Here is a 55,925-nt window from a genome sequence, read left to right as displayed (position 1 = left end):
GCGTCGAGTCGATCCGGTCGGTGGGGGAGGCGACGCCGCCCGAAGCCATCACCTTGATGTGGTGCGCGCCCTTGCGGAGTTCGTCGCGTGCCGCCGCCCGGACCGCGTCGACGCCGTCGGCGACCCGGCCGAGGCCCGCGCAGCACGGATGGTCCTCGCTGACGTTGGCGCCGCGGGTGCGGCTGTCGCCGTGCCCGCCGGTCTGGCTGAGCGCGCGTCCGCAGAACAGCAGGCGCGGGCCGCGGAACAGGCCCTCGGCCTGCGCGTCGGCGAGGCCGTAGTCGGCGCCGGAGGCGTCCCGGACCGTGGTGAAGCCCCGGTCCAGCATCCGGCTCATGGTGCGGGCGCTGTGCGCGGTCACGTAGGACGGCGACGACGCGGGGAGCGACCCCAGATCCGCGGTCGACGCGGTCACGTGCACGTGAGCGTCGACGAGACCGGGCAGCACGAACCCGCCACGCAGATCTTCGGTCCGCGCGTCGCCCGCGTCGAGACCGGGGCCGGTCTCGACGATCCGGCCGTCGGCGCACCGGAGGTCTCCCTCGGTGTACTCGCCCGTGAGCGGGTCGAGCAGGCGGGCGTTGCGCAGCAGCAGCGATCCGGTCATCGGGTTTCCTCCAGGAGCTCGCGAAGTGCCGGGACCGCCAACGGTGCCAGAGAACGGGCCGCGGCGACGGAATCGTCGTCGTAGCTGCCCTCGGCGTCGAGGATGTTGAGCACGCCGAGCGTGCGGCCGTCGTCCACCACCGGCACGTTGATCACCGCGCCGCAACCGAGCCTGTCGATGAGCTCGTGGTCGGCGAAGATCTCCCGCACGGCCGCGCTGTCCGGGCCGAAATACGGCTCCTGCCCGGTGACGCACCGCTCCAGCCAGCCCGCCGCCACCTCGACGGTCTTCTCGCCGCCGACCGGGTATTCCGCCGGGTGGCTGCTGTGCACCCGGCGCAGCGCTCGCCGTTCGGGCACCCACGCCAGCACGGTGAACAGCCGTACGCCGATGGTGGCCCGGGTCTTGTCCTCCACAGTGGACAGTGACACGGTCACTTCGTCATCTCCCTCGCGGTCTCCACGGGCTTGCCGTGTTCGGTCAGTTCTTCCAGGGAACGGCCGGCGGTGGACAGGCCGAACACGACCACGCACACCACCCCGGCCGCCAGGACTGCGGTGGTCAGGCCGAAGACGCCGGCGAACCCGAGGCTCGCCGCCGACAGGCCGATGATCGTCGGGGCCAGGATGCTGCCGACGCGGCCGAACGCGCTGGACAGCCCGGTCCCGCTGGCGCGGATCCAGGTCGGGAACACCTCGGGCGTGTAGGAGTACACGCCGGCGTAGGTGCCGTTGAGGAAGAACGACAGCACCGCCCCGGCGAGCGTGATCGACCACGGCGCGTCCATCTGGCTCAGCCAGAACGCGCTCACCGCGGAGCCCGCGAGGTAGAGCGCGATGGTGTGCTTGCGGTCGAGCCGTTCCGAAAGCCAGGCGGCGGAGAAGTACCCGGGGATCTGCGCCAGGTAGATGATGATGGAGAACTCGAAGCTCTTGGTCACGGTGATCCCGCGTTCGACGAGCAGCGTCGGGATCCAGGAGAAGAAGCCGTAGTAGGAGAACGTGATCACGAACCAGACGGTCCAGATCACCGCGGTGCGCCGTGCCATCGCCGGGCTCCACAGGAACTTCAGCGCGCTGAAGAGGTTGACCTTGGGGGTTTCCTTGGCGGGCTGGGCGTCGGCTTCGGCGACGGGCGGAAGTTCCTGCCCGGTCGCCTTCTCGACGTCCCGCTCCAGTTTCGCGACGATCTTCTCGGCCTCGGCGTCACGCCCGTTCGCGACCAGGAACCTGGGTGATTCGGGCAGGGACCGGCGCCACCACAGCAGCATGACGATCGGCAGCGCGGTGATCAGCTGGGCGACCCGCCAGCCTTCGGGCACCGTCGGGACGATGAACCGCCCGATGAGCGCGGCCATGACGAATCCGAACGAGAAGAACCCGGCGAGCGCGCCGACGAACCAGCCGCGCCGTTTGGCGGGGACGAACTCCGACAGGAACGGCGCGATGATCGCGCTTTCGGCGCCCGCGCCCGCCCCGGCCAGCACCCGGGCGCCCAGGAAGATCTCGTAGTCGGGGGAGAAGGCGGCGAGGACGGAGAACACCGCGTAGAAGGCCAGCGCGTACATCATGACCTTCTTGCGGCCGATGCGGTCGCCCAGCAGGCCGGCGGCGATCGCGCCGAAGAGGAAGCCGAACGGCGTCGCCGAACCGATCAGCCCGAGCTGCCCGTTGTCGAGGCCCCAGGCCGCTTTCGCACTCGGCAGGAGGAAGGCGACCACGGCGGAGTCCATGCCGTCGAAGGTGTAACCGAGCCCTCCGATGAGCAGGAGCTGGTAGTGGGGACGGCTGAGCGGGAGCCGGTCCAGTCGTGCCAGAAGCGTCATGGGGAACGCCTTCCGTGGTTCGGGCGACGAGGAGTGCGGACAACGTATACTGCGTTTCGACAAAACTGCAATGGTTGTTGCAAGTGGTCCGCCGGGCACGATGCGTTACCGTGACGCGGTCGAGGGAGGGCGTGCGTGACAGAGACGGGAATCGACGACGGATTCGAGGCGTGGCTTCGGGATCGGACGCCGGAACGCGGCCTGCGGCCGAAGTCGGCCGCCGTGCTCGAAGTGCTGGTCTCGCAACCGCGCCGGGCGTCGTTCGGCTCGACGGCCGAGCTCGCCCAGCTCGCCGGGGTCAACGTCGCCACGGTCACCCGCACCGCGCAGGCGCTGGGTTTCGCCGGATGGCCCGCGCTGCAACAGGAATTACGGGCGCGGTACATGTCCTCGCTGAGCGCGCCGCAGGTGGCCGAGGAACACCGGGACGTCGACTCGCCCGGATCGGCGTCGCTGCGCCGCGACCTCGACAGCCTCGCGTTGCTCAACCGGCGGTTCGCCGAGGACGAGATCCGCAACGTCGCGCAGGCCGTCGCCGCGGCGCGCCGCACGCTCGTCATCGCCGACGGCAGTTACGCCGCCGTCGGGATCGCGTTCGCGCACAACGCCCGGCTCGCCGGTTACGACGTCCACGCGGTCACCGCCGGGGACGCCGAACTCGCCAACGCCACGGCGAAACTCTCCTCCGAAGACGTGCTCATCGCGATCAGTTTCTGGCGGCTGTACGAAAGCACCGTGCTCGCGGCGAACGAGGCCAAGGCCAGGGGAGCCCGCGCCTTCGCCATCACCGACGCCGCCAGCCCCGCGCTGGCGGGCGCGGTCGAGCAGGTGCTGATGGTGCCCGCCGAGGGCGTGACCTTCTTCCCGTCGCTGACCGCGGGCATGAGCCTGGTCCAGGCCATCGTCGCGCAGCTCGCCGCCGTCGATCCGGTCCGCACCGGTGAGTCCATCGAGGCGGCCGAGGCCATGTGGTCACGGTTCGATCTGCTGCACCGCCGTCCCGGGTCGGCCGAACGGCCGGTGCCGAAAAGGCCGACCGGTCGAGGCGTCTCCGCCGGATGACCGATCCGCCGGCCCCGGCCTGCGGGCGATCCTGGTTCCAGGCCGCCGGAACAGACGGCACGGGGACGAGGAGGCAGACATGACGATCTTCGAGACTTTGGGCGCTTACGCCGGGCTCGCGCTGCTGGCACTGATGGCGGTGACCCCGCTGCTGGTCGAACTCGACCAGCGCTTCCCGGTCACCCGTCAGGCGAAGGCGGCCAAAGCGGCCGAACGGGAACGCCGGATGCCCGCCGGACTCGCCTCGGCGTGACGCAGAGCACAGATCGGCGCGCGGGGCTACCTCACGTGAGTGATTCCGAACCTGTCAAGTCGTAACTTTGTGTCGCGTTATGGAACGCTGAGTGACGTGACCGTGGACCTCTGCATCAACGCCCAACCCGCCGACGCCTTCGCCGAATTCCGGAGGAACGTCGACGACTTGACCCAGGCGTACATCGACGCCTGCCGTCAGGGCCGTGCACCGGGCGATGCCACTCTCGACCTTCTGCAACGGGTTCACCGCGAAGACCGGAACTGGGTCGTCGTCCATCTGACCTTCGCCATCGCCGCGCTCGCGCATCAGCGAGCCCTCGCCCAGGCGGACGCCGTCACTCGCCCAGGTGGCGTAACGGGTGCTCCGGAGCGTCCGTTGTTAGCTTCCGCGAGTGACTGATCCGACCATCTCCGCGGTCATCGCGGTGTTCGCGGGCTTCGTGCTCGCGGGCCTTCTGGCCGTCCCGTATGTCGCCGCGAGCTACCGGCGGCGCGGCGAACTCGGGTTCTGGCGGGTTCTGCTGGTCTTCGGTTTCCTGATCTACGTCATGTCCTTGTGGACGTACACGTTGCTGCCGATCCCCGAGACGACGGCGTCGTGGTGCGCCGAGCACGCGTCCAGTCACCTGCAACCGCGCCCGTTCCAGTTCGTCGCCGACATCCACCGCGAGCAGACCGGCGCCGGCCTCCGGGCGTTCCTGCGCAATCCCGCCGTCCAGCAGGCGGTCTTCAACATCGCCCTGTTCGTGCCGCTCGGCATGTTCGTGCGGCACCTCTTCCGCCGGGGTTTCCTCGCCACCGTCGCCCTCGGTTTCGCGGTCTCGCTGTTCATCGAAACCACTCAGCTCACCGGGGTCTGGTTCCTGTTCGAATGCCCGTACCGGCTGGCCGACGTCGACGACCTGCTGATGAACACCCTCGGCGCCGCCGTCGGTTTCGGGCTCGCTCCCTTGTTGCGGCTGCTGCCGGGCAACGAACCCTCCGCGCCGCCGGGGACGCCGCGGCCGGTCACCGCGCGCCGCCGTCTGCTCGGGATGGCCGTCGACGTCGTCTCGGTCGTCCTGCTCGGCACCACCGCAGGGATCGTGACGACGTTGCTGGCGGGCGAACCGAACACCGTCGTCACCGCGCTGATCGGCACCCTGATTCCCGCGCTGCTCCTCCTGTTCGCGATCCCGCTCGCGGGCAACGGCGCCAGCTTCGGCCAGCGGGTCGTGCTGCTGCGCCCCGCCGGGCCGGACGGCGGGAAACCCGCCCTGTGGCGGATGATCGTGCGGTTCCTGACCGGTTCCGGCGGCTACTTCACCCTGCTCACCCTGGCGTCCGCGGTGAACGGCGGCTTCGAGCCGCTGGCGAACCTGCTGTTCTTCGTCAGCGGCATCCTCGCGATCAGGCCTCAAGGGCATCAAGGACTCTCCGGTCTCCTCGCCGGACTGCGGATGGTCGACGCGCGGGTGATCGACGGCTCGGAGGAGTCACCCGCCACCGTCGACGTGCACGGCGGTGCCGGGTAGTCCCGGTAACAGGATCCGCACGACCTGGTTGGGCCGCCGCCCGCGCGCCAGGGTCGTTGACGACAAGCGACAGGGAGGAAACACAATGCGCTTACGTCAACGTCTGGTCCTGCCGGTGCTGCTCGCCACGGTCGTCGCCGGGATCGGGACCGCGCCCGCCGAGGCCGGGGGAGCGTCGGTGGAGGTCACCGCGCCGTCCCTCTATCCGGAAGGGGTCGCCTGGGATCCGGGCAGACAGACCGCCCTGGTGGGCTCCGTCCGGTTCGGCACGGTCGCGGTGGTCCAGCGCGACCGGACCGTCCGGACCCTGGTGAGCGACCCCGGCATGGTGTCGGTCTTCGGTATCGCCGTCGACGCGGCCCGCGGCCGGATCCTGGTCACCTACGGCGATCTCGGGCTCGGGGAACGGTCCACACCGTCGACGGTGAACCACCAGTCCGGGCTCGGGATCTTCGATCTGCGCACGGGCAAGCGGATCGCGCTGGTCGACCTGGCCGTCGGTGGAGGCGAGCACGCCGCCAACGACGTCGCCGTCGATCCGCGCGGGAACGCTTATGTCACCGACACCGTCGGCGACGCGCTGTTCCGCGTCGACCCGCGGGGCCGGATCACCGCACGCGTCACCAGCCCGGAATTCGCCAGCGAGGGGTTCGGGCTCAACGGCATCGTCTGGCATCCGGACGGCTATCTGCTCACCGTCCTGTACGCCTCGGGCTGGCTGTTCAAAGTGGACATGGACTCGGGGAAGATCGGCGCCGTCGCGCTGGAGCGCCCGCTGATCGGAGGGGACGGGCTCGTCCTGCGCCGTGACGGCTCGCTCGTCTCGGTCACCAACGACCTCGGCACACCGGGCCTGAAGGCGGTCCGTGTGCTGACTTCCGCCGATCACTGGCGCAGCGCGGGCGAGCGGCGGATCGTCACCCCGTGGCCGGACGGGAAACCGACCACCGCGGCGGAGACCCCGGCCGGACTGGTGGTGCTGACCGGCCACCTCGACGCGCTGCTCGCCGGTGACACGTCGGTGCGGGAGTTCGCGCTGCGCCGCTTCTGACGCCGACCACCCGATCGGGTCGATCCTGCCGATCGCGCGAGTCATTACCCCTGGCAGCGGGCTCGGGCCGGAACACTCCGCGCGGTGAACGTGGAGTCGATGGACGACGTGGCCGACTGCCTGCTCTCGGTGGCCTGGAACATCTTCCCGTTGATGGGGAAACCTCCCGCGAGCCCGGGCAACCGGACGGAGGAGATCCGGACGCTCCTCGTCGACGCGTGTCACGACGCCGGGATGCGGGCCCGCGAATGGGCGGCGCACGGGCCGGGGACCGAAGAGGACCGCGTTCCCTTCCTGCGGCTCGCGGAGGTCGGGACGGACGCGAATCTGTTCCTGGGGATGGTTTCCGGCACGCTGGTCGCCGATCAGGAGCGGATCCGCCGCCGGTGGGCGGAGATCGAGGCGCTGGTCCGCGAAGCGGGCGAGCTCGCCGGATGGATCAGGGGGCGGCCGAGGGATCGGCCGCCCCTCCCGGCGGGGTGATCAGTCCTTTTCGAGCTTCAGGTCGAGGCGGTTGAGCACCTCCTTGACGGGCTGGAAGAAGGTCGTGCCGCCCGTGCGGCAGTTACCGGAGCCACCCGAGGTCATGCCCTGCGCCTGCACCAGTTTCGTGCCGGAACCCGACGAGGGGCGGCTGACGAACGAGCCGCCGGAGTCACCCGGTTCGGCGCAGGCGTCGGTCTGGGTCAGGCCCCGGACGACGTTCCCGTTGCCGTAGTTCACCGTCTGGTCCAGCGCTTCGACCCGCCCGCACTGCCAGTGCGTGGTGATCCCGGACCGGCAGATCCGCCCGCCGACACCGACGACGTCCGCGCCTTCGATCCGCACGTCGGTCCCGTCTTCGTACCGGTCGACCCGGGGCGGGGTCGAGACGTCGGAATGGGTCACCCTGACCGTGCCGTAGTCGTTGCCGGGGAAGGACGACTCCGCGACCTTGCCGATCGTGCCGTCGACACCCTGTACGGTGCCGCCGAGTTCGGTGCAGTGGCCGGCGGTGATCACATAACGGTCGTCATCGTCGTAGGCGTTGAACCCGACCGAACAGGCGCCGCCGCTGAAGTAGAGACCCTGCCCGCCGACCACGCTCCACAACGGACGCGGCGCGCTCGTCACCTGCTCGACCCGGACCGGGACCCCGGCGTTCTCCGCCCACGCCCGGCCGGCGGCGTCGCCGCCCACCACGCTGACGACGACGTCGTTGGCCGCGACGTCGACGTACCACCCGGCGACGGAGGCGGGAAGACCCGCGGTTCTGCCGTCCAATGTGGACTGGAACCTCCTCAGTTCGGCCGTACTGTGCCGCATCACCTTCGGGATCGCGCCCGCCGCGCGGATCTCGGCCGCGCGGCCCGCGTCCGTGGTGCCGACGACGAACCTCCCGTTCGTGTCCAGCCAGGATCCGGCGAACGCCGCGCCGAGCGCGGTGTCGAGTTTCTGCTGCGCGGCGGCCAGCGTGGCCGGACCCGCAGCTTCGTTCAGCGCCGAGGTCGCCGCCGACGCCGGGGTCGCGAAGGTGGCGACGGTCGCCGCGGCTCCGATCAGGACGGTCATGGTGCGCAGAGGACGTCGTAACACGAAAACCTCCAGGTATCGCGGAATTCGGTGCGGGGTGAGTGGATCGGGAATCGACGTTACGACAGCGCGGTCCCGTGCGAATGCCGCCATTTGAGTTGCGATCACAATTCCCCTTTCCGGCGCAAAGGAACGGGGAATTCCGGAGACCGCTCACTCTTGTGAGTGGAGCGTGCCCGATTTACCGTCCCCGATGTGTCGCCGGGTTCACGACAATGCGCGACGGAGGCGTGGCATTCGGGAAAAGGCCTGTTCCGCGTTGATCACCTGATTGTGTGCGGCGGAACCCGTTTGCCCGCTTTGATGACGAACGGGTCTCGGTGCGTCGGTCCGGGTTTCACCAGCAGGAAACGAGTCCGGTCGCGAAGAGCAGGCCGACCGTGAAAGCGGGCGGGGCCAGCAGGGCGACGGTCCCGCCCGCGACCGCCTTGGCCCAAGCGGGGAAGCGGGACGCCCCGGCGGTGTGCGCGGCCAGCAGGCGCAGCCGGATCTCGGTGTCGCCACCGGCCATGCCGAGCGCGCGGCGCGGCTCGTCCGCGGCGTGGATGGACAGCAGGGCCGAGCGCACGGTCTCGGATCCGTGCCGGGTGGCGGCGGCGCGGTCGGCGGCCAGTTCGGCGAGCAGCCGGATCGCGCCAGGAAGCTCGCGCATGAGCGGGACGAACCGCAGCGTGCGGCCGAGGACGTCGGCCGAGGCGGTCAGCAGGTGATGTCTGCCCCGGAGATGCGCCTTCTCGTGCGCGAGCACGGCGTTCAGCTCGCGATGCGAGAGGCGCGCGGCCAGCCCTTCGCTGGCGACGATCAGGCCGTCCCGGCCGCCGAGGCTGTAGGCGATCGGACGGTCGTCGGGCAGCCACAGCATCGGCCCCGACCGGGCGCCGGAGAGCCGGAGTACGTCGAGATGACGCCGGTGCAGCCGGGCGCTGCGTTTCCGGCGCCGTGCCGAAGCCACGGCCAGCCGAGCCGCCGCGATCACGAGGGCCGCACCGGCGAACGTGCCGACGACCGGGTCGAGGCCCGGAAGATCGCTGTGGCCGACCGCGGCCCAGCAGTCGTGGAGGACCCGCGTGATGGCCGTGGCCGGACCGTGGTCCGGCAGCACGAGGAGCAGGAAGGCGCCCAGGGTGCCGGCGAGGACGCCGAGCGCGGTCAGCAGCCACCACGCGAGCGCCGTGCCCGGGCTGATCCCGCCCGCGGTGAGCCTGCCGAGCACCCGGGGCGAGAACCAGCCGATCAGCACGACGCCGGACAGGAGCACTCCTGCCAGGATCATCGCTTGCCGGGCTTCCGCCGCAGTGCCCGCCGCAGGATGTCCGACTCCTCTTCGGTGACCGAGCGCGCGAAATGCAGCAGCACCGACTCGCGGTCGTCCGAGGCGTCGAGGAGTTCGCGCAGGCTTTGCGCGGTGGCTTCTTCACGGGTCGCCACGGCGCGGTAGTAGTAGGCGCGGTTCCGCATCTCGCGCACGACCCATTCCTTGCGGTGGAGGTTGTCCAGCACCGTCATCACCGTGGTGTAGGCGAGATCGCGGTGCTGGTTGATCGCCTCGAGAACCTGGCGCACCCGCAGGGGTTCCGTCGAATTCCAGAGCACGTCCATCACCGACGCCTCGAGTTCGCCCAGTCGTTGCATGACACCTCCACGGTGCAGGGTACCGGCCGGGAGGTGGCCACCCGACGCTGAGCCGGGGCCCCCGCGCTACTAGAGCCTTTAGTACTAGGCCTGATGGGAGAACGAGTCGATCTTTGCTACGGTGGGAACCGTGAGTGTCTCTCCGGCTACTCTTCGTCGACTCCTGGTGGCTTTGCTGCTGCTGGTGGTCGTGGCGGGAACGCAGGCCGGCGGCTGCCTGGACGGGCACGGCGAGGCAGCCGTCGAGGCCGGTTCCCACGACTCGTCGTGTCCGCCGAGCGGCGGGCATCTGCACCCCCGGCCGCTGTCCGCGGTCGCGGTGCGAAGCGACGACTCGCCGTCCATCCCGGACTCGGTGCCGCCGCCCGCCCCGGGCCGCGTCTTCCCGGGCCCGATCCAGGAAAGCCCGCGTCCGCTCGCGTCGCCCCGGAGCGGACCCCGGATACTCGCCGAGCTGTGCGTCTCCCGGACGTGACCGAACCCGCGCCGCCCCGGTCATTTCCGTATCGCACAGGAAGACGAAAACCCCGATGAACGCTGTCCTGCCTCATTTCGCGCCGTCCCGGCTCTTGAGTACGGCGGCGCGCTGCGTGAATCCGGCGCTGGCCGTCGGCAACACGCCCGTGCTGTGGATCGACGAGCGCCTCACCGGTTCCGGCAAGGGTTTCTGGGCCAAACTGGAGGGCTTCAACCCCGGTGGCATGAAGGACCGCCCCGCGTTGCACATGGTGGGCGAGGCCAAAGCCCGCGGAGACCTCGCCGACGGCGCGACGATCGTCGAGTCGACCAGCGGCACCCTCGGACTCGGGCTGGCGCTGGCCGGGATCGTGCACGGGCATCCGGTCACCCTGGTCACCGATCCGGGCATGGAGCCGATCGTGCGGCGGATGCTCACCGCGCACGGCACCCGCGTCGATCTCGTCACCGAGCCGCATCCGGCGGGCGGCTGGCAGCAGGCGCGCCGGGACCGGGTCCGGCGGGTGCTCGAAGAGAAGCCCGGCGCCTGGTGCCCCGACCAGTACCACAACCCGGACAACGTGGCCGCGTACTCGGGCCTGGCCGACGAACTGGCCGCGCAACTGGGCCGGATCGACGTCCTGGTGTGCTCGGTCGGCACCGGCGGGCATTCGGCCGGGACCTTCCGCGCGCTGCGGCGGTATTTCCCGCATCTGCGCCTGATCGGGGTCGACACCGTCGGGTCGACGATCTTCGGGCAGCCCGCCACCTCGCGGCTGATGCGCGGGCTCGGATCGAGCATCCACCCCCGCAACGTCGACTACGACGCTTTCGAGGAAGTCCACTGGGTCGCCCCGGCCGAAGCCGTGTGGACCTGCCGGCGGCTCGCCGCCGCCCAGTACGCGACCGGTGGCTGGAGCGTCGGCGCGGTCGCCCTCGTCGCGGCCTGGCTGGCCCGCACGCACGACCCGGACGTGCGGATCGCCGCGATCTTCCCGGACGGCCCGCAGCGCTACTTCGACACCGTCTACAACGACGAGTACTGCGCGGGACACGGCCTGCTCGACGTCGCCCCGCCCCGGGAACCGGACGTCATCGGGCATCCCGGCGAACGCGTGGTGGAACGCTGGACCCGCTGCCGCACCGTCGTGGATCCCGCGCTGTGACCGGGTTCTCCGGACGCTTCCGGTCCTTCGACCGGCCGAGCAAAGTCCTGATGGTCAACCAGTTCACCATCAACGTCGGCTTCTACATGCTGATGCCATACCTCGCCGGATACCTTTCCGGCCCGCTCGGACTGGCGGGCTGGGCCGTCGGACTGGTGCTGGGCATCCGCAACTTCTCGCAACAGGGCCTGTTCCTGGTCGGGGGCACGCTCGCCGACCGGTTCGGGTACAAACCGCTGATCGTCGCCGGATGCGTGCTGCGGACGGCGGGTTTCGCGTTGTTGAGCGTGACGTCCTCGCTGCCGTCGCTGATCGTCGCCTCGGCGGCCACCGGATTCGCCGGAGCCCTGTTCAATCCGGCGGTCCGCGCTTATCTGGCGGCGGACGCGGGGGAGCGGCGGCTGGAAGCGTTCTCCGTGTTCAACGTGTTCTACCAGGGCGGGATCCTCGCCGGCCCGGTCGTCGGGCTGGTGCTGACGGCCGTCGACTTCCGGCTGACCTGCCTGGTCGCGGCCGCGGTCTTCGGCGTCCTGACCGTGGTCCAGATACGCGCGCTGCCCGCACACGAAAGCGAACGGGAACGCTCATCGGTCTGGTCGGACTGGCGGATCGTGGCGGCGAACCGTCCCTTCCTGCTCTTCGCGCTGGTCATGATCGGCTCGTACGTGCTGTCCTTCCAGACCTACCTGGCCCTGCCGATGGAGGCCCGGCGGATCACCGGCTCGGAGACGTCGGCCACCGTGCTCATCGCCGGGCTGTTCGTGATCTCGGGCGGCCTCGCGATCGCCGGGCAGCTCAAGATCACCGCGTGGTTCAAGGACCGGTGGCCGCCCGGCACCTGCCTGGCGGCAGGCATGGTGTTCATGGCCGTCGCGTTCGTCGCGCCGCTGACGGTCGCCCGGGCGGGACCGGTCGTCGCCGGCGCCGGGCTGCTCGTCTCCGCCGCGTCGCTGGCCGTCGGCACGGTCGTGGTGTTCCCGTTCGAAATGGACACCGTCGTCCGGCTGTCGGGTGACCGGCTGGTCGCCACGCATTACGGCTTCTACAACACGATCGTCGGGGTCGGCATCCTGCTCGGGAATCTCTTCACCGGCACCGTGTTCGACCTCGCGCGCCGGGCGGGCTGGCCCGAAGTCCCCTGGCTCGCCTTGACGGTGATCGGCGTCGTGTGCGCGGCCGGGTTGCGTGGTCTCGAGCGGAGCAGGCGCCTGGTCACGGTGTAGCACCGTCGCGAAGGCCACCGGAAGCCGGTGGCCTTCGCGACGGGGTCAGACGAGGGTCTTCCAATAGCTCCAGAACGCTTGCAGGACCGCGGCGGCGATGACGGCGTACCAGACCACGAGCACCACACTGTGATAGCGGAGCACCGTCCGTCCACTGTGGAGGTTGCGCAGCGTCGTGTACCAGAAGACGGCGATGGTGACCGCCCAGACGACCATGCAGTACGGGCAGAGCGCGCCGATGACGTACAGGCTCTGGAGCATCAGCCAGTGCACGAACAGCACACCGAGCGCCGAACCCGTCTGCAGGCCCAGCCAGTACCAGCGGGGCAGCCGCGCGCCGCTCAGCACCGCGACGCCGGTCGTCAGGACCACGGTGAACCCGACGATCCCCAGCAACGGATTGGGGAAGCCGAACAGCTCCGCCTGCGGCGTCTTCATGATCGACCCACAGCTGAGGACCGGATTGATGCTGCAGGTGGGGATGTAGGAGAAGTCCTTGAGCAGCTTGATCTTCTCGACGGTGAGCACCAGCGCCGCCACCAGGCCGATCGCGCCGCCGATCAGCAGCACCCACGGCGTCACGCGGACCGCGAACGGCGCGCGTTCCTCCGTCACTTCGCCAGTTCCCGGTCGACGGCGGCCTTGAGGGCCTCATACGACGGCGACCCCGAGAACTTGACGCCGTTGACGAAGAACGTCGGCGTGCCCTCGACGCCGATGTTCGCGCCGTCGGTGCGGTCGGCCAGCACGCGGCCGAGAGTGGCCGGATCGTCCAGGTCGACCTCGAAGGCGGCCGTGTCGAGCCCGAGTTGGCGAGCGAAGCCGACGAAGGTGTCGCGATGGGACACCTGCTGGTCGCCCCACTCCGGCTGCTTTTCGAACATCAGGCGGTACATCGGTTCGAGTTTGCCCTGTTTGCCCGCCGCCTCCACGGCGCGCGCGGCGAGCTCGGCGTTCTGGTGACTGGGGATGGGGAAGTAGCGCATCACGAAGGTGACTCGGTCCCCGTACTCGGCGCGAAGCCGCTCGACACCGGGGAACGCGGCGCCGCACGCTTCGCACTCCAGGTCGAGGAACTCCACGACGGTCACCTTGGCGCCGGCCGGATCGGACAGCCGATGACTGTCCGGCCGGATCAGGACGGACGCGGGCACCGCCGGGGGTGCGTCCGCTTGGGCCGGTGGGGTGTCTTCACCGAGCTTGGTGAAGACGAGCAACGCGGCCACCACCGCGACGACGACGGCTACGACCGTCAGGGAAACCTTGGCGTTCTTGGTCATTCTGCTGAGTCCTTGGCTCGGATCCGGGCAACTGAGGGCGGCATGGCACGACCGGTCCGCCTCGGGGGCGAACCGGTCACGACCGGGGGGCGCCGATCAGGTGCGGGAAACGCAGAGCTGGACGAGCGGAGGCGTTGTCGCCGGCCGCCTGGACAGCAGGGACGACGGCAGACCGGGTGGCAGGCCCGCGGTGCCGGGGTGACGCCGCCTGGCGAGCAGGAAGAGCGCGGCCAGCGCGAGACCGATCCCGAGGACGTCGTCGAGGTGGTTGTGCGGAGGTTCGGCAGGGAGGAGCGACGCGCCGTGATCACCCGCCGGGCTCGCCTGGGACGTCGCCGGTTCGCATTCGCCGGCCGCGGCATGGGTCTTTTCGGCGGCGAACAGGGGAGCGCAGGGTGATCCGGCCGCCGCGGCGCCGTCACTGCACAGCGCGCTCTGGATCAGGGCGACGATGGTCAGCGCGGCCAGCACGGCGAACAGCCGCGCGGCCGTCGTCGCAGTCCTTCCGCCGGGCACGGGCAGAAGAGTAAAGGCGGCTTTGTAAAGCCACGGCGAACTACGGCTCGTGAGGCGGCGGCGGGCGTTCGGCCAAGGTGGTCGTGGTGACCACGCTCACCGCATCGAGGGCAACCCAGCGTTTGCTTGGTGCTGCTCCGTTTCCCCTCAGCGCCGAGAGGAGCGCAGCATGTCCGTCAGCTTCGACATGGCCGGCCGGGTCGTCCTGGTCACCGGGGAGCGCGCGGTGTCGGGGACGGCATCGTCGAGACCTGCCTCGAAGCCCGTGCGATCCACGTCCTCGTGGTCCGAGACTTCCTGACCGTGCCGGACCGCGGCTGGGGCGGTACCTGGGAGGAGATCGAGCACAACTCGGTCCGCGAGATCGTGCCCGACGACCGGATCCGCTACGGCAGGCCCGACGAGATCGCCGGCGCGGTCGCGTAGGCGGCCGTCGTCATCGCGGACTGAGCACGACGACCGGGATCTCCCTTTCGGTCCACGCCTGGTACTTCGCGAAATCGGCGTACAGGTCGACCAGCAGCGGCCAGAGATCGCACCGCTCCTCTGCCGAGGCGACGTGCGCCGTGACGGCCACGTCGCGTCGGCCTTTGAGATGGACCCGCGTCTCGGGACACGCGATCAGATTGAAATGCCACTGCGGGTTCCGGGGCAGTCCGCCCTGCGAAGCCACGATGACGAGATCTTCGTTGTGGCGCAAGTATAACAGGGGAGTGGTGAACAGGCGGCCGGACTTGCGTCCCCGGTGTTCCAGCAACAGCGTCGGGACGGGTTTGCGGAAGCCCGCGCCGACGCGCCATCGGGCGCCGACGCGGCCGTTGGTCAGTGCGAAGATCTTCACCTGCGCCCTGGCCATGTACTTGATGGCCGCGGCGGTCACGGGCGAGTCCAGGCCGTCGGGGGTCTTCTCGGGCAGGCTGAAACGTCCCACCGTGAACTCCTGAGGTCAGCGTTCGCCGGGTGGCCCGGCGAGGACGGACGTCACGACGTCGACGAGATCGGCGACGACGTCGTCGAGTGGCCAAGCCCGGGGCGTGGAGTCCGGGCCGAGGAGCCGGCGGACACGCTCGATGTCGCCCAGCACGTTCAGGGTCACGTGCATGGCCTGGGTCAACCGGAAATCGAGCGTTCTTCGCGGAACGCCGGGGAACTCGCACTCCAGCAGCTCGACGAACTTCGCGTTGCGCTGGAGGAACGAGCCGGAAAGGACGCTCAGTCCTTTCTCGTCGGTGGCGAGCAGCTGCCCGACCAGGCGGATCCAATGCTCGCCGCCTGAGCCGAGCACCGCGACCACGGGCCGCACGAACGCGACTGCCAGTTCGCGCGAGGTGACGTCGTTGCCGGCCAGTTCCGCCAGCGCCGCGTTCCGTTCGCCGGCCACCTGGTCGAGACGGCTGCGCAGGACCGCTTCGAGCAATCCTTCCTTGGATCCGAAGTGGTAGTGGATCGCCGCCACGTTCGTCTCCGCCGCCTGCATCACCGTGCGCAGGGAAACCGCTCCGACACCCTGCTCGGCGAAAAGGCGCTCGGCGGCGGCGATGAGCCGCTGCGCGGTGCTGGTCACGGCAGCAGGCTATCACTTGATTCAATCAGGTGATAGAGCGTTTGTCGTAAGCCTCGCGGGCGGCATCGATCCGCGGCAGGTGCGTGAGGCTCCATTCGAGCAGCGGCGCGGTGGCCTCGCGCAGCGTCCGGCCCATCGTGGTGAGTTCGTAGCTGACGTGCGGCGGCATGACGTTGCGGACCGTGCGCGTCAGGATCCCGTCGCGTTCGAGGTCTCGCAGCGTCACGGTCAGCATGCGCTGGCTGATGCCGTCGATGGCCCGTTTGAGTTCGGTGAAGCGCCGGGGTCCGTCCTTGAGCATGCGCACGATCAACAGCGCCCATTTGTCCCCGACGATCCCGAGAACCTCACGCGCCTGGCACGGATCCTGCACGGTTACCTCCTGAGAACCGGGGCACCTGAAAGTGCCGTATTGCCCCGTCGGCCAGCGCGCGGACACGATGGTCACGGTTACCGAAGAGTACCGAGGCACGAGGAGGAACTGTCCGAGATGGCCACATTTCTGCTGGTACACGGCGCCTGGCACAGCGGGCGGAGCTGGGATCGAGTGGTCCCGGAACTGGAGTCGGCGGGGCATCGGGTGTTCGCGCCGTCGCTGACCGGCTACGGCGACAAGGCGCATCTGCTGAGCCGCGGGATCGGCCTCGGCACCCATGTCGACGACGTCGTCGCCCTGATCGAAGAAGAGCGTCTCGATGACGTCGTCCTCGTCGGGCACAGCTATGCCGGCATGGTCATTTCGGGCGTTTCGAACCGCGTCCCCGGGCGGATCGCGCATCTGGTGTTCCTCGACGCGATGGTCCCCGAAGACGGCGAAAGCGCTGTCGACGTCCTGCCGGTCACCAAGCGGCTCATCGACCTCGCCGTGGACGGCTGGCGGGTTCCTCCGCTGCCGGAGCAGCCGCCGCCACTGGGTCTGTTCGGAGTCACCGAACCGGGCGACGTCGCCTGGTTGCGCTCGATGCTGTCGGACCAGCCCGTGGGATGCCTCCAGGAACCGGTCCGGCTGGACGACCCGGCCGCGCGCGCCCTCCCGCGCACGCATATCCACTGTGTCGAGGGGAAACCGGAGGGCATCACGCGGCGCCCCGTCCCGGCGGGCGAGCGGACGCGGGAGTTGCCGACCGGCCACGACTGCATGATCACCATGCCCGCCGAACTCGCCACGCTGCTCGCCGAGACGGCTGCCGGCTGAGCCTCCGTTTCACCCGATGGCGGGCCAGCGCACCGCGCCGAGGTCGACGATCGGTGCCGCCACGCCTGTTGCCTCCTGCGAGCCGCCCACGGCGACGGCGCCGCCGAGCGGCAAGACCGAGAAGAACCTGCACAGCAAGAACTTCCCGCACCACGCGAATCCCTTCCGAGTGCGCCGCCCACCGGAGTATGGCGAAGCCCGGGCCACGTCGAGGACCGCTGATCGTCCGCCCGCGCTTCGCGTGTGCCCTCGCTGTCCCTTGTGGACATCGAAATCCCTTGGCACACAAGGGAGTTCAGGGAGAAATCAGCCGCCCTTCGGTCAGGGCGAGAGCGGAATCCGCGACGAAGGCGTCGTCGTGGCTGATCATCAGCAGGGCGGTGCCGTGCTGGTTCGTCGCGGCGGTGAGGACGTCCAGAAGCCGCGCGCGGTTGGCCTCGTCGAGCGCCGACGTCACCTCGTCGCAGATCAGCACCCTGGGGTGGGCCAAGAGGGCGCGGGCCACGGCACAACGTTGCAGCTGCCCGCCGGAGAGCCGGTCCGGGCGACGGTCGGCCGGGTCGACGCCGAGAGACCGCAGGACCTCCGACGCTTCGAGCAGGGCGGCGGAACGGCTGATGCCGCGAAGGAGGCAGGCGGTGTCGGCGACCTGGTCGAGCACTCCGCGGAACTCGTCGAAAGAGGCGCGGCTGTCCTGGTGGACGTACTGGATCGCCCGCAGCCGCGCGCGTCCGCGTCGGCGGGCCAGGCGGGGGAGGCGTACACCGTCGACTTCGATCGTGCCCGCGCTCGGCGGGGTCAACCCGGCGAGCGCGCGGGCGAGCGTCGTCTTGCCCGCGCCGGAGACGCCGCCGAGCGCGGTGCGGCTGCCCGCCGCCAGCTCCAGATCGAGGTCCTCGACCAGTGTCGTCCCTCCGGCGCGCACCGTGAGCCCGCGGACGACGAGTACCGGTTCGGCCGGTGAAGGCACAGGCGTCTCAGGGGGCTCCTGCCCGGACACGGCTTCGCAGGGAACCAGGCGGTGGTCGCGGAGTTCGGCGACGTCGCCGGGCAAAGCGCGGGCGAGGGCGAGGTCGTGGGTCAGGACCAGCAACGCCGTCCCGGCACGGGAAAGGTCCTTGAGTCTGGCGGCGAGCACCGCGCTGCTCTCCGGGTCGAGACCGCTCGTGGGTTCGTCGAGCACGAGCACCTTCGGCCGGGTCACCAGCGTGGTGGCGAGGGCCATGCGCTGCTGCTGCCCGCCGGAGAGCTGATGCGGGAACCGGCGCCACAGACCTTGCTCCAGCCCCGCTTCCGCCAGCGCGGCGCGGGCCGCCGCCAGCCGCGACGTCCGGCCGTGATGGCGGATCGCGGCGAGTTCGGCCAGCACCGGCCCGCAGCGGCGGACCGGGTCCAGCACCGCCGACGGCTGCTGCGGCAGATGGCCGACGACCCCGGCCCGGATCCGCCGGAGCTCGGCCCCGGTGCGGCCGAGCAGTTCGGCTCCCGCCAGCCGGACCGAGCCGGACAGGGCGATGCCGGGCCGGGCGCGCCCGGTCGCGGCCAGGCCCAGGGTGGTCTTCCCCGTGCCGGACGCGCCGAGCACGACGAGCACCCGGCCTGGTTCGAGGGACAGCGAGACGTCGCCGAGCAGAGCGGTGTCCCCGGCGCGGGCGGAAAGGCCGCTGATCTCCAAGACCGTCACAGGCTCACCCGCCGGGCGGCGAGCAGCCGGTCGGTGACGAGGTTGGTCCCGACGCACAGCGCCATCAGCAGCGCGGCGGGCACCAGCACCACCGCGGGAGCGGTGTAAAGGGCCTCGCTGTTGCGTTCGATGACCACGGCCCAATCCGGGGAGTCCGCGGGCAGCCCGAGACCGAGGAAGTTCGCCGACGCCAGCAGGTAGAGCACCACGCCGAGCCGGGACCCCGCGTCGGTGGAGACCGGGCCGACGACGTACCGGGCGACATAGCCGAGCTGGATGCGCCACCACGGTCGTCCCTGCAGCGTAAGGGCTTCCACGGCGGTACGGCAGCCGGGCGCCAGCGCCGAAGCCCGCACGACGCGGGTGATCGCCGACAGCTGGAGCGCGGCGACGGCGGGGACGAGCACGCCGGGCCCGCGATGCCCGGTCGCGGCGAGCACCATGAGCACCAGCAGCGAAGGGAACGCCAGCACGAGGTCGAGCGAGCGCATCACCGCCTCGTCGGCCCACCGTCCGCGCCCGGCCGCGAAGAGGCCGAGCGGTAGGCCGACCAGGTACGCGAGCCCGAGCGCGGCGACGGTCATGCCGATCACGGGAAGGCCGCCGGTGAGGATCACCGCGAGCGCGTCACGGCCGAGGACGTCGGTGCCGAGCGGATGGGCGGAATCCGGTGGCTGCCAGGGCGCCCCGACGGACACCGCCGGGCCCGCGACCATCGGTCCGGCCACCGCGAGCAGCACCGGGACGGCGAGCAGTATCCAGCCGAGCGTCCGGCTCACCACGTGACCAGCTCCCGGCGCGGGGTCAGCCGGTGCGCGACCAGATCCGCGACCAGGTTCCCGACCACGACGACGCCGGCGAACACGAGCACGTATCCCTGCACCTGCGGGATGTCCCGGTTCTGCACGGCTTCGACGAAGCCGGTGCCCATACCGGTGATCGCGAACAGGGATTCGACGATCACCGTGCCGGTCAGCAGCCCTTCGACGGCGCGGGCGAGTTGCTGCACGGCGGGGGCCGCGGCGGCGGGCAGGAGATGCCGCAGCACGAGGGTGCGTTCGGGCAGGCCGAGCAGGCGCAGATGCTCCGCCACCTGCCCCCGCGTCTGCTCCGCGACGCCGACCCGGATCTGCCGGGCCACGTCGCACAGCTGACGGCCGACGAGCACGATCACCGGCAGCACGAGCACCGCGGGCCGCGCGGTCAGCTCCGTTCCGGCGGCGGTGGCGGGCAGCAGCCCGGTGTAGACGGCGAATCCCGCGACCAGCAGCAGTCCGAGAACGAACTCGGGGATCGAATGCAGGAACAAGGTGACGGCCGTGAGCACCCGGTCGGTCCGGGAGCCTTCGCGGACACCGCACGCCACCCCGACGCCCAGCGCGAGCGGGACGAGCACGAGCAAGGTCACCCCGGCGAGCACCGCCGTGGCGGCGAACCGGCGGCCGATCTCGTCCGTCACCGGGGCGCCCGTGACGAGTGAGCGGCCGAGGTCGCCGGTGACCAGGCCCGAGAGCCAGTGCCCGAACCGGTCCAGAAGTGGCTGATCGAGGCCGAGTTGATGGCGCACCGTCGCCATCTGCTCCTCGGTGGCCTGCTCTCCGAGCACGACCGAGGCCGCGTCGCCGGGGAGCAGCGAGGTCACGGCGAACGTGGCGACCAGGACGAACAGCGCCTGCACCACGGCGAACCCCAGCCGCTGCAAGGCGTATCCGGGCACGTCAGGACAGGCGGGCGCGGTCGAACCTCGCCCAGTCGAAGGTGTTCGGCGGTGCGGTGACCAGCCCGGACACCCGCTTCGACGCCGCGATCGTCCAGGTGCTGAAGCCCCAGGCGAGCAGGCCGCCGGACTCGTGCGTGATCCGCTGGGCGTCCCCGAACAGCGCCAGCCGGGCACCCTCGTCCGCGGTGGCCGCCGCACGATCCATGAGGGCGTCGAACTCCGGCGAGGTGAAGCCGTTGACGTTGTTCGACCCTCCGGTGCGGAAGCGCTGGTTGAGGAATGTCGGCACCGGCAAGGTGGCCGTGCGGGTGAGCGCGGCGACGCCCTTGGTCTTCGTCTCGCCGAAGTACGTGCTCGACGCGCGCGTGTTCGGCGTGACCTTCAGGCCGAATTCGTTCAGCTGCTGGGAAATCAGTGTCGCCGCCGTGGGGAAGCCGGGATCGACGTCGCTGGTTTCGACGGCGAAGGCCAGTCCCTCGGCGCCCGCTTCCCGGACGAGCGAACGGGCCAGGCCCACATCGCGCGGCCGCTGGGGAATGCCGGTGGCGTAACCGCGGAGTCCCTTGCCGAACAGGTCGTTGCCGATCTCGCCGCGCCCGGCCAGCGCGACGCGGTTCAGGGCTTCCCGGTCCACTCCGGACAGTACGGCGCGCACCAGCCGCGGGTCGGCGAACGGCGGCTGGGTCAAGCGAAGGATCAGGCCCTGCATGGTCGTGCCCTTGGCTTCGAGCAGCGACACACGCCCGTCGCCCGTCAGCCGAGCCGCGGTGCCGGCGGCCAGGTCGTGGGCGTAGTCGACCTGCCCGGACAGCAGCGCGTTGACCCGCGCCGTTTCGTCGTTGACCGGGACGAATTCGAGCTCGTCGAGGCTCGGCGCACCGTCCCAATAGGACTCGTTCTTGCGGAACACCGCCGCGCCGCCGGGGGTGAACGAGACGAAGCGGAACGGCCCGGAGCCGACCGGCGCGCCGAACGCCGTCGTCCCGGCGGGCACGATCTCCGCGCCCGGCGCGCCCCACCCCGACGGGAATTCGAAGTCGGGCGCGCTCAGCACCAGCTCCAGTTCGGTGGCTGACACGGCCTTGCTGCGGCCGAAGTCCACCTTCGCGAAGTACTGCCGGGACGAGGAGGCCAGCGCGGGGTCGGCGATCCGCCGGAAGCTGTACAGGACGTCGTCCGCGGTGACCGGACGTCCGTCGTGGAAAGCCGCCTGTCGCAGCCGGATCCGCCAGCGCGTCCCGGAGCCGTCGCTTTCCCAGGATTCGGCCAGCCGCGGCCGCAACGAGGTGTCGGCGTTGTAGGCGACCAGCGTGTCGAAGAGCGCTTTGGCCCGCGCCTGGTCGACGAACAGCGAAACCTGGGTGGGGTCCAGCGTCTCCTTCGAACCACCCGCGGCGAACGCGACCCGCAACCGGCCCTTGTCCGCGGGCGCAGCCCCGCAGGCGGCCAACGGCGCGAGGGCGGCCAGGGCGAGCAAACGCCGGCGGCCGAACGGATGACGCGTCACAGTAACCTCCGGGACATCGAGCACTGTCCCGGGCGCGCGAGCACGTCGAACGGGACCCCGCTCCGCACTCCACGACAGTTGGGGCTGGCAGTACCCGGCGGGCAGTCCGGCTCACGGCGTACTGCCGTTCACGGTTGCGGGTCAGCGCCGGATTCGCACCGGCTTCCCCCGACGGGCACTTTCTTACGTTGTGGCGCACACGGTAACCCATGGAGATCCTGTGCTACACAGGATCAAGATCACGAAGGGGAGCGCGGTGGACGAAAAGCTCGCGGCAGGCTGGGTGCGACGGTGGGACCTTCAGCAGGAACGCTATATCGCGGACCGTGAAGAGCGGTTCGACGTGCTGATCGACGTCGTCGAACACGGCTGCCGCGACGTCGCCGAACCGCTGGTGCTGGACCTCGGCTGCGGGCCCGGCTCACTGGCCACCAGGCTCGCCCGGCGCCTGCCGCACGCCCGGGTCGTCGGCGTCGACAACGACCCGTTCCTGCTCGCACTCGCCAGGGCCGGCCGTCCGGAGACCGCGAACATCGAGTACGTCCGGGCGGATCTCGCCGAGGACGGCTGGCTGACGTGGCGGACGATCGACGCCGCCGTCTCGACGACCGCCCTGCATTGGCTCAAGCCGGATCGCCTCGCCGACGTCTACCGCGACCTCGCGGGCGCGCTGCGAGCGGGCGGGGTGCTCGTCAACGGCGACCACTTCTACGACGAGCAGCCGGGCATCCGCGAGTTCGCCGAGGCCGTCAAGAACCGCCGTGCCACCCGGGCCGGGGTCGAGGCCAACGAAGACTGGAAGAGCTGGTGGGCCGCGATCGCGGCCGATCCCGCCCTGCGAGCGGAGTTCACGGCGGAGGAACTGGGCGGCATCTCGACCGGCTACGGCAACAGGCTCAGCCCGCAGGAACACACCAGGCTGCTCCGGGAGGCGGGCTTCGCGGAGGTGGCCCCGGTGTGGCAGTTCGGCGACGACTACGTCCTGACCGCGCTGCGCTGACCTGGTGGTTTCCCCGGCGGGAAGGCCGGGTATGCGTGATCATGACCGAGTTTCGCCACACCGCCACGATCGATCTGCCCGCCTCCGAACTGTTCGACTACCTGCGTGAACCACGGAACCTGCCGCACTTCTTCCCGCAGCTGAGCCAAGCCGAGCCCGAGGGCGGCGACGCCGTCCATGTCGAGGCCGAAGTGCACGGTGAGCACGTCGAAGCGGAAGCGTGGCTGAAGGTCGACGAGGAAAGCCGTTCCTTGAGCTGGGGATCCGAAGGCCCGAACGACTACCACGGCCGGCTGTCGGTCGAAGACGCCGGTGCGAACGCGGCGCGGTTGACCGTGACCTTGAGCAGCGTCCGCGAGGCAGGGGAGGAGGAAGTCCAGCGCGGACTCGAGGAGACCGTCGCCGCGCTGGCGCACACCGCCGTCGCCGACTCCGACGTCGAGGCCGCCGAAGAGCAAGGCGGCTGGGCCGGGCGCTGAACGACGACTCCGGCGGATCCTCGCCGGAAGTGTGCGCTAGATTTAGAAAATGGTGAATATGACGGGCGTGCTCCGCCGGGGCGCCCAAGAACTGCGGTACGGAGACCTCGCGGGCGAACTGCGTCCTGTCGTCTTCACCCACGGCGCGGGCATGGACCACCGGATGTTCGACGCCCAGGCGCGGGCGCTGCACGAACGCGGCCATCGGGTGGTCATCTGGGATCAGCGCGGGCACGGCGAGTCGGTTCTCGCGCCGGGTTCCCGCTTCACCGCGGCGATCGCGCTCGACGACCTGACCGCCCTGCTCGACCATCTCCGTCTCGATCGTCCGATCCTGATCGGGCACTCCCTCGGCGGCAATCTCGCGCAGGCGCTGGTCCGCCGCCTTCCCGAGCGCGCGGGCGGTCTCGTCGTCGTGGACTCGACCTGGAACGCCGGTCCGCTCAGCGCCGTGGAGCGGCTCCTGCTGAGATTCGCCGCGCCGTCGCTGGCGCTCGTCCCCGCCTCGCGGCTTCCCGGTCTCATGGCCCGCGCCTCGGCCGTGACGCCGGAAGGGATCGCCGAGTGTGAGGCGACCTTCGCGCGCATGCCCAAACACGTCTTCCTCGACGTCTGGCGAGCAACCGTGTCGCTCGTCGACCCGGAGCCGGGGTACCGCACGCCCGTTCCGCTCGGCCTGATCCGGGGCGAGGACGACCGGACCGGCAACATCGCGTCCGCGATGCCTCGCTGGGCGCGAGCCGAGGGTGTGACCGAACAGGTCGTTCCCGCCGCGGGGCACGTCGTCACCTTGGACGCGGCGGACAGGTCCACGAAGGCCATCGTGGACGTCATCGACGGCTGGGAGCCCGCGGCATGACCGTCGCCGACGATCGCGAAGTGTTCGTGACCACCATGGGCGACTTCCTCGCGTCGTGGAACCTTCCGCGCGCGACCGGCCGTGTCTACGGGCAACTCCTGCTCAAGGCCGACCCCGTGTCCCTCGACGCGCTCGGCGAGGCCCTCGGCCTCAGCAAAGGGGCGGTGAGCGTCGCGGTCCGCGAACTGGTCTCGTGGGGCCTCGCCCGGACCATCCCGCAACCGGGCAGCCGCCGCCTGCTCGTCGAGGCGGTGGGCGGGTTCGAGCAGCTTCTCGCCGCCAGCCACGAACGGACCCGCGCCTTCATCCGGGTGCTGCGAGGCGGGACGCGAAGCGCCGAAGACGAGAAGGCCGCCGCCCGGCTTTCCGAGGTCGCCGGGTTCTTCGAGTCCTATGTGGACGCCGGGGAAGAGATGCTGCGGAGCCGCCGCTCCTCCACGGCGACCTGAAGCCGGTCGATTCAAGGACCGGAGGTCCTCAGAGGGTGAGGTGGTCCAGGAGCCAGCCGATCAGGCCACGGACGGCACCGGAGGTGAATCCCTCCAGAAGGGTGCGGAGCAAGGGGCGGGGCGCGCGGCGCCGGATGCGGGGCATGGGATTCCTCCGTCGTTCCTGGTCTGGTGACCTCGGCCGGTTTCGTGACCACCACTGTGTGGCCCCGGGCCGCCGTGCGGGCGAAACCCGGAAAAGTCCGGAATCCCGGTCGCGAAAGCCCTGCTCTGCGCCGGTTTCCGGGTTCCGGTGCCGGAAATCCGGAGACAGAAGCTCGCTCAGGGCTGTCCGAGATCCCCCAGGAGGATTTCCACGGCGCCGTCGAGGTCGCCGTTGTCAGCGTGCCGAGCCGCGAGGCTCGCGCGAGTGGCCTGCGTGACGGCGTGGTCGGGGCCGAACCTCTCCATTTCGTCGGCGAGCCGCTCCTTAAGTTCTTCGATGAGCGTGCTCGCCGGTTCGCCGGCTTGGCCGCGCCACCAGGCCAGCTGAGCGAGCGTGGTGTGCGTGAGAGGGTGCCCCTCCCCGAGAACTTCCCGTTGGTCGGCCAGCAAATCCCGCAGGACGTCCACCGCGCCGCGGGCGCCCTGTGCTTCGCCCGACGCTTGCGCGAGTTCGAAGCGGATGGCGAACGTCGTGGGATGCCGGTCGCCCAGCAGGGCCCGCTGCATGCCCAGCGCGTGGTTCAACGCGGTGATCGCGTCGGCGGGATCGCCCGCTCGCCGACGTGCGGCACCGAGCCGGTACAGAGCTCTGAGCGTCGTGGGGTGTGCCGGCCCCAGGATCCGCATCTGGTGCGAGAGCACCGACTCCAGTTCGGCCACCGCGGGAGCCATGTCGCCCGCCAGGCCATTCCACCAAGCGAGTTCGGAACGGGCGAGAAGGGTGTCGGCGTGCTCCGGCCCCAGCCGGGTGTGCGCCTGGTGGTGCAGGCTTCGCATGGCTTCGAGCGACGGTCCGGGATAGTCCGTGGATCCGGCGCCTTCGGCGATCCTGAACAGCAAGGGGTGGGCCGACTCCTGCCAGAGAAGCTCTTCCGCGCAGTTCCGCAGGCTGATCATGTTGGCCCACAACGCCTGGATGAGCGCGTCGGTCCGCAGACCCGCCTGGTCGACGGCAGGCCACGCCTCGATCAAGGCGTCCGCGGCGGCCCACGCGAGATCGGCCATCGCACCGGGCGCCAGATCGTCGCGGACGGCGCGTTGGGCGAGGGCGTGGACCCGTACGGCGTGATGAGGCTGGTCCGGGTCGAGGGTGGCCAGGCTGAACCGCCGGAGACAGCCCAAGCCCTCCTGGATCTCCTTCGTCGTGACCGTGCGATCCAAGCGCCCGGTCAGATAGTTTCCGAGCGCCTCGCCGGCGAAAAGGCGGTCGGGGATTCCCGAGGGACTGAGCAGTGACGCCACTTCGAGGACCGGCCTCGCGAGCCCGGCGGGGGTGAGCTCGTCGGCGGCGCCGATCGACAGGGACCAGGCCGCGGACACCGTGCACTGGTGCGCGTCGGGCAGGCTGTCTTCATCCGGGAGCATCGCCGCCAGCCTGACGCGGACATCGGCGAAGCGGGACCGGTATTCGGCGACGGTGGTGTACGGGCTGTTGACGAGGTACGCCGCCGCTTGGGCGAGAGCGAGAGGCAGGCGCCCGAGGTCGCCTGCCAGCAGGACGAGCTCCGTCCCCGGGTACCGGGCGGGGGCGGCGAGCCTCTCGGCCAGATAGGCGAGCGACTCCTCGGGAGTGAACAGATCCACGTCGACGATGTGGCGTCCGTGGCCGTGCAGCGCTGCGTCGCGGCGGCGGGTGGTCACCACCACCTGCCCGGCGGGATTGTGCGGTGGCCACAAGCCGTTGAGATGATTCGGCGCTTGCAGGTCGTCGAGCACGATCAACCATTCGACGTTCGTCTCCGCGAGCCAGGACAGGAGCCGTCGACACGCTTTGTCCGGGTCGGCGCGATCCCGGTCGAGCAGATCCACCGCGACCTCGGCATAGGCGTTCGTGATCGCTTCGCGGGAGTGAGCCGCCACCCAGATCAGCAGCTGGATCTGGCCGGTGTCCCAGTGGGTGTGGGCGTGATCGGCGGCCAGCTGGGTCTTACCCACGCCGCCGAGTCCGGCGAGCACGGTCGTGCCCCCGCTCGCGGCGGACGGCAGCCGAGCGGCGGTACGGCGCTGGAAAGCTCCGGCACGAGGGGGAACCGCGCCGAATCGGCGGGACCCCGGGCCCTTCTCCAGCACGGGCGCGACATCCTCGACGTCACCGGGTCGGCGACGGTGCTCGTAGTCCAAGCCGGTCGCGAGAAGGTGATGCCGGTTCTTCCATTGCTTCTGAAGGGTCACCAGATCCAAGTTGGTCAAGTTCCTGCGATTGCCGATCGTGGCACAGGCTGTCACGAAGGCATGGATTCGTTCCCATTTCGGAAGCAGGGTCCACTTGCCGGTCAAAAGGTCGGAGATCGCACTTTTGTTGAGATGTTCAGAAGATTCTTTCTGCAGTTCGGCGAGGGTCGGATTGCCTGTCTGAACGCGCAAAGCCGCCAGCTGCTCGATGAACTGAGCCCGCAGATCCAAGATCACTCCTCGCAGAGACCGTGCCGGTCTCGGGGAGATCGCTTCGCCCGGCACGGCACGGAGTCGCGTCCGGGCGCACCTCCGTTACAGGCCGCCGCCGCGGCCGGGAATACCAAGGAACCGTGCGGTTGTCCAAGTTTTTGAAGAGTGCGGATGACGTTTGCCGAGGGGGCGGTGATGTGCCAACATCGTCGATATGACGGTCGGGGATGCCCGGATGGCCACCTTTCTCTTCTTGAGAGATCGAATCCAGTGGCTGCTGGCCTCCACCGGGTGCGGCTTCGACGTCTACCTCCACGGATCTTTTGTGAAGGGTACTCAAATCGACCCGCGCGGCGACATCGACATGGTCGTCGAACTGTGCCATCCGATCGTGCGGGAGTGGCGAGCCGGGGCCGAGCCGGCCTCTGGGACGCGGCACGGGAAGCGTGTCAAGGGCCGGGAGCCCACCCTGGAATTCCTGTGGTTCAGGGAAACCGTCGTGCGATCATTGGTCTACGACTTCGAGGCGATGTCACCGGGGCTGGGGTCGATGGTCGCGTGGGGCAGGCTCCAGCGCGTGCTCAAGGTGGCGCCGATCTTTCCCGGCCATGTCAACGCCTCCGTGCTGATCTGTCAGCGGTTCCTGGAAACGCCCCCGGTTTCCTCGCGCGGCGCGGAGCAGGGCGTCATTTTCTGGGACGGCCACGGTGAACCGCGGGTGAGTCATCCGAAGAAATACATCGCGAAAGTCAAGGAAAAAGATCTGCGTACGGACGGTATGTTCACGAAATTCGTCCGGCATTTGAAAGCGAACCACGTCGATCTCAGGTATCGCCGCCCCGGAGGAGGTGGTTCGTCCGGCCCCGGGCGCCACGTTCCCCTGGACCCGTCGCTGGGCGTCTCGTCGGCGACGCTGGAGATGCTGGCGTACGGAGTCTCCAACGACAGCTACTCGCCCCGGAGCCTGAACGCGACGCGCAAGAAGGTGAGAGCCCACCTTCGCGGAGTCGCCGAGACCGAACGCTCGCGCGAGGACTTCGTGCCCTGGGACCTCGTCAACGACACGACCTACCCGCACTGGATCGAGTTCATGCACGGTGGATTCAGGGTGATGCTCTCGAACGACGGGCTCTGGGCGTGAGAGAGGGCGACGCGGCCGGGTCGTCGCGTACGTATTTTGTCCACTTCGGACGGTCTCGACGGCAGAGTCCCCTTCGCGTCCACCGAGCGTAAGGGAGTGTTGACTGTGAGCCAGAAATGGGAATCGACGACCTGAGAGTCCATTGTGGACGAATGTGGGGCTCGCTGCCGATGTGGGTAATTTTGCCGCGCCCCGCTACGAATTCCTGATCGACTGACCGGTATCACGCCCGGAAGGGAGGCGCTTCCGGGTGGGTCGCTGCGTCGATGGGCTGATCCAGTACCGCCTTTCGGGTCAATGTCTCTTCCCTGTGATTTAGATCACTCCCGGATGTGAACATGCCCCTTGCTCGCATGGTGGTGCCCGGGTAATTATTGCTTCGATAGTTCGAGGAACCTAAGACTATCGAAACCTCGTTTTGGGGCGAGGTTTCCACCTGGGGATGGGGGAAAATTTGTCATTGGATGAAGCTGTGCCGCGCCTGCTCGACCGGCAGCCGCCGACCCGCGAAATTCAGGAATGGCTGGCGAAGGTCGACAAGATCGCACCCATTATCGAGCAATACAGAAATGACAACGAAGATCGGCGCGTGACCTCGGCCGACACGATGGACGCCGTTCGCGAAGTAGGCCTGCACAGAATGTGGGTCTCCCGTGAATTCGGTGGCGGGCAAGTAGACCTCGCCACCGGCTCGGCCGTCATCCAGGCACTGGCGCGCCTCGACGCGTCGGTGGCCTGGCAGGTCGGCGTCCAGGGCGCGATCGGCAGGCTGTCGGACTACCTGCCCGAGGCGACCTCCCGCAAGCTCTTCGCCGAGAGTGACAAGCTGGTCGTCGGCGGGGTCAACCCCTCCGGCACCGCCGAAGCCGTCGAAGGCGGTTTCCGGCTCAGCGGGAAATGGTCCTTCGCCAGCGGTTCGGCGCACGCCGACTGGCTGGTGTGCGCGGCCAGGGTCACCGACGACGGGAAGCCGCGGATCGGGGAAGCCGGCCCGGTCATCCGGATGCTGTTCCTTCCGCGCTCCGATGTCACGTTCGTCGACGACTGGCACACGCTCGGCCTGCGGGGTACCGGAAGCGTGAGTTACCTGGTCGACAACGTCTTCGTCGGCGAGGACCACACCGTGGACGGAGCCGCCATGCACTCGGCGCCGGCGCGGCGTGGTTCCCGCGCCTACGGGATCAGCTACTACGACTTCGGTCCGTTCACGTCCTCGTCGACCGCCCTGGGGATCGCCCAGGACGCGTTGCGCACGTTCAAGGACATCGCGCTCCGCAAGACGCCGACGGGTGGTTCGGGCACCCTGGCGGGCAGTCATGTGGTCCAGGACAAGCTGGCCAGGATGGAGATGGCCGTGCACAGCAGTCGCCTCGTCCTGGCGCACGCGGCCCGGCAGGCGACCGAACACGGCGCGGACGGCGGTGACGAACTGACCTCGCTGATCCGGCTGACGGTGGCGACGGTCGCCGAGAACGCGTGCCAGGTCGTCGACACCGCCCACCAGTACGCGGGCACGGGTTCGCTGTACACGGCGAGCAGGCTCGAACGGAATCTCCGGGACGTGCGTTCGGCGGTCAAGCACATCACGCTGTCGCATTCGCATTTCGAGATGGTGGGACAGTACCTGCTGACCGGGAAATTGCTCATGCGCCGCTGACGCGCCTTTCCCGTTCCGCTTTTCCGGTATCTTTTTTCTGAGGGGATTGACGATGACCACCTCCGTGTCCACGACCACGGGCCGTTCGGATATTCCGCTTCCGGCCACGATGAAGGCTTTCCATCTGACCGCGCCGAGGAAAACGGAATTGGCGACGGTGCCCGTTCCGGCCACTCCCGAGGACGGCCTGCTGCTGAAGACGCGCTGCGTCTCGATCTGCTCGACGGACATTTCGGTGTTCGAGGGGCACCTGTTCCCGCCGCAGTACCCCGTCGTCCTCGGCCACGAATACCTCGGTGAGGTCGTCGAGATCGGCTCGGAGTTCGACCACGACAGTGCCGGCCTGGAGATCGGCGACCGGGTCGTCTACTGGGGTCAGACGGACTTCGAGGGGCTGGCCGAGTACCGCTCGGTCCGGCCGATCTTCTCCGGGCAGGTCAAACGCGACGTCTTCTGGACCGACCGGAACTTCCTCGACGACCGCCGCGCGGCGGCGGTGAAGATCCCGGCCGAGATGAGCGATCTGGAGTGCTCGTTCATCGAGCCGACGACGGGCGCGTTGCGATCCATCCTGAGCAACCCGCCGCACATCGGGGACAAGGTGCTGATCCTCGGCACCGGGCCCATCGGGGTCATCGCCGGCCGGATCATCAAGCGGCTCTTCGCCCCGAATTCGGTGGTGTCGGTGGACCTCAACCCGAACCGGAACGAGTTCGCCGCGCAGAACTTCTCCGATCACGCGTACCTGCCGGACGAGCTGAACACGGCGATCAACGAGGGCACCTTCGACTACGTCTTCGACACGCTGCCCACGATCAAGAACGTCGACGAAGAGCGTGACCCGCGCCGGATGGCGATGCGCAAGCTCAAGCCGCGCGGTCGCTACGTGCTGTACGGCGCGTCGCAGGAGATGCAGAAGTTCGACACCTGGCTGATGCTGGCCAAGGGCATCAACATCATGTCGGCGCCCTTCGACGTGTCCAGTTTCCCCATGCACCACAGCGCCAACGTCATCTACTCCGCGATGCAGATCCTGATGAGCGGTGTCGTCGACGGCGCGCGGCTGCTTTCGTCGGTCTGCAGGTTCGACGACTACGACCAGCTGGTGTCGATCTTCGAGAACTATCGCACCACCACCGACCTGAAGACCATCGTGGACTTCCGGGGGTGATCTCTCCGGGAGGGGACAACGGCGTCCCCTCCCGGGCGGTTCCGCTTCCTTGGTCGCTCTCACCGGGAGGGGTTCATGACCGAACGTTCGGAATTCGTAGTCGTCGCCAACCGTTTGCCGGCGAGTCTGCACCGCACCGGAACCGGGGACGAGGTCTGGCGCCGCAGCCCCGGAGGTCTCGTCAACGCGCTGGAGCCGCTGCTGCGCAAGCTGAGCGGCACCTGGGTCGGCTGGCCGGGGATCGCGGGCGCCGTGACCGCGCCCGGATCCGTCGGCGGTATCAAGCTCTCACCCGTCTCGCTCGACGAGCACGCGGTCGCCTCGTTCTATGAAGGATTCTCCAATTCCACGTTGTGGCCGCTGTACCACGACGTGGTGATGCCGCCCGCTTACCGGCGCAGCTGGTGGGACAGCTACGTCGAGGTCAACCGGCGCTTCGCCGAAGCCGCCGCGGAGGTCAGCGCGCCCGGTGCCACCGTGTGGATCCACGACTACCAGCTGCAGCTGGCCCCGGCGATGGTGCGCGAGCTGCGCCCCGATGTCCGGATCGGCTTCTTCCTGCACATCCCGTTCCCGCCGGTCGAGCTGTTCATGCGCCTGCCCTGGCGGACCGAGATCGTGCGCGGGCTGCTGGGAGCCGACCTGATCGGTTTCCAGCGGCCGGGCGGTGCCCAGAACTTCCTGTGGCTCAGCCGCACGCTGACCGGGGCGGCGCAGGTGCCGGAACAGGTCGGCGCGGGTCCGCTGGGCGGCGCGATCGACCTGGGCCACCGGTCGGTGTCGGTCGGCTCGTTCCCGATCTCCGTCGACGCGGGCACCTGGGACGCGCTGTCCAGGGACCCGCGAGTGCAGGACCGTGCGGAGCAGATCCGGGCCACGCTCGGGAATCCGCGGCGGATGCTGCTGGGGGTGGATCGCCTCGACTACACCAAGGGCATCGACGTCCGCCTCCGCGCGCTGGGGGAGTTGCTCCGGGAGGGGAGGCTCCACGCTCGCGACACCGTCATGGTGCAGATCGCCATTCCGAGCCGTGAACGGGTCGAGCACTACCGCCTGATGCGCCGCGAGGTGGAGCGCGAGGTGGGCAGGCTCAACGGCGAGTTCGGCGCGGTGGGCCATCCGGCCGTGCACTACCTGCATTCCTCGATCGACCAGCGCGAACTGGCGGCGTTCTACCGCGCCGCCGACGTCGCCGTGGTGACCCCGCTCAGGGACGGCATGAATCTGGTGTGCAAGGAGTACGTCGCCAGCCGTCACGACCTGACCGGCGCGCTGGTGCTGAGCGAATTCGCCGGCGCGGCGGGGGAGCTCACGGACTCGTTCCTGGTCAATCCCTATCACGTCGACGAGGTGAAGCAGGCGATCATGCGGGCCGTGACCCTGCCCGCGGCCGACACGCGAAGCCGGATGCGACGGCTGCGGGACCACGTGCTCGACCACGACATCGACCATTGGGCTTCGTCGTTCCTCGGCGAACTCGCGACCGGCCACGTCAAGGTCGCCTTCTAGCCATCCGAACAGCAACTGGGGGAAAGATGCCTGTTCTCGCGGAAGACTTCACCCGCGCCATGACCCGCGTTCCCGGCCCGGTCGCCGTGGTCACCACGGCCGACGAAGCGGGGCGGCGCTGGGGTTTCACCGGAACCTCGTTCAGTTCCCTGTCCCTGGACCCGCCGCTCGTGCTGGTGTGCCTCGGAAAGAAGGCCAGCACCCATCACGCGTTCACGACGGCGTCCAGATTCCTGATCAACGTGCTCGGCCAGTCCCAGGAAGACGTGGCTTCGCGCTTCGCGACCTCGGGCGTCGATCGCTTCAGCGCCGGCGACGCGGTCCCCGTCGAACACGGGCTACCCGGATTGCCGCAGGCGGTGGCCCGGTTGTCGTGCTCTGCCCATTCCATTCAGGACGGTGGGGATCACAGCATCCTCATCGGCCTCGTGGAGGCCGTGCACGTGGGCGACGGTGATCCACTGGTGTACGTCGACCGGGCGTTCACCCGGCCGGAGCCCCGGTGACGCCGGTGCGGGTCGCGATCCTCGGGACCGCGCACCCGCACCTGGCGGACCATCGGGCGGCGATCCGGCGCGATCCCCGTGCCTCCGCCGCCTCCGGGCTCGACCACGCCGACGCCGTCATCATCGACTCCGTGACCGCGGATCACCCGCGGTTGCTGCGGGCGGCGATCGCGGCGGGGAAACCCGCGTTGGTGGAAAAGCCCCTCGCCGCGACGGTCCCGGAGACCGCGGAGCTCACGTCAGTGATCGACGCGGCCGCGGTCCCGGTGACCACTGCCATGTTCCTCCGGTGCGCGCCCGCCTTGCGCGGGCTGCGCACTTTTCTCGCGGACGAAGCCGGCGGGCCGGTGACCTCGGTGCGGGCCCGTTTCTCCCATCCGGGGCTGCTCGACGGCTGGTTCCGCGGACGGACCGCCTGGATGCTGGACCCCGGTCAAGGCGGCATCGGCGGCTTCGCCGACCTCGGGGTCCATCTGCTCGACCTGCTTCTGTGGCTACGCCCGGGCGCCGGTCTTCGGGTCGTCTCCGCCGTCAAGGACCGGGCTCCGGGAATCGCCGTGGACGTCGGCGGAACGGCCCGGCTGGAATGGGACGGCGTGCCGGTGACACTCCACTGTGGATGGAGGTCGCGTCCCGGCGGCTTCGACGTCCGCGTCGACCGGGCCCGGGGATCGTGCACGGTCAGTGGTGGGCGGCTGGTGGTCGTCACCGGGTCCGGGCACCGGGCCGAGAACCACCCGCCCCCTGACGCGGCCGCTGTCGTCCCCGCCTGGCTGGACCAGCTCCACGGCGTCGCGAGCTGGGAACCGCCCACCAGTGGCGACATCGGCCGGTGCGCGAGGCTGCTGCAGGAGATCGACGCCGCGGCGGGCTGAGGGGTGGGGTCGCGGCGGTCCGGCCCGCCGCGACCCCCGAGCGGCTACGGGACTCGCGCTGTCGCAGGCTCGCTCTCGCCGGACTTCCGGTCGTCCCCGGGGGCGGGCGACTCGGAAGTCCTGGGGTGGACGAGAGTGATCAGCAATCCGAGAAGCATTCCCGCCGCCGCGAGCAGCACGGCGACGAATCCGCCGTCGGCCGAGGCGATCCGCGCCTCCTCACCGGAAAGTCCGGCGGTCCCGGCGTTGGCGACGGCGATCAGGACGGCCAGGCCGATCGCGTAACCCAGGTTCAGCGTGGTGGTGGCCATCCCGTTGGCGACGCCCTGCTCTTCGGGGGCCACGCCGGACGACGCGGCGATGAACATGGCTGTCCACACGAGACCCTGGCCCACACCGGAGACGACCAGGCCGGGCACCGCGACCAGGTAGGAACTGTTCGCGTCGAAGCCGATGGCCAGCGCGGCGGTGCCGACGATCCCGATGCCGAAGCCGATCCACAACGTCGGACGGACCCCCAACCGGGTCGCGATCTTGCCGCCGAGCTGGGTGCCGGTCGCGATGGCCAGCGACGGGACCAGGAAGGCGAGCCCGGTCTCCAGCGCGGAGAACCGGTGGACGCCCTGGAACAGGGTCGTCAGGAAGTACGGCAACGCGCCGAAGGTTCCCATGTAGATGAAGGTGACCGTGATCCCCACGAGGAGACTGCGGTTGCTGAACAGCCGCAACGGCATCAGCGGATCGGAGCTGCGCGCCTCGATGAAGGCGAAGGCGATCAGCAGGAGAACCGCCAGAACGGCCGCGACGATGATGCCGACGGAGTTCCACCCGTCCTCGGGGCCCTGGACCAGGACGTACACCAGCAGCGTCGCGCCGACGGTGACCGTCAGCGCACCCGGGAAGTCGAACTTGCGGGAGTCGGTCCGGCGCTCGTCACGCGGGATGAAGTACAGCGCGGCGAGAGCCACGATCCCCGCGAGCGGGACGTTGACGTAGAAGACCGCGGGCCAGCCGAATCCCTGGGTGAGGAGCCCGCCCAGCAGCGCTCCCACCGTGAGACCGCTGGCCCCCGCGCCACCCCAGACGGCGAGTGCCTTGTTCCGGCGGGGGCCTTCTTCGAACAGGGTGTTGATCAGGGACAGCGTGGACGGCAGCAGCAGCGCGCCGCCGATGCCCTGCACGGCGCGGGCGACGATGATCATCGTCGGGCTGGTGGCGAGGCCGCCGGCGAGCGAAGACAGCGCGTAGAGCGTCAACGCGATCACGAAGACGCGGCGGCGCCCGAACAGGTCCGCCGCCCGGCCGCCGAACAGCAGGAAGCCACCGGCGAAGACGGCGTAGGCGCCGACGACCCACTGCAAGGTCTGATCGGAGAAGCCCAGGTCCGCGCCGATCTCGGGAAGCGCGACGAAGACGATGTTCAGGTCGAGGGAGAAGATCAGCTGTGCCAGCGCGAGCAGCGCCAGGGTCCAGCCGAGCGAACGGTGGCCCGCCGCTGTAGAAGGTGACGACATGGCACGCGACTCCAAGTTCAGGTCAGCAGAAGTACGACTGTACGAAATTTAACGTACTATCGAGCTGAGTGGAACCCGGGCCACGGGATCAGTTCGAGAGTTGACGTACCGTAGTCGTAGGACGACCGTACGATAGTGCGCGTTCGGCCGCACAATCGTCTACACTCGCGGCATGATCGCCCAGCACCCCGAACGTGACCAGATCCGACTGGAGAACGTGCTCGCGGCCTTGGGCAACCCCATCCGGCTCAACATCGTCCGGATCCTCGCCCAGCGCGGGGAACAGGCCTGCGGGACCGTCGGCGCGGACCTGGACGCCACTATGTCGAAGTCCACCCTGACCCACCACTGGCGGGTGCTGAGGGATTCCGGCGTGATCTGGCAGCGTCCGGCCGGACGCGAAAACCTGCTTTCGTTGCGCACCGAGGACCTCGCGGAGCGCTACCCGGGCCTGCTGCCGTCGATCCTCGGCTGCGCACAGGAAACAGAGAAGGCTCCACTGACTGCCTCGGCGGGCTGAGCCTGCCGTCAGGATAGGCTTTACGAGTAACGGAAAACCGCTCGGCTCACCCACCCGACCCGTTGGCCGGGGCGGGCGGCGCGGCGGGAATCCGGCCCGACTCCGGTCCGGCATTGGCGTCGAAGGACATGCCGGAGTAATCGGGGTCCAGCACGGAGATCGCGTACGTGGCGGGCGCGGCCACCATGGCCGCGACCCCGACGGCCAGTCCGGCGGTGACCAAACGGGGCGAGGTGGTCTTGACCACGCGCACCAGGACCAGCGCGACGACAGCGGCCACGCCCAGCGCGAGCGCGCCCCACTTCGCCCACGGCAGGAAATCCGGGTAGTGCGACCACAGCCACGCGGCCCAAGCCACCTCGGCCGCCACCGCGAGTGGCAACAGCCAAGCCTGCTTGCCACCCTCCCGGTACGCCCGCAGGAACAGCACGATGCCCAAGGCGGAGAGCGCGGCGACCGCCGGCGTGAGTGAGGCCACGTACGCGGTGTGCGGGACATCGGCGACGCTGAAGACCAGACCGAAGGTCAGCAGCCACACCCCCCACATCACCAGCCCGCCGCGCACCGGATCGGTGCGCTCCGCCCCGTGCCGCCGCCATAGTCCGCACAGCAGGGTCAGCAGCGCGAGCGGGTACAGCCAGCCGACGGCGACGGCGAGGTGACCGTCGAATAGCTTGGCCCAGCCTCTCTGGACCGGCCTGCTCGTCGCCTTCGTCGGGTCCTCCTCGGGATTTCCCCGCTTGGTGGGAAGGATGTCGCGTTGCGCGGCCGGCTGCTGCGGGTCGATCGCGCCGCCGTTGTTGTCGAACTTCCTGGCGCCGGGCAGCTGGATGCCGAGGTGACCGACGCCGTTGTAGCCGAACACCATGGCGAAGGCACTGTTGTTCGTGCTGCCGTCGACGTGGGGCCGGGAATCGGTCGGGGTGAAGGTGTACAGCGCGATCCACGACAGTGACACCGCCAACGTCACCACACCCGCGACCACCACGTGCTTCACCCGGCGACGCAACTCAGCCGGCGCGCTCAGAAGGTAGCCGATCGCCAACGCGGGCAAGACCATCCACGCCTGCAGCATTTTCGCCTGGAAACCCAGTCCCACCCAGACACCGGCCCACACCAGCGACCGCAACCGCCCCTCCAGCACCGCCCGCTGATAGGCGTCGACAGCGAGCACCAGGCACAGCACCAGCGCGCCGTCCTCCATACTGTGCCCGAACATCGACGCGGCGACCGGAGTCACGGCGAAGATCCCGGCCGCCAGCAGACCGGGCACGACGCCGGCCCAGCGCCGCACCACCCGGTACATCACCAGCACCGAGATGACGCCTTCGATCACCTGCGGCAACGCCAGCGACCAGGCATGGAACCCGAAGACCTTCGCCGAGACCACTTGCGGCACGAACGAACCCGCCAGCTTGTCCAAAGTGGACGTCGCGTCCACGGCTCCGAACAGGAACGCCGTCCAGCTCCCGGACATGCTCTTCACGGCGTCCGAATACAGCGGTGCGAAGTCCACTATCGGCAGATTCCACGCGTACAGCACCGCCGCCACCGCCGCGATGCCCAGCAACAGTGGCCGGGCCCAGCGCGGCTGGTCGGCCGGTGAACGCCACACCGCCCAGCGCGGGGACTCGCTCTGGGACACGACGTCCTGGGACAACGGAAGGCGGGCAAGTGTTCCGGACACTCCGATACCTCCAGGCGCGGGCAACCGGCCGAGTCATTTCAGTGCATTCCCCAGTGCGCGAATTCGTCCCGTACGCTACGGCCGGAACTCTCGCGGACTTCGACGTTATCCACGGATGATCGTCACCCATACCGCCGATCGGATTCGTCGGATGACGTGCGGTCGTCCGGCCACGGCGACGGCGCGGCCCCTCCCGCCGGGAATGAGATAGCGTGACCTGCTTATTTGTCAAAGAAAAGAATGTTCGGTGACGTGGATTGGGGAATGCAGCGGGAACCGGCGGTTCTCGAGCGCTCAGCCGGCGGGGGTGTCGAGCGTCGACACGCGTGCCCGACCAGAGCTATCGTGTGCTGTCGAGAAGGGCCTGACGATGACAACGACGGTGCCGATCGAGTGGTCGTTCGCGTCGGCTCCCGCGGACGAAGCAGGGGACAGCCGCGACCACACCGAGCGCCCATGACTACCGTGCCTGGATCAGTCGAGACGTTCGACACTCGTAATCCTGACGAGGCCGAGGCGTTCATGAGTGTCGCCTACTCCAGGATGCGCCTCGGTGCGGCAGGCGAAAACACCCGCACCCACATCACCCGCAGCGTCGTGAATCCGGCGATCATCTTTGACGACGCCGACAACAGCTTCGAGATCGGCTTCGTCGCCGAACCGCCCGACCGGATCATCATCTGCGACGTCGTCGGCAACACCATCACCAGATCCGCTGACGGTGACGAAGAGACTTTCGGCCCCGGTGACCAATACCTGATCGCCAGGCCGGGCATGTCCTACGCCGGCGCGGGACACGCCTCCCACGTGCGACTGACCATGATCGATCCCGCCGTGCTCGCGCACCTGGCGGCGGACGATGACGCCGCCGAGCCGATCCGCCTGCTCGACCACCGGCCGGTCTCCCGTCAGGCGCAGCTGCGTCTCCAGCGCGGCATCGCCGTCGTACGCGACACCGTGATGCCGGTGAACGACGCGCCCCTGATCGTCTCGAGCGCCGTGAACCTGCTCGCCGCGGTCGTGCTCAGCACCTATCCGAACACGCTGGTCAGCAATCCCTCCCAGGAGCGTCGCGACGCCCACCCCGGCACCGTGCGCCGGGCCATCTCGTTCATCGAGGCCAACGCCGATAACGAACTGTCCCTGGCGGCTATCGCCCGCGCCGCCTATGTCTCACCGCGGGCGTTGCAGCTGGCCTTCCGTCGCCACCTCGACACGACGCCGATGGCCTACCTGCGACAGGTCCGCCTCAGCCATGCGCACGACGATCTTCGCACCGCGACCGGTGAGGGGTGGGACACCGTCACTTCGATCGCCGCACGCTGGGGATTCACCTCGTCCCAGTTCAGCCGGCGCTACGAAGCCACCTACGGCCAACTCCCGAGCCGCACTCTTCGCGCCACCACGTAGCCTTGTAAACAGAAGCGCCGACACGATCTTTGGCCGGGGGAGCGGGATCGCACATTCGCCAGGAGCTTGTCGATTCGGTCCCCAGGGACCTGAGTGCAACCCGTGAACTGGACACGAAAGAGCCCCTGACCTGTACCTGAGGTACAAGCCAGGGGCTTCGTCTGTCCGTCGGGCTGACAGGATTCGAACCTGCGACCCCTTGACCCCCAGTCAAGTGCGCTACCAAACTGCGCCACAGCCCGGACCGTTTCGCGCTCCGTGGAGTGCGATGTGAGTACTTTAGCGGGTCCCGAACAGGGGCTTGCACCCAGGGGTCACTGTGTTTCTGAGCTGGGAAAACGGACCGTGAGGGCCGCCCTGCCGCAATCAGGCGGCCCTCACGGAGTCACTGTGGGTTGCCGGCGTGCGTGAGGGTCTGCCAGGCGACGAACAGGCTGTTGGTGCCGGCCGGGCGCTGGCGCAGGGTGAGCGCCTCGGTGTTGGCCATGGTGAGCCCGAGGCGGGTGTGGAGGTGGTTGTAGCCGACCTCGGTGACCGGGCCCAGGCCTAGCTTCAGGCTGCCGCCGCACAGCCACGACGGGACGGCCGCGCCCAGCTGGTACTTCGCGTGGAAGCCGAGGCCTTCGCGGAGGCGGTCGGCGATCTCGGGGTAGAGGTCCTGGCCCTGGATGCGGGTGGTCTCGGCGAAATCCGCGATGGCGGCGAGGCCGTAGCCGGTGTGGGTGAAGTCCCGGCAGGTCTCCTGCGAGAGGCCGTTCACGAACGTCGTCTGGCCCTGCCAGTACTTCACGATCTTGTCGCGGGTGTCCAGGCCGCTGCCGGGCGCGGTCTTCGGGAGCGCGCCGTCGCTGGTCAGGTAGAGGTAGGCGGGGACGCGGGCGCGGAACTTCGCGACGGCCTTGTCGTAGCTCGTCTTGTCGTCGAGGAACACGGCGATGCCGATCGCGGCCTCGGTCATGCTGAGTTCCCAGTTTCCGTTGCTGTGACTGCCGTTGATGACCTTGGGCAGGTACACAGTCCGGAGCATGGTGCCGAAGCGGCCGGAATTCGGCCAGCCGGTGTAGGTGTGCTTGATGATTTCCGCGGCGCGCGGCCACGAGGAAGCGGACCAGGCCGACTGCAGGGGAGCGTTGCTGTTCGTGTGATCTTTCAGGACCGCGGACCAGGCGTCCATGATCTCGATCGCCTTGGTCGCGTATTTCGTGTCGCGGGTGATGTACCACGCCAGAGAAAGGGAGTACGCGGCGATCGCGTCCTGCCGTTCATCGGTACATCCGATATTCGGCTTCGAATAGGGGCCGCATTCGACGACGGCGCGCGGTTTCGGTGACCGGGACAACGAGGCGTACGGACTCGACAGCATCGCGTCGTAGGCCTGTTTCCACGGTTGCGCGCCGGCTTGGACCTTGGCGCGCACGAAGTCCAGTTGCGGGCGGCTGACCAGCACGCCGGGGTGGGCGAAGGTGGCGGGCGCGGACTGGGCGGGGGCGCTGAAAAGGCCCAGTGCCAACGGGACGAGCGTGGCCAGGGCGAGCAACTTCTTCGGTAGGGACATGGTTCTCCTCGGGCGGGTGTGAGCCAGGTCACCGGCGGCGTGCGATTCAGTGTCATGGTCTGAACCAGTTGCGTCAAGACCTTAATTCGCCTCGAAAAGAAAGAATTTCGTCGTTGTTCAGCGGGCTGAACAAAGCGTTCGGCCCGCTGAACGAATCAGTGTCGCCAGGGGGTGACGAAAGCCGGGCTTCCGATCGGATAAGTGCCGATCAGCCGCCACGTCGCGCGTTCGTAGGCTTGGATCGCGTCGGCGCTCTGCGACGCGACATAACAATGATCGCCGACGACGGAGAAATGCCGGGGCCATTCACCGGTCCCGTGATCGGCGACGGCCTTCGGGAGGACGCCGTCGAAAGCGAACTCCGTGATCGCCTCGGGACCCCGGTTCGACAGGTGCAGCCGGTCGTCGTGCAGCGTGAGCTGTCCGGGAAGGTTGTCGCCACCGGGAGCGAGCGTCGCGGGGATGGAGGCCTCGACGGCGAACGTGCCCGGCGGGTCTTCGCGCACTGTCAGCAGCGAAGCTGCCAGTTCGCCGACGACGTAGGCGTGGTTCGTGCCGGGGCGCCGCACCAGCTGGCGCGGGCCGGTCCCGGCGGGCAGCGCCGACACCGACAACGGGATCAGGTCGCCTTCCTCGCCGAGGCGGTAGCTGCGGATTTCGTCGGCGCCGAGGTCGACCGCGCTGATCAGCGTGCCGGTCTCGTCGAGCACGGCCATGTGGACGTGCGCGGCTTCCTGCCGTTCGGTGACCGGCCCGGTGCCTTCGTGCCGGACGAGGGCCGTGCGCACGGTGGGCACGCCGTCCGGACCCAGCGCGAACGCGGCCAGGCTGCCGCCGCTGTAGTTGGCGCACAACAGGAACCGGCCGTCGGGAGTGATCGCCAGATGACACGGATCCGCTCCGCCGGTCGGGAGCGCGTTCAAGATCTCCAAGGTCCCGTTCTCGGCCACCGACACGGCGGTGATCGCGCCTTCGGCCGTCTCGTTCACGGCGTAGAGCACCGGAAGCGAGGGATGCGGGGCCAGCCAGCTCGGTGAGTCGAGTTCGAGCGAGCCCGCCGGAGTCAGCTCCCCGGTCCGCCCGTCGCGCCAGAAGGTCCCGATCCCCTCGCCGTTTCCGTCGCTCGCGGCGGTGTAGGAGCCGACGATGAGCAGAGTCCGGTCGTCGTTCGCAGAAGTCACGAGGCACACTGTGCAGCAAGCCGAGGTGGAGGAGAATCCCTTTTGACCACATCCTGCGCGATCGTTTCGGGAGCGGCGTCCGGTATCGGCGCGGCGACCGCCGGCTGCCTGGCCGCGGCCGGGCACACCGTCGTCGGCGTGGACATCACCGAGCAACCCGGGCTGGAGCACGCCGTCGTCGGCGACGTGTCCGACGAGGACACCTGGCGGCGGGCCGTCGAGCTCGCCGAACGGGTCTGCGGCGGGGTCGACGTCCTGATCAGCAACGCGTTCACCTCCGTGGTGGCGCCGTTGCACGAGCTCGAAAGGGCCGACTGGGACCGGCAACTGGACGTCAACCTCGCGGGCGCGTACCTCGGCGCCAAGGCCTGTCTGCCGTCGTTGCGGGAGCGCCGGGGATCGATCGTGCTGGTCTCGTCGGTGCACGCGCTGGTCGGACTGCCCGGGAGGCCGGCCTACGCGGCGAGCAAGGGAGCTTTGGTCGCGCTCGGCCGTCAGCTGGCCGTCGAGTACGCGCCCGAGGTCCGTGTGAACTCCGTACTTCCCGGCCCGATCCGGACTCCCGTCTGGGACCGCGTGTCCGAGGCCGACCACGCCCGCGCCGTCCGGGCGACTCCGGCGGGGCGGCTCGGGGATCCGGCAGAGGTCGCCGAGGTGATCGCGTTCCTGGCTTCGCCCGCGGCCTCGTTCGTCACCGGGACACAGCTGGTAGTGGACGGCGGCTGGACCGCGACGAAGGACTCGGTCTAGGTCGTGCGTGGTAAGGACGGTTGGGGCGGACCGGTCTTCGCCTGCCTGCATGGGGCTGGGCGTCCGGTCGCGGATCAAAGGTCGTGCCGGTCACGACCGGTGGCAGATGAGGTGACGGGGGAGGATTCCGGACGTCCAACGGCCGGAATCCTCCCCGCTCGACCGCACCGGCATCCAGCGCAAGCGTCACCCCGAGCCGGGTGTGGAGGATCTGGGACGGTGAATGTCCCAAATCCTCCACACGCGATCACCGGTCACCCAGTGGGTAGGTAAATACGAGTCCGTTGGAACCGTCCTTACCACCCACGAGTCCCTTACTTCAGCGAAGTGTCCACCGCGGTCATGAGCGCGCCGGTGTCACCCGACATCTCCCAGGCCATGACTCCGAGCAGTCCCTTGGACTTGAGCCAGGCGACCTTCTGCTGGATCGACCAGGCGTCGTCGAAGGTCCACCATTGTCCGCCGTTGCCCGTGTAGCACGCCGTGGCCACGGCCGCGGTGTCGTGCTGGACGGTGCAGTTCGGGACACTGGCCAAGAGATTCGCGTAGCCACGAGTACCTGCTTCCTCGGCAAACTGGCCCGGCGCCGCGCCTGTCGCGCTCTGCCATTCACCCTTCTTCCCGCCGTCGGCGACCCCTTGCCAGCCTCTCCCGTAGAAGGCGAGCCCGAGGGTCAGTTTCCGTGGATTGGCCCCGGCGTTGGTGTAGGCGGCGATCGCCGACTCCACGCTGAACTTGAACTTGTACGGGTCGTCCGCGTCGGGGTAGAGGTTCCCTTGGTGGCCGGTCATGTTCGGCTCCCACGAGTTGTCGCTGCCCGAGCCGTGGAAGTCGTAGCCCTGCACGTTGGCGACGTCGAGGTAGTCGAAGATCTTCGGGATCTCCCAGCCGCCGCTCACCTTCGCCGGGTCGGCGGGGGTGAACGCCTGAAGCTCGTACCGCTTGCCGGTGGTCGCGCCGTAGGCGTCCATCTGCGTGCGGAACTCGGCCAGCAGAGCCGTCAGGTTCGTCTTGTCGTTGGCGCTCCAGTGGTTCCCGGGGTGACCGTCGGGGCTGCCCGGCCACTCCCAGTCGATGTCGATGCCGTCGAAGATGCCGGCGGCCGTGCCCGGCCCGCCCGCTCCGCCGTACGCCTTGACGTTCCCCTTCAGGTACGTGTCGATGCACGACGCGACGAACTTCTGCCGCGAAGCGGCGGTGGCCGCGACGTCGGAGAAGTACTTCGAGTAGGTCCAGCCGCCCAAGGAGATGAGGACCTTCAGGTTCGGGTACTTGGCCTTGAGCTTCTTCAGCTGGTTGAAGTTGCCGCGCAACGTCTCCCAGCCGGTGTCGCCCACGCCGTCGACCGACTGGGACGGGGACATCGGCCGCGAGTAGTCGGCTTCCGCGTCGCCCGCGCCGTCACCCTGGCTCGGGTCCTGGGGATTCGACGTCGTTCCCTTGGTGACACCCGAAAGGCAGGTGTGGTTGACCGGGTCGATGTTCCCAAAGGCGTACAGCAGATGCGTCAGCTTGGCGGCCGATCCGTTGGACACCAGGTTCTTGACGAAGAACTGGCGGCCGTAGATGCCCCACTGGACGAAGTAGCCGACCCGGGCGTACCCGTTCACGATGTCGCCGGTGCGAGCGCTGACTGCGGGGCTCGCGGCGGAGACGTTGTCGTACCCGTCACGGGCTTTGACCGTGAAAGAGTACGAAGTGGACGGTGAAAGCCCGCTCACCGTCGCGGTCGTCCCGTTCACCGTGGTGGCGAGGTTCGAGCCGTTGTAGACGTCGTAGGAGACGACGCCGGTGTTGTCGGTCGAGGCGTTCCACGCCAGCGCGACGGAACTGGACGTGACCGCGGTCGAGCGGAGGTTCGACGGCGCGGTCGGCGCCTGGGTGTCGTCGCTCGGGTTGTTGGTGGTCACCGCCAACGCCGCGGTGGGCGGGGATTTGGCGTCCTTCCGGTCCTTGGCGACGACCGTGAAGCTGTAGGCCGTGTTCGGTGTCAGCCCGGTGATCCTCGCTTCGGTGCCGGTGACCGTGGTCGCCAGCGTCGTGCCCTGGTAGACGTCGTAGCCGACGACGGGCAGCGAGCCCGGCGCCGCGGCGTTCCAAGCCAGCGCGGCGGTCGTGGTCGTCTTCGCCACGAGGCGCAGGTTGGCCGGGGTCGACGGAGGCGCGTCGCCGGAACCGTCGCAGTTGCCGTCGTCGATCCGGCAGGTGGTCGGGGTGACCCCGGAACTGAGCTGGAACGTCGGGCTGTAGGGATAGGTCGAACGGCCCGGCCCGAGTGACTTGATGTAGAAGGCCGGGGTGAGGGTGACCTGGTTGCCCGATTGGGAAACCGTGGCGTTGGAGCCGTTCGTGGCGGTCACGCCCGCGGGGACGGTGAAGGTGATGGACCAGTCGGCGACGGTTTCGCTGCTGGGGTTCGTGACGGTGTACTCACCGGTGTTCCCGGTCAAGGCGAGGACGGCGCGGAGGCGGCCCGCCGCCAGTGCCGGAGTACCCGCTGCCACGAGGAGCCCGGCAGCGAGGAGTGTCACGGTGAGTGCGCTGAGTAGTCGTTTTCTGGTGCGTCTCATGGCGGTTCTCTCCAAAAGAGGCGGCGAGACTGACCTGCTCGGAAAATGGCGCGCGTGGTCTAGACCACAGATGAATGTAGCGCGGCACGCATAAAAGGTCTAGACCGATTCGTCGGTCGTGAACCCGTTCGGCGCCGGATGCGGACAACAAGTGACACTGACGAACGGCGAAGGGCGGTTCATGAGCTCATCTGGGGCGGATCCGGGCGATCCGGAGGACGCGGAAGTGATAGCGAGGTCGGTGACCGGCCCGGACTGGTTTTCCGTCATCTTCGACCGGCATGCCGCGCACATCCACCGCTACCTGGTCAGACGCATCGGGCCCGCGGCCGCGGAAGACGCGCTGGGGGAGACGTTCCTGATCGCTTTCCGCAAACGCGAGGGATACGACACCGAACGCCGCGACGCCCGGCCGTGGCTCTACGGCATCGCGACCAACCTGGTCGCGCAGCGGCGCCGCGACGAGGTACGGGAGCTGAAACTGCGCGAAGCCCTCGGTCCGCCGCCCGACGAAGAAGGGCACGCCGAACGTGTCGCCGATCAGGTGACCGCCGAGGCGATGGGGAAACTGCTGGACTCCGCGCTCGCGGAACTGGCCGACGGCGACCGCGACACCCTCACGTTGTTCGCCGGCGAAGGCCTGAGTTACGAGGAGGTCGCCGCGGCGCTGGGCATCCCGCTCGGCACCGTCCGCTCGCGGCTCAACCGTGCCCGCCGCAAGGTCCGAGAGGCGCTCGGGTGCCCGGACACCCCGATTTCGAAGGAGATCTCCACCCATGGATGAGCTGCAGCTGATCGCCGAGCGGACGAAGTCGGTGCCACTCGCGGATTCCGGCGCACTCGGCTCGGCGCGCGCGCGATTGACGGCCGAAATCGCCGCCGCCGAAACGGAAAACGTGGTGCCGCTGAAGAAAAGGCCGCGCTGGGCCTGGATCGGTGCCGGCGCGGCCGGTCTCGCCGCGGCGATCACCGCCGTCGTCGCGCTGGCACCGGTCGAGAAGGTCGGGCTGGAGCCGCCCGCGGCCGCCGCGGACCCCGTCGTCGTACTCCGCAACGCCGCCGCGGCCGCGTCGAAGGCATCGGACACACCGCCGAAACCGGACCAGTTCCTCTACACGAAGACCAAGCAGCCTGACGGAGAACGAGAAGCGTGGCTGTCGGCCGACGGCACCCGGGACGGGCGGATCAGGATGGCGGACGGCTCGCTCTTCCCGCTCCCGGGCTGCCGGAACGGACAGGCGCAGGTCTACAAGGGCGATCAGCCGCTCAAGGGCGTCATGGAGCCCTGCACGCCATCACCCGCCTACCGGACGGATCTCCCCGTCGACGTCGAGGCGATGTTCGCCTACCTCGACGCCAACCACAGCGGTGAGACGGGTGACTACAACGCGATGGGCAAGGACGTCCTCGCGCTGGCGAACGAGACGCTGCTCACGCCCGCCGCCCGGGCGGCCCTGTTCGGCGCGGCCGCCAAGGTGCCCGGGCTGCGCGCCGTCGACCACACCGAGGACGCGGCGGGCAGGCCCGGTGTCGGCATCACGTGGCCGCTCAGGCCGCAAGACGACCCGAAGGTGGCGAAGCCGGTAGTGCTCGTCTTCGCCGCGGACACCTTCGAGTTCCTGGGCACGAATTCGACCGCGGTGACCGCGTCCGGTGTGGTCGACCAGGCCGGTCAGCGCCCCTGAGGGATCAGCGGCCGGTGAAGGTCGCCTTGCCGGGACCGTCGGCCAGGAACGACTTCACCGCGCCGCGCAGGTCCTCGGTGTCGAAGAGCCCGGCGGCGATCGTCGTGATGTGCTCGTTCGCCTCGGCGACGCCGCCGTGCTCATAGTGCTCGAGGACCTTCTTGGTCGCCGCGTGCGCCCGCGTCGGCCCCTGCGCGAGGTCGGTCGTGAAGGCGCGGACCGCCTCGTCGAAGCCGTCCACCGGGAGCACCCGGTTCACCACGTTCCAGCGTTCGAGGGTCGCGGCGTCGTAGGTAGCGCCGGTCATCACGAACTCCTTGGCGCGGCCGACGCCGGCCCGGGCGGCGAGACGCTGCGTGCCGCCCATGGTCGGGGTCAGGCCGACGACCCGCTCGACGAGGCCGAACTTGGCCTTCTCGCTCGCGAGGATGATGTCGCAGGCGACCGCGACCTCGAAGGCCCAGGTCAGGCACAGGCCGTGGGCGGCGAAGACGGTGGGGAACGGGAGTGCGGCGATCCGGTCCGGGATCGCCAGCATCTCGTCGAAGAGCACCTTGGCCTCGGCGGCGCTCGCCTGGGCGTCGAACAGGGAGACGTCGACGCCGCCGCTGACGATCTTCCCCTCGGCCCGGATCAGGGCCGCGCGCGGCGGTGTGGCCTCCAGGGCACCGATCGCCTCGCCCAGTTCGTCCTGGAGGTCCGCCGTGTACAGGTTCAGGGGCGGCGAAGCGATGGTCAGGACGGCGAGGCCGTCTTCACGGTCGAGGCGGATCGAGGTGGCCAAGGCGGGTTACCTCCCGGTAGGTCGTTTTCCCGTGACCCTAGCCGGAGGTCGACGCGAGTTCGTCCCATTGCGCCTGTGCTTCTGGTCGCCATTCGACGTGCATGCGGTGGAAAAGGTCCGCCGCGCGCACGCCGCTCCACCCGTCGGGGAGAAGTTTCAGCGGGAGACGCGGATCCAGGAACGGGAAGCTGCGCCATTCGTGGACGAGTTCGGTCTGCGCGCGCAGGACACCGTGTTCGCCGGACGGATGGGTTCCGGTGAAGCGGTCGATGAAATCCTCGTAGCGGTCCTTGAGATCGCTGAGATCCCAGGACCGGCTGACCATCGTCTCCTGGTCGCCGACCTCTCCGTACGCGGCGGTGAACGACATCGCCTGCGCGTCGAGGCCGAGTTCCTGCACTATCTGCTGCGCCTCGCGCTGGCGGCTGAGATCCGGGCTGACCCAGACACCCGCCACCGGCGAGCCGAATCCGGCCCAGGTCAGGCGTGTGCGCAGCCGGTGCCGGAGATCCCGCTTCGCTTCGGGGACCGACACGATCAGCATCAGCCAGCGGTCGTCCCAGGCCTTTTCCTCGTTGCCGAAGGCGTAGATCCGTTCAGCGCCTTCGGTAAGAAGCCGTCTGCCTGGCGGCGTGAGCGACCAGCGCACTCTTCGTCCGACGCGTTCGGACACGACCCAGCCCTCCGCGGAGGACCGGGCGAGCGCCTGGCGGGCGGACTTCTCCTCGATGTCCAGCACTCGCAGCGCTTCTACCAGTGTCGACGTCCAGATCGATTGGTCACGGGGCAGGACGTACTCGCCGAGGATCGTCATCAGCAGCGATCGCGCACTGGCATGACTGACTTCGCGCCGCCTGCTCAACGTCGGCCTACGGGTACCGCCTTTCTGCTGGTGGACGACGGGGACCGGGGTGGCGGAGTCCGCCATTTGCTGTCACCGACCTCTAATGCTCGGGGGGAATTCGTTCGGGTCCAGAAGAACGTCCAGGCTACCCACGTTCCGTGATCGCTTGGATACTTGCCACTCTTCCGAGGGACCACGAGCTGTTCAATCGGTCCCCGTAGACTTACCGATCTCATGAGCGCCACACTCGTTGCCAAGGATCTCGCCGCCGGCCACGGCGACCGTGTTCTGTTCTCCGGTCTCGACCTGGTCGTCGCCCCCGGCGAAGTGATCGGTCTCGTCGGCGTGAACGGCGCGGGCAAATCGACCCTGCTCAAGACCCTCGGCGGCCTCGTGCCGCCGGAGGAGGGCAGTGTCCGGCTGAACCCGCCGACGGCCACCATCGGTCACCTTCCGCAGGAGCCGGAACGCCGCGAGGGTGAGTCCGTCCACGCGTTCCTGTCGCGCCGCACCGGCGTCACCGCCGCGCAGGCCGCGCTCGACGCCGCCACCGAGGCGCTCACCGCGGGTGAGCCCGGAGCGGACGACGCCTACGGTGTGGCGCTCGACCGCTGGCTCGCGCTCGGCGGGGCGGATCTGGACGACCGGGCGGGCGAGGTCGTCGCGGATCTCGGGCTGACGGTCACTCTCGACCAGCCGATGCTGTCGCTGTCCGGCGGGCAGGCGGCCCGGGCGGGAATGGCCTCACTGCTGCTGAGCCGGTACGACATCTTCCTGCTCGACGAGCCGACCAACGACCTCGACCTCGACGGCCTGGAGCGGCTGGAGCGATTCGTGACCGGGCTGCGCGCCGGGACCGTGCTGGTCAGCCACGATCGCGAGTTCCTCGCCCGCACGGTGGACCGTGTCGTCGAGCTCGACTACGCCCAGCAGCAGGTGCGGACCTACGGCGGTGGCTACGAGTCGTATCTGGAGGAGCGTGCCGTCGCGCGGCGGCACGCGCGCGAAGAGTACGAGGAGTACGCGAACACCAAGGCCTCCCTCGAAGCCCGCGGCGCGATGCAGCGTTCCTGGATGGAGAAGGGCGTCAAGAACGCCCGGCGCAAGGCCACCGACAACGACAAGGTGGGCCGCAAGTTCCGGAGCGAGGCGACGGAGAAGCAGGCGTCGAAGGCCCGCCAGACCGACCGCATGATCGAACGGCTCGAAGTCGTCGAGGAACCGCGCAAGGAATGGGAACTGCGGATGGAGATCGCCGCCGCGCCCCGGGCGGGCGCCGTCGTGGCGACCCTGCGCGGCGCGGTGGTGCGGCGGGGCGAGTTCACCCTCGGGCCGGTGGACCTGCAGATCGACTGGGCCGACAAGGTCGCCATCACCGGGGCCAACGGCGCGGGGAAGTCGACCCTGCTCGCCGCCTTGCTCGACCGGGTCCCGGTCGACGAGGGCGCCGCGTCCCTCGGCTCCGGCGTCGTGGTCGGGGAGGTCGACCAGGCCCGGAAGCTGTTCCTCGGCGACCTTCCGCTCGCCGAGGCCTTCGCCCGTGAGGTCCCGGAACTCGCCGACGCCGACGTGCGGACGTTGCTGGCGAAGTACGGCCTCAAGGCCGCGCACGTCCTCCGGCCGGCGGCCACGTTGTCGCCGGGGGAGCGGACGCGGTCGGCGCTGGCGCTGTTGCAGGCGCGCGGGGTGAACCTGCTGGTGCTCGACGAGCCGACGAACCACCTCGACCTGCCCGCGATCGAGCAGCTGGAGTCGGCGCTCTCGGACTATCCGGGGACGCTGCTGCTCGTGACGCACGACCGGCGGATGCTGGACGCGGTGGCGACGACACGGCGGCTGGAAGTGGCCGACGGGAAGGTCACCGAGCTTTGAACGGCCCGCGCCGGATGTCATGAAAGGGTCTTTCAGGACGTTTCTCGTCCTGAAAGACCCTTTCATGACATCTGCGAAGAGGTGTGGGTCAGCCCTTGGTCGCGCCGCCGGTCAGCCCCTTCACGAACTGCTTCTGCAGAGCCAGGTAGAAGATCAGCACCGGCAGGGTCGCCAGGAACATCAGCGCGAACACGCTCCCGAGGTCCGCCTGGTACTGGCCGATCGAGCGGTAGATCCCGGTGGTGACCGTGGTCCCCTGGCTGGGGCCGAGGATGATCAGCGGGTCGATGAAGTCGTTCCAGATCCACACGCCGAGGAAGATCAGGACGCTCGCGGTGGCCGGGCGCAGCAACGGGAACACGATCCGCCAGAACACCTGCGCTCTGCTCGCCCCGTCGAGCAGAGCCGCCTCCTCGAGTTCCACCGGAACCCCGCGGACGAACCCGGTGAACACGAAGACGCCGAACGGCACGTAGTACCCGACGTTGAACAGCACCAGCCCCTGCAGCGTCGCCATCATCCCGGTCAGCCGCAGCACCTCGGTGACCGGGATCAGGATCACCTGCGGCGGGATCATCAAACCCGCCAGCAGGATCAGCGCGAGCACCTTGGTCCAGCGCTTGTCCGAGCGCGCCAGGTAGTGCCCGAGCATCGCCGAAAGCACCGTCAGCACGAGGATCGACAGCAGGGTGACGAGCATGCTGTTCGCCAGGCTCACCCAGAACAGGCCGTCGGGCCGGGTGAGCACGGCGTGGATGTTGGTCAGCGTCGGTGGCAGCGGGACCGACGCCGGCTCCCGGGCGATCAGGTCGCCGGGTTTGAAGACGTTGACGAGCACGTAGTACAGCGGCACGGAGAAGATCGCGCTCACCAGGATCGCCACGGCCGGGCGGAGCCACGAACGGCGTGCACTGTCCCTTGTGGTCACAGGTCGACCTCCCGCCGCCGCAGGAACCGCAGCACGATCGTGGTCAGCGTCGCCACGATCACCAGCATCACGACGGCCATCGCGGAGGCGTAGCCGACGTGGTTCGCGTCGAGGCCGGTGGCGAGGACGTCGAAAGCGATGGTGGCGGTGGTCCCCGAGCCCGGCCCGCCGTTGGTGACGACCTTGACGTAGTCGTAGGTCTTGAACGCCGAGATCAGCAGGACGACCGTGTTGATCGTCAGCGACGGCGCGAGCAGCGGCCAGGTCACCGCACGGAACCGCCGGACCGGTCCGGCGCCGTCGATCTCCGCGGCCTCCAGCAGTTCGGCCGGGACGCCCTGCAGGCCCGCGAGGTACACGACCACGCAGAACCCGAGCATCTGCCAGCAGACGATCGACGCGACCGAGTACAGCGCGAGATCCGGGTCCGAAAGCCAGCCCGGCGGATGCTCGGCGCCGAGCGCGCGGAGGACGTCGTTGACCGGTCCCCGGTCGTCGAGCAGCTTCGTCCAGATGATGCTGACCACGACCGAGCTGAGGATCACGGGCGTGAAGAACACGCTCCGCAAAGCGTTGTACAGCCAGCCTTTCCGGTCGAGCAGCAACGCGACACCGAGTCCGAGGACGTTCGGCACGACCACCACGATCAGGGTCAGGATCGTGGTGACCCGGAGCGCGGTGAGGAACTGCTCGTCCTGGAAGAGCAGTTTGTAGTTCTCCAGCCCCACGAACTCCGACGGCGGGTTGAACGGATTGTGGTTCGTGAGGCTGTAGCCGAAGCTGATGAGGATCGGCGCCATGACGAAACAGAGATAGATGACGACGCCGGGTGCGCCGAACGAGGCGAAATGCCATACCCGCGGCAGGATCGGTTTTCTCGCCATCGCGGGGTCAGCGCGCCTTCGCCCACTCGGCGTCCAGGAACGCGCACGCGTCGGCCACCGTCTTGCGGCCGGTGATGACGTCCTGCGCGGCCTGGTAGACCTTGTCCTTCATCCCGGGCAGGAGCCCGTCGTCCGCGGTTTCCCAGCTGAACGCGTTCACGACGGCGTTCTTCGCCACGGCGTCCCGGTAGAGGTCGTAGCCCGCCTTGAAGACCGGTCCGGCGTCGGACGGCGGTGTGTAGCCCTTGATCGCGGGGAACAGGCCGTCGGCCTTGACCGAGGCGTCGATCTGCTCCTTGTCGAGCTGGAACGCGAGCGCGAACTTCCTGGCCGCGTCGAGGTTCGAGGACTTCGCGTTGACCACGATGCCGCCGCCGGTGTAGGCGGGGACGACGAGTTTCCCGTCCTCTGAGGGGAAGTTGAAGACGCCGATCTCGAACGGCGGTTTCTTCGCGTCGGCGCTGGCGGCGAACCAGTTGCCCATCGGGTACATCGCGCCCTCGCCGTTGAGGAAGGCCGCCTCGGTCGCCGAGTAGTCCCGCGAGACCTGCGTCTTGTCGATGTAGCCCTTGGCGACCAGGTCGGCGAACTTGCCGAACGCCTGCTGGAAGGCAGGGTCGGCGAACTTGACCTTGTCGGCCCGGCGCTGGGAAAGCCAGTCCGGGGTCTTGCCGTAGACCTCGACGCTGACCAGTCCGTCCAGCAGCATCGCGGACGGGAAACCTTCCTTGCCACCGCCGATGGTGAACGGCGTGATGCCCTTCGCCTTCAGCTTCTCCGACGCGGCGAGGAGTGCGTTCCAGGTCGTCGGCGCCGCCGTGATCCCGGCGTCGGCGAAGAGCTTCTTGTTGTAGTAGATCGGCGGAATGGTCTGGGTGTTGGCGGGCAGCTGGTGGTGTCCGCCCTTGATCGGGTTGGCGCCGGGGAACTGGAAGTCCTTGAGCTCCTCGGGCGTCCACGCGTAGAGGTTGCCCGATTCGGCGAATCCGGCCGAGTCGACGGCGATGGCGACGTCGGGGAACTGGCCGGATTGCAGCAACTGCTTGGCATAACCGGTGCGATCGGTCGACGGGGCGACCAGCTTCTTCACGCCGAGGCCGGGATTCCGGTCGGTGACCCGCTTGATGGCGGAGTCCCAATAGGACGGTGGCAGGTTCGGCGTTTCGAAGGTCAGGAAGGTGATCTCGCCGCCGGTGCCGCCGCCGACCGTGCAGCCGGTGAGGCTCGCGGCGAGGAGGAGCGCCGCTCCCCACGCGAAGGACCTTCTCATGCCCCAGTCACCCTTCTCGCGGCGTCGCACAGACGACGGCATTCGATCGGATGTCTAGGGGGATGTCAAGCGGCAGGATGGGCCTTTTGCGAGCGAGAGCAGGCTATACGTCAGACCTATTATGCCGCTGGGAGCTTCGTCAGCCGGATTACCGCGCTGGCGAAATCGCCGTCCGGCAGACCCGGGAACAGGCCGTGTGCCAGCAACGCCGCGCCGTGGCGCACCTGTCCGGTGTCCTCGTCGCGGTACCGGGCCGCGGGGTCGAGGCCGTCGAGCCGGACTGGTCGTTCGTGAGTGTGGAAATGTGCCGCTTGCCGGAACACGAACACCACCGCGTGCCCGCCGTCCGCCGCGACGTACTGCAGCGCGGAGACGCCGTCGGTGGCCGGCGGCACGAGCCGGTAGAGCCCGCCGTGCTGGACGACCGGCCGGATTTCCTTGTACAGCGCGATCTGTTCGCGCGCGTAGCCGAGGTCCTCCTCGGGCCACTTGACGATGTCGCCGCCGATGCCGAGCACCCCCGCCATCGCGACGTGGAACCGGAATCGCAGCGGGGTGGAGCGCCGGGTGACGAAATTGGGGTCGTCGGTGACCCACGCGGCCATCGCGCGCGCCGGGTACACGTGGCCGTGGCCGTGCTGGATGACGAGCCTGTCGAGCGCGTCGGTGTTGTCGGACGTCCAGACCTGGTCCGTCCTGGCCATGACGCCGAGGTCGATCCGCCCGCCGCCACCGCTGCACGCCTCGATCCGCAGCCCGGGATGAGCCGTGCGCAGGCGGTCCATGATCGCGTAGACCGCGCGGGTGTGCTCCACCCAGAGCCGGTCCTGGTCAGTGTCGCCGGGCCAGCCCGCTTCGCTGAACGGGCGGTTCATGTCCCACTTCAGGAAGTCGATCCCGTGCTCGCCGACGAGGCTGTCGAGCGTGCCGAACGCCCACTCGGCGACGTCCGGGCGGGCGAAATTGAGCACCAGTTGCCGTCGCAGCTCCGACCGTGTCCTTTGTGGATGGTGCAGGACCCAGTCCGGATGCGCGCGGTACAGATCGCTGTCCGGGTTGACCATCTCGGGTTCGACCCAGAGCCCGAACTTCATGCCGAGCCGGTGCACTTCGCCGATCAACGGTTCGAGGCCGTCGGGGAACTTGTCCCGGTTGACCTGCCAGTCGCCGAGCCCGGCGTGGTCGCTGGCGCGGGCGCCGAACCAGCCGTCGTCCATCACGAACAGCTCGACACCGAGCGCCGCCGCCTTGGCCGCCAGCTCGCGTTGCCCGGCTTCGGTGACGTCGAAACCCGTTGCCTCCCAGGAGTTGTAGAGCACCGGCCGGAGTTCCTCAGGGTGCGGGAGGACGTGGTCGAGGGTGTACGCGTGCCAGGCGCGGCTCGCGGCGCCGAACCCGCCGTCGGTGTACAGCCCGGCGAAGGCCGGCGTGGTGAGCGTTTCGCCGGGGAAGAGCCGGGGGACGACGCCGTCCTGGCCGAAGCCGCCGGTCACGGTGAGCCTGCCGGTGGACGAGCGGGTGGTGGTGATCCGCCACGAACCGCTCCACGCGAGCGCGGCGCTGTAGACCTCGCCGTGCCGTTCGGTCGCCTCGCCGTCGTCGAGCATCACCCACGGATTGGCGTGGTGGCTGGTGATACCGCGCCTGCTGCCGAACGTGGTCTCACCATGGGGAACAGGCTCCCGCAGCAACTGGCTTTCGGCGGCCCAGCGTCCGGTGACGTGGCTGATCCGGTAGTCCGGTCGGACCGGCAGGACCCAGGTCGCCGAGTCGGCCCGGACGACCTCGATCGGGCCGTCCGGGCCGTCGTGGGTGAGTTCGGTCCAGCGTTCGACGACGTCGGTGCCGGCCGGGACGCGGTAGCCGAGCGCGATCCGCAGGGGGTAGTGGCGGTCGCGGAAGTGCACGAGCAGCTGTCCGCCGTCGATGTCGTGGCCGAGGTAGCGCCATTCGAGGGCGCGGGTCCCGTCGGCGAACCGGAGCTGGAGGGCGGGGGTCCAGTAGCGGGTTCCGCCGTCCGCGGCGAGTTCGTCGAGGCCCTCGTTGGGATCGTTGAAGGCGTCCCAGCGTTCCTTGGTTCGAGGGAGGACGTCGGCGAGCTGGTCCGGGGTGAGCGCCGGGCCCCAGTAGACGTGCGAGGGCGCGTCGTCCTCGGTCAGCCTGAGCGCGTAGCTCGTGGCCGCGGTGCGGATGAGCCAGGACCGGGTGCTCTCGTCGTGAACGATCTCTGCCACGCCGCCATCCTGACGCCGAATCCCGGTGGCGGCCAGATGGCTCCCGGTCGGCGGTACATCGGGTAGTGGGCCGGGGTGGGGGGGGGTGGTGGGGTGGGTGGTTGATATGTAACAGAAACAGATGACACAGGCCGACCACCCGGCCCTCGCCCAGGGGAGACTGGGAGACCAGG

57 protein-coding genes, 1 tRNA gene and 1 riboswitch (1 of these 59 running past the window's edge) are annotated in these 55,925 nt (G+C 69.0%); of the genes, 27 read left to right on the top strand and 31 right to left on the bottom strand.

From position 1 onward, the window contains the following. The 3 genes in view from AB0N89_RS21825 to AB0N89_RS21815 are tightly spaced (each overlapping or abutting the next) and all read right to left on the bottom strand, a layout consistent with a single transcriptional unit that may run on beyond the window. Positions 1-607 carry the 5' end (the start) of an amidohydrolase family protein gene (locus AB0N89_RS21825; RefSeq protein ID WP_364207137.1) on the bottom strand. The gene continues 608 nt to the left of window position 1, outside the view, so 607 of the gene's 1,215 nt are visible here — the first part of the coding sequence; the start codon lies at positions 605-607; its stop codon lies beyond the left edge, outside the window. Then, entirely contained in the window at positions 604-1,044 is a 441-nt protein-coding gene (locus AB0N89_RS21820; RefSeq protein WP_364207135.1) for a GAF domain-containing protein, read from the bottom strand. Before AB0N89_RS21820 ends, AB0N89_RS21825 begins: the two co-directional genes overlap by 4 nt. Beyond that, the gene (locus AB0N89_RS21815; protein ID WP_364207133.1) at positions 1,041-2,432 is read right to left on the bottom strand and encodes an MFS transporter; all 1,392 of its coding nucleotides are present in this window, start codon (positions 2,430-2,432) and stop codon (positions 1,041-1,043) included. The genes AB0N89_RS21820 and AB0N89_RS21815 overlap by 4 nt, the downstream gene beginning before the upstream one ends. 135 nt (positions 2,433-2,567) lie before the next feature. On the opposite strand from AB0N89_RS21815, the gene AB0N89_RS21810 reads away from it, so the two are divergent. The 6 genes from AB0N89_RS21810 (at position 2,568) to AB0N89_RS21785 (ending at position 6,797) form a co-directional block, all read left to right on the top strand. Continuing rightward, positions 2,568-3,494, top strand: a complete 927-nt coding sequence (locus tag AB0N89_RS21810; protein ID WP_364207131.1) for a MurR/RpiR family transcriptional regulator — start codon at positions 2,568-2,570, stop codon at positions 3,492-3,494. 79 nt (positions 3,495-3,573) lie between these two features. Further along, positions 3,574-3,747, top strand: coding sequence for a hypothetical protein (locus tag AB0N89_RS21805; RefSeq protein WP_364207130.1), 174 nt, complete (start codon positions 3,574-3,576; stop codon positions 3,745-3,747). 96 nt (positions 3,748-3,843) lie between these two features. Continuing rightward, positions 3,844-4,149 (top strand): hypothetical protein, encoded by a 306-nt coding sequence (locus AB0N89_RS21800; RefSeq protein ID WP_364207128.1) that lies wholly within the window; start codon positions 3,844-3,846, stop codon positions 4,147-4,149. Then, entirely contained in the window at positions 4,142-5,263 is a 1,122-nt protein-coding gene (locus AB0N89_RS21795; protein ID WP_364207126.1) for a VanZ family protein, read from the top strand. Before AB0N89_RS21800 ends, AB0N89_RS21795 begins: the two co-directional genes overlap by 8 nt. A gap of 85 nt (positions 5,264-5,348) precedes the next feature. Then, complete coding sequence (locus tag AB0N89_RS21790) at positions 5,349-6,314, top strand: SMP-30/gluconolactonase/LRE family protein (RefSeq protein ID WP_364207124.1); 966 nt, start codon at positions 5,349-5,351, stop codon at positions 6,312-6,314. 99 nt (positions 6,315-6,413) lie between these two features. After that, on the top strand, positions 6,414-6,797 hold the full coding sequence (locus AB0N89_RS21785) for a hypothetical protein (protein WP_364207122.1): 384 nt from the start codon (positions 6,414-6,416) through the stop codon (positions 6,795-6,797). Here AB0N89_RS21785 and AB0N89_RS21780 read toward each other — a convergent pair whose 3' ends face one another. From AB0N89_RS21780 to AB0N89_RS21770, 3 genes are all read right to left on the bottom strand, one after another. Next, entirely contained in the window at positions 6,798-7,865 is a 1,068-nt protein-coding gene (locus AB0N89_RS21780) for a S1 family peptidase (protein ID WP_364207120.1), read from the bottom strand. A 358-nt stretch (positions 7,866-8,223) separates the two neighbouring features. Beyond that, positions 8,224-9,159: a M56 family metallopeptidase gene (locus tag AB0N89_RS21775; RefSeq protein ID WP_364207118.1), complete on the bottom strand. Its 936-nt coding sequence runs from the start codon at positions 9,157-9,159 to the stop codon at positions 8,224-8,226. Further along, positions 9,156-9,518, bottom strand: a complete 363-nt coding sequence (locus tag AB0N89_RS21770; protein ID WP_364207116.1) for a BlaI/MecI/CopY family transcriptional regulator — start codon at positions 9,516-9,518, stop codon at positions 9,156-9,158. The genes AB0N89_RS21775 and AB0N89_RS21770 overlap by 4 nt, the downstream gene beginning before the upstream one ends. 166 nt (positions 9,519-9,684) lie before the next feature. Here AB0N89_RS21770 and AB0N89_RS21765 point away from each other — a divergent pair, with 166 nt between their 5' ends. The 3 genes from AB0N89_RS21765 to AB0N89_RS21755 are packed head-to-tail and all read left to right on the top strand — an operon-like array spanning position 9,685 to position 12,363. After that, positions 9,685-9,993: a hypothetical protein gene (locus AB0N89_RS21765; RefSeq protein ID WP_364207114.1), complete on the top strand. Its 309-nt coding sequence runs from the start codon at positions 9,685-9,687 to the stop codon at positions 9,991-9,993. Between the two features lie 55 nt (positions 9,994-10,048). Beyond that, complete coding sequence (locus AB0N89_RS21760; protein ID WP_364207112.1) at positions 10,049-11,140, top strand: PLP-dependent cysteine synthase family protein; 1,092 nt, start codon at positions 10,049-10,051, stop codon at positions 11,138-11,140. Continuing rightward, positions 11,137-12,363, top strand: a complete 1,227-nt coding sequence (locus AB0N89_RS21755; RefSeq protein ID WP_364207110.1) for an MFS transporter — start codon at positions 11,137-11,139, stop codon at positions 12,361-12,363. Before AB0N89_RS21760 ends, AB0N89_RS21755 begins: the two co-directional genes overlap by 4 nt. Positions 12,364-12,408: 45 nt before the next feature. Here the strand turns inward: AB0N89_RS21755 and AB0N89_RS21750 are convergent, their stop codons facing one another. From AB0N89_RS21750 to AB0N89_RS21735, 4 genes are all read right to left on the bottom strand, one after another. Further along, on the bottom strand, positions 12,409-12,978 hold the full coding sequence (locus AB0N89_RS21750) for a vitamin K epoxide reductase family protein (RefSeq protein ID WP_364207108.1): 570 nt from the start codon (positions 12,976-12,978) through the stop codon (positions 12,409-12,411). Then, positions 12,975-13,643 carry a thioredoxin domain-containing protein gene (locus tag AB0N89_RS21745; protein WP_364207106.1) on the bottom strand — a complete coding sequence of 223 codons (669 nt, stop codon included), beginning with the start codon at positions 13,641-13,643 and terminating at the stop codon, positions 12,975-12,977. The genes AB0N89_RS21750 and AB0N89_RS21745 overlap by 4 nt, the downstream gene beginning before the upstream one ends. 96 nt (positions 13,644-13,739) lie before the next feature. Further along, positions 13,740-14,159, bottom strand: a complete 420-nt coding sequence (locus AB0N89_RS21740; protein WP_364207104.1) for a hypothetical protein — start codon at positions 14,157-14,159, stop codon at positions 13,740-13,742. Between the two features lie 147 nt (positions 14,160-14,306). Further along, on the bottom strand, positions 14,307-14,435 hold the full coding sequence (locus AB0N89_RS21735) for a hypothetical protein (protein ID WP_364207102.1): 129 nt from the start codon (positions 14,433-14,435) through the stop codon (positions 14,307-14,309). A 6-nt stretch (positions 14,436-14,441) separates the two neighbouring features. Here AB0N89_RS21735 and AB0N89_RS21730 point away from each other — a divergent pair, with 6 nt between their 5' ends. Then, positions 14,442-14,585 carry a hypothetical protein gene (locus AB0N89_RS21730; protein ID WP_364207100.1) on the top strand — a complete coding sequence of 48 codons (144 nt, stop codon included), beginning with the start codon at positions 14,442-14,444 and terminating at the stop codon, positions 14,583-14,585. Positions 14,586-14,595: 10 nt separating this feature from the next. Here AB0N89_RS21730 and AB0N89_RS21725 read toward each other — a convergent pair whose 3' ends face one another. From AB0N89_RS21725 to AB0N89_RS21715, 3 genes are read right to left on the bottom strand one after another with little or no spacing between them, the layout of a single operon-like run. Then, positions 14,596-15,090: a nitroreductase family deazaflavin-dependent oxidoreductase gene (locus AB0N89_RS21725; RefSeq protein WP_364207098.1), complete on the bottom strand. Its 495-nt coding sequence runs from the start codon at positions 15,088-15,090 to the stop codon at positions 14,596-14,598. Positions 15,091-15,105: 15 nt separating this feature from the next. Further along, the gene (locus tag AB0N89_RS21720) at positions 15,106-15,723 is read right to left on the bottom strand and encodes a TetR family transcriptional regulator (RefSeq protein WP_364207096.1); all 618 of its coding nucleotides are present in this window, start codon (positions 15,721-15,723) and stop codon (positions 15,106-15,108) included. Positions 15,724-15,748: 25 nt separating this feature from the next. Then, positions 15,749-16,096, bottom strand: a complete 348-nt coding sequence (locus AB0N89_RS21715) for a helix-turn-helix domain-containing protein (protein ID WP_364207094.1) — start codon at positions 16,094-16,096, stop codon at positions 15,749-15,751. 117 nt (positions 16,097-16,213) lie between these two features. Here AB0N89_RS21715 and AB0N89_RS21710 point away from each other — a divergent pair, with 117 nt between their 5' ends. Continuing rightward, the gene (locus AB0N89_RS21710) at positions 16,214-16,918 is read left to right on the top strand and encodes an alpha/beta fold hydrolase (protein ID WP_364207092.1); all 705 of its coding nucleotides are present in this window, start codon (positions 16,214-16,216) and stop codon (positions 16,916-16,918) included. A 9-nt stretch (positions 16,919-16,927) separates the two neighbouring features. Here the strand turns inward: AB0N89_RS21710 and AB0N89_RS21705 are convergent, their stop codons facing one another. The 5 genes from AB0N89_RS21705 to AB0N89_RS21685 all read right to left on the bottom strand — a co-directional run bounded on the left by AB0N89_RS21705 (position 16,928) and on the right by AB0N89_RS21685 (position 21,829). Continuing rightward, complete coding sequence (locus AB0N89_RS21705; RefSeq protein WP_364207090.1) at positions 16,928-17,056, bottom strand: hypothetical protein; 129 nt, start codon at positions 17,054-17,056, stop codon at positions 16,928-16,930. Positions 17,057-17,213: 157 nt separating this feature from the next. Next, complete coding sequence (locus AB0N89_RS21700; RefSeq protein ID WP_364207088.1) at positions 17,214-18,602, bottom strand: ATP-binding cassette domain-containing protein; 1,389 nt, start codon at positions 18,600-18,602, stop codon at positions 17,214-17,216. Further along, positions 18,599-19,384: an ABC transporter permease subunit gene (locus AB0N89_RS21695; RefSeq protein ID WP_364207086.1), complete on the bottom strand. Its 786-nt coding sequence runs from the start codon at positions 19,382-19,384 to the stop codon at positions 18,599-18,601. Before AB0N89_RS21695 ends, AB0N89_RS21700 begins: the two co-directional genes overlap by 4 nt. Beyond that, positions 19,378-20,319: an ABC transporter permease gene (locus AB0N89_RS21690; RefSeq protein ID WP_364207084.1), complete on the bottom strand. Its 942-nt coding sequence runs from the start codon at positions 20,317-20,319 to the stop codon at positions 19,378-19,380. The genes AB0N89_RS21695 and AB0N89_RS21690 overlap by 7 nt, the downstream gene beginning before the upstream one ends. A gap of 1 nt (position 20,320) precedes the next feature. Further along, a complete protein-coding gene (locus tag AB0N89_RS21685; protein ID WP_364207082.1) occupies positions 20,321-21,829 on the bottom strand; it encodes an ABC transporter substrate-binding protein in 1,509 nt (502 codons plus the stop codon). A gap of 78 nt (positions 21,830-21,907) precedes the next feature. Further along, a riboswitch (cobalamin riboswitch) is annotated at positions 21,908-22,047 on the bottom strand. 38 nt (positions 22,048-22,085) lie between these two features. Here AB0N89_RS21685 and AB0N89_RS21680 point away from each other — a divergent pair. The 4 genes from AB0N89_RS21680 to AB0N89_RS21665 are packed head-to-tail and all read left to right on the top strand — an operon-like array spanning position 22,086 to position 24,616. Further along, the gene (locus AB0N89_RS21680; RefSeq protein ID WP_364207080.1) at positions 22,086-22,829 is read left to right on the top strand and encodes a class I SAM-dependent methyltransferase; all 744 of its coding nucleotides are present in this window, start codon (positions 22,086-22,088) and stop codon (positions 22,827-22,829) included. A 41-nt stretch (positions 22,830-22,870) separates the two neighbouring features. Beyond that, the gene (locus AB0N89_RS21675) at positions 22,871-23,308 is read left to right on the top strand and encodes an SRPBCC family protein (RefSeq protein ID WP_364207078.1); all 438 of its coding nucleotides are present in this window, start codon (positions 22,871-22,873) and stop codon (positions 23,306-23,308) included. Between the two features lie 49 nt (positions 23,309-23,357). After that, positions 23,358-24,167, top strand: a complete 810-nt coding sequence (locus AB0N89_RS21670) for an alpha/beta hydrolase (protein WP_364207076.1) — start codon at positions 23,358-23,360, stop codon at positions 24,165-24,167. Beyond that, positions 24,164-24,616 carry a MarR family transcriptional regulator gene (locus AB0N89_RS21665; RefSeq protein ID WP_364207074.1) on the top strand — a complete coding sequence of 151 codons (453 nt, stop codon included), beginning with the start codon at positions 24,164-24,166 and terminating at the stop codon, positions 24,614-24,616. The genes AB0N89_RS21670 and AB0N89_RS21665 overlap by 4 nt, the downstream gene beginning before the upstream one ends. A 321-nt stretch (positions 24,617-24,937) precedes the next feature. Here the strand turns inward: AB0N89_RS21665 and AB0N89_RS21660 are convergent, their stop codons facing one another. After that, a complete protein-coding gene (locus AB0N89_RS21660; RefSeq protein WP_364207072.1) occupies positions 24,938-26,992 on the bottom strand; it encodes a tetratricopeptide repeat protein in 2,055 nt (684 codons plus the stop codon). Positions 26,993-27,440: 448 nt separating this feature from the next. Between AB0N89_RS21660 and AB0N89_RS21655 the strand changes: the two genes are divergently transcribed. From AB0N89_RS21655 to AB0N89_RS21630, 6 genes are all read left to right on the top strand, one after another. Further along, positions 27,441-28,346: a hypothetical protein gene (locus AB0N89_RS21655; RefSeq protein WP_364207070.1), complete on the top strand. Its 906-nt coding sequence runs from the start codon at positions 27,441-27,443 to the stop codon at positions 28,344-28,346. Between the two features lie 442 nt (positions 28,347-28,788). After that, a complete protein-coding gene (locus AB0N89_RS21650) occupies positions 28,789-30,003 on the top strand; it encodes an acyl-CoA dehydrogenase family protein (RefSeq protein ID WP_364207068.1) in 1,215 nt (404 codons plus the stop codon). Between the two features lie 52 nt (positions 30,004-30,055). After that, on the top strand, positions 30,056-31,174 hold the full coding sequence (locus AB0N89_RS21645) for an alcohol dehydrogenase catalytic domain-containing protein (RefSeq protein WP_364207066.1): 1,119 nt from the start codon (positions 30,056-30,058) through the stop codon (positions 31,172-31,174). Positions 31,175-31,249: 75 nt separating this feature from the next. Further along, a complete protein-coding gene (locus AB0N89_RS21640) occupies positions 31,250-32,683 on the top strand; it encodes a trehalose-6-phosphate synthase (RefSeq protein WP_364207064.1) in 1,434 nt (477 codons plus the stop codon). A 26-nt stretch (positions 32,684-32,709) separates the two neighbouring features. Continuing rightward, a complete protein-coding gene (locus tag AB0N89_RS21635; RefSeq protein ID WP_364207062.1) occupies positions 32,710-33,189 on the top strand; it encodes a flavin reductase family protein in 480 nt (159 codons plus the stop codon). Continuing rightward, entirely contained in the window at positions 33,186-34,064 is an 879-nt protein-coding gene (locus tag AB0N89_RS21630; protein ID WP_364207060.1) for a Gfo/Idh/MocA family oxidoreductase, read from the top strand. Before AB0N89_RS21635 ends, AB0N89_RS21630 begins: the two co-directional genes overlap by 4 nt. Before the next feature lie 44 nt (positions 34,065-34,108). Here AB0N89_RS21630 and AB0N89_RS21625 read toward each other — a convergent pair whose 3' ends face one another. Next, positions 34,109-35,578, bottom strand: a complete 1,470-nt coding sequence (locus AB0N89_RS21625) for an MFS transporter (RefSeq protein WP_364207058.1) — start codon at positions 35,576-35,578, stop codon at positions 34,109-34,111. Between the two features lie 172 nt (positions 35,579-35,750). On the opposite strand from AB0N89_RS21625, the gene AB0N89_RS21620 reads away from it, so the two are divergent. Further along, positions 35,751-36,098 (top strand): helix-turn-helix transcriptional regulator, encoded by a 348-nt coding sequence (locus AB0N89_RS21620; RefSeq protein WP_364207056.1) that lies wholly within the window; start codon positions 35,751-35,753, stop codon positions 36,096-36,098. 46 nt (positions 36,099-36,144) lie between these two features. Here the strand turns inward: AB0N89_RS21620 and AB0N89_RS21615 are convergent, their stop codons facing one another. Then, entirely contained in the window at positions 36,145-37,785 is a 1,641-nt protein-coding gene (locus tag AB0N89_RS21615; protein ID WP_364207054.1) for a glycosyltransferase family 39 protein, read from the bottom strand. A gap of 522 nt (positions 37,786-38,307) precedes the next feature. Between AB0N89_RS21615 and AB0N89_RS21610 the strand changes: the two genes are divergently transcribed. Beyond that, positions 38,308-39,195: a helix-turn-helix transcriptional regulator gene (locus tag AB0N89_RS21610; protein ID WP_364207052.1), complete on the top strand. Its 888-nt coding sequence runs from the start codon at positions 38,308-38,310 to the stop codon at positions 39,193-39,195. A gap of 168 nt (positions 39,196-39,363) precedes the next feature. On the opposite strand, the gene AB0N89_RS21605 is transcribed toward AB0N89_RS21610, so the two are convergent. The 3 genes from AB0N89_RS21605 to AB0N89_RS21595 form a co-directional block, all read right to left on the bottom strand. Beyond that, positions 39,364-39,437 (bottom strand) — tRNA-Pro (locus tag AB0N89_RS21605). A gap of 143 nt (positions 39,438-39,580) precedes the next feature. After that, the gene (locus tag AB0N89_RS21600) at positions 39,581-40,750 is read right to left on the bottom strand and encodes an alginate lyase family protein (protein WP_364207050.1); all 1,170 of its coding nucleotides are present in this window, start codon (positions 40,748-40,750) and stop codon (positions 39,581-39,583) included. A gap of 155 nt (positions 40,751-40,905) precedes the next feature. Further along, positions 40,906-41,931 carry a lactonase family protein gene (locus AB0N89_RS21595; RefSeq protein ID WP_364207048.1) on the bottom strand — a complete coding sequence of 342 codons (1,026 nt, stop codon included), beginning with the start codon at positions 41,929-41,931 and terminating at the stop codon, positions 40,906-40,908. A 42-nt stretch (positions 41,932-41,973) separates the two neighbouring features. On the opposite strand from AB0N89_RS21595, the gene AB0N89_RS21590 reads away from it, so the two are divergent. Next, positions 41,974-42,681, top strand: coding sequence for an SDR family NAD(P)-dependent oxidoreductase (locus AB0N89_RS21590; protein WP_364207046.1), 708 nt, complete (start codon positions 41,974-41,976; stop codon positions 42,679-42,681). Positions 42,682-42,995: 314 nt separating this feature from the next. Here AB0N89_RS21590 and AB0N89_RS21585 read toward each other — a convergent pair whose 3' ends face one another. Further along, the gene (locus AB0N89_RS21585) at positions 42,996-45,212 is read right to left on the bottom strand and encodes a glycosyl hydrolase family 18 protein (RefSeq protein ID WP_364207044.1); all 2,217 of its coding nucleotides are present in this window, start codon (positions 45,210-45,212) and stop codon (positions 42,996-42,998) included. Between the two features lie 220 nt (positions 45,213-45,432). On the opposite strand from AB0N89_RS21585, the gene AB0N89_RS21580 reads away from it, so the two are divergent. Beyond that, positions 45,433-46,035 (top strand): RNA polymerase sigma factor, encoded by a 603-nt coding sequence (locus AB0N89_RS21580; RefSeq protein WP_364207042.1) that lies wholly within the window; start codon positions 45,433-45,435, stop codon positions 46,033-46,035. Further along, complete coding sequence (locus tag AB0N89_RS21575; protein ID WP_364207040.1) at positions 46,028-46,936, top strand: CU044_5270 family protein; 909 nt, start codon at positions 46,028-46,030, stop codon at positions 46,934-46,936. The genes AB0N89_RS21580 and AB0N89_RS21575 overlap by 8 nt, the downstream gene beginning before the upstream one ends. Before the next feature lie 4 nt (positions 46,937-46,940). Here AB0N89_RS21575 and AB0N89_RS21570 read toward each other — a convergent pair whose 3' ends face one another. Both AB0N89_RS21570 and AB0N89_RS21565 read right to left on the bottom strand, forming a co-directional pair. Then, positions 46,941-47,720, bottom strand: a complete 780-nt coding sequence (locus AB0N89_RS21570) for an enoyl-CoA hydratase/isomerase family protein (RefSeq protein WP_364207038.1) — start codon at positions 47,718-47,720, stop codon at positions 46,941-46,943. Positions 47,721-47,757: 37 nt separating this feature from the next. Continuing rightward, positions 47,758-48,648 (bottom strand): PaaX family transcriptional regulator C-terminal domain-containing protein, encoded by an 891-nt coding sequence (locus AB0N89_RS21565; protein ID WP_364207036.1) that lies wholly within the window; start codon positions 48,646-48,648, stop codon positions 47,758-47,760. A 150-nt stretch (positions 48,649-48,798) separates the two neighbouring features. On the opposite strand from AB0N89_RS21565, the gene AB0N89_RS21560 reads away from it, so the two are divergent. Beyond that, positions 48,799-50,436 (top strand): ABC-F family ATP-binding cassette domain-containing protein, encoded by a 1,638-nt coding sequence (locus tag AB0N89_RS21560; RefSeq protein WP_364207034.1) that lies wholly within the window; start codon positions 48,799-48,801, stop codon positions 50,434-50,436. 88 nt (positions 50,437-50,524) lie between these two features. On the opposite strand, the gene AB0N89_RS21555 is transcribed toward AB0N89_RS21560, so the two are convergent. From AB0N89_RS21555 to AB0N89_RS21540, 4 genes are all read right to left on the bottom strand, one after another. Continuing rightward, positions 50,525-51,364 carry a carbohydrate ABC transporter permease gene (locus AB0N89_RS21555; RefSeq protein WP_364207032.1) on the bottom strand — a complete coding sequence of 280 codons (840 nt, stop codon included), beginning with the start codon at positions 51,362-51,364 and terminating at the stop codon, positions 50,525-50,527. Next, positions 51,361-52,248, bottom strand: coding sequence for a sugar ABC transporter permease (locus AB0N89_RS21550; protein WP_364207030.1), 888 nt, complete (start codon positions 52,246-52,248; stop codon positions 51,361-51,363). The genes AB0N89_RS21555 and AB0N89_RS21550 overlap by 4 nt, the downstream gene beginning before the upstream one ends. 7 nt (positions 52,249-52,255) lie before the next feature. After that, a complete protein-coding gene (locus AB0N89_RS21545) occupies positions 52,256-53,518 on the bottom strand; it encodes an extracellular solute-binding protein (RefSeq protein ID WP_364207028.1) in 1,263 nt (420 codons plus the stop codon). Positions 53,519-53,637: 119 nt separating this feature from the next. Next, complete coding sequence (locus tag AB0N89_RS21540; RefSeq protein ID WP_364207026.1) at positions 53,638-55,752, bottom strand: alpha-galactosidase; 2,115 nt, start codon at positions 55,750-55,752, stop codon at positions 53,638-53,640. Between the last annotated feature and the right edge of the window lie 173 nt (positions 55,753-55,925).

This window comes from Amycolatopsis sp. NPDC089917, assembly GCF_040684635.1.
GTDB lineage: Bacteria > Actinomycetota > Actinomycetes > Mycobacteriales > Pseudonocardiaceae > Amycolatopsis.
Note: the sequence above shows the minus strand (reverse complement) of the source record. Positions and strands in the feature narration are given on the sequence as shown.

Coding starts and splice junctions, on each gene's coding strand:
- AB0N89_RS21815 (WP_364207133.1), bottom strand. CDS start 2,432: ATGACGCTTCTGGCACGACTGGACCGGCTCCCGCTCAGCCGTCCCCAC.
- AB0N89_RS21805 (WP_364207130.1), top strand. CDS start 3,574: ATGACGATCTTCGAGACTTTGGGCGCTTACGCCGGGCTCGCGCTGCTG.
- AB0N89_RS21790 (WP_364207124.1), top strand. CDS start 5,349: ATGCGCTTACGTCAACGTCTGGTCCTGCCGGTGCTGCTCGCCACGGTC.
- AB0N89_RS21785 (WP_364207122.1), top strand. CDS start 6,414: ATGGACGACGTGGCCGACTGCCTGCTCTCGGTGGCCTGGAACATCTTC.
- AB0N89_RS21780 (WP_364207120.1), bottom strand. CDS start 7,865: ATGACCGTCCTGATCGGAGCCGCGGCGACCGTCGCCACCTTCGCGACC.
- AB0N89_RS21775 (WP_364207118.1), bottom strand. CDS start 9,159: ATGATCCTGGCAGGAGTGCTCCTGTCCGGCGTCGTGCTGATCGGCTGG.
- AB0N89_RS21770 (WP_364207116.1), bottom strand. CDS start 9,518: ATGCAACGACTGGGCGAACTCGAGGCGTCGGTGATGGACGTGCTCTGG.
- AB0N89_RS21760 (WP_364207112.1), top strand. CDS start 10,049: ATGAACGCTGTCCTGCCTCATTTCGCGCCGTCCCGGCTCTTGAGTACG.
- AB0N89_RS21745 (WP_364207106.1), bottom strand. CDS start 13,643: ATGACCAAGAACGCCAAGGTTTCCCTGACGGTCGTAGCCGTCGTCGTC.
- AB0N89_RS21710 (WP_364207092.1), top strand. CDS start 16,214: ATGGCCACATTTCTGCTGGTACACGGCGCCTGGCACAGCGGGCGGAGC.
- AB0N89_RS21675 (WP_364207078.1), top strand. CDS start 22,871: ATGACCGAGTTTCGCCACACCGCCACGATCGATCTGCCCGCCTCCGAA.
- AB0N89_RS21670 (WP_364207076.1), top strand. CDS start 23,358: ATGGTGAATATGACGGGCGTGCTCCGCCGGGGCGCCCAAGAACTGCGG.
- AB0N89_RS21665 (WP_364207074.1), top strand. CDS start 24,164: ATGACCGTCGCCGACGATCGCGAAGTGTTCGTGACCACCATGGGCGAC.
- AB0N89_RS21655 (WP_364207070.1), top strand. CDS start 27,441: ATGGCCACCTTTCTCTTCTTGAGAGATCGAATCCAGTGGCTGCTGGCC.
- AB0N89_RS21650 (WP_364207068.1), top strand. CDS start 28,789: ATGGGGGAAAATTTGTCATTGGATGAAGCTGTGCCGCGCCTGCTCGAC.
- AB0N89_RS21645 (WP_364207066.1), top strand. CDS start 30,056: ATGACCACCTCCGTGTCCACGACCACGGGCCGTTCGGATATTCCGCTT.
- AB0N89_RS21640 (WP_364207064.1), top strand. CDS start 31,250: ATGACCGAACGTTCGGAATTCGTAGTCGTCGCCAACCGTTTGCCGGCG.
- AB0N89_RS21635 (WP_364207062.1), top strand. CDS start 32,710: ATGCCTGTTCTCGCGGAAGACTTCACCCGCGCCATGACCCGCGTTCCC.
- AB0N89_RS21625 (WP_364207058.1), bottom strand. CDS start 35,578: ATGTCGTCACCTTCTACAGCGGCGGGCCACCGTTCGCTCGGCTGGACC.
- AB0N89_RS21620 (WP_364207056.1), top strand. CDS start 35,751: ATGATCGCCCAGCACCCCGAACGTGACCAGATCCGACTGGAGAACGTG.
- AB0N89_RS21610 (WP_364207052.1), top strand. CDS start 38,308: ATGAGTGTCGCCTACTCCAGGATGCGCCTCGGTGCGGCAGGCGAAAAC.
- AB0N89_RS21600 (WP_364207050.1), bottom strand. CDS start 40,750: ATGTCCCTACCGAAGAAGTTGCTCGCCCTGGCCACGCTCGTCCCGTTG.
- AB0N89_RS21580 (WP_364207042.1), top strand. CDS start 45,433: ATGAGCTCATCTGGGGCGGATCCGGGCGATCCGGAGGACGCGGAAGTG.
- AB0N89_RS21575 (WP_364207040.1), top strand. CDS start 46,028: ATGGATGAGCTGCAGCTGATCGCCGAGCGGACGAAGTCGGTGCCACTC.
- AB0N89_RS21565 (WP_364207036.1), bottom strand. CDS start 48,648: ATGGCGGACTCCGCCACCCCGGTCCCCGTCGTCCACCAGCAGAAAGGC.
- AB0N89_RS21560 (WP_364207034.1), top strand. CDS start 48,799: ATGAGCGCCACACTCGTTGCCAAGGATCTCGCCGCCGGCCACGGCGAC.
- AB0N89_RS21550 (WP_364207030.1), bottom strand. CDS start 52,248: ATGGCGAGAAAACCGATCCTGCCGCGGGTATGGCATTTCGCCTCGTTC.
- AB0N89_RS21545 (WP_364207028.1), bottom strand. CDS start 53,518: ATGAGAAGGTCCTTCGCGTGGGGAGCGGCGCTCCTCCTCGCCGCGAGC.